This is a genomic window from Nocardia sp. NPDC005366 (assembly GCF_040606855.1).
Taxonomy (GTDB): Bacteria; Actinomycetota; Actinomycetes; order Mycobacteriales; family Mycobacteriaceae; genus Nocardia.
This window is the reverse complement of the sequence record NZ_JBEXFQ010000011.1, coordinates 1-57,249: the sequence shown is the minus strand read 5'-3', so window position 1 is coordinate 57,249 and position 57,249 is coordinate 1. Positions and strand designations below refer to the sequence as shown.

General features: G+C 64.8%; 54 protein-coding genes, 2 tRNA genes and 1 pseudogene (1 of these 57 only partly in view). 37 read left to right on the top strand and 20 right to left on the bottom strand.

The window, feature by feature from the left end; genetic code table 11:
• Positions 1-341, bottom strand: the beginning of a protein-coding gene (locus ABZS43_RS15140) for an NHL repeat-containing protein (RefSeq protein ID WP_355036473.1). 367 nt of this gene lie to the left of the window's left edge; 341 of the gene's 708 nt are visible here — the first part of the coding sequence; the start codon lies at positions 339-341; the stop codon falls past the left edge of the window.
• Entirely contained in the window at positions 295-1,443 is a 1,149-nt protein-coding gene (locus tag ABZS43_RS15135; protein WP_355036472.1) for a serine/threonine-protein kinase, read from the bottom strand. Before ABZS43_RS15135 ends, ABZS43_RS15140 begins: the two co-directional genes overlap by 47 nt.
• A gap of 1,238 nt (positions 1,444-2,681) precedes the next feature.
• Between ABZS43_RS15135 and ABZS43_RS15130 the strand changes: the two genes are divergently transcribed.
• From ABZS43_RS15130 to ABZS43_RS15100, 7 genes are all read left to right on the top strand, one after another.
• Positions 2,682-2,885 (top strand): zinc-ribbon domain-containing protein, encoded by a 204-nt coding sequence (locus ABZS43_RS15130; protein WP_355036471.1) that lies wholly within the window; start codon positions 2,682-2,684, stop codon positions 2,883-2,885.
• 466 nt (positions 2,886-3,351) lie between these two features.
• On the top strand, positions 3,352-3,906 hold the full coding sequence (locus tag ABZS43_RS15125) for a hypothetical protein (RefSeq protein WP_355036470.1): 555 nt from the start codon (positions 3,352-3,354) through the stop codon (positions 3,904-3,906).
• 662 nt (positions 3,907-4,568) lie between these two features.
• A complete protein-coding gene (locus tag ABZS43_RS15120) occupies positions 4,569-4,883 on the top strand; it encodes a WXG100 family type VII secretion target (protein ID WP_355036469.1) in 315 nt (104 codons plus the stop codon).
• Between the two features lie 22 nt (positions 4,884-4,905).
• Positions 4,906-5,214 (top strand): WXG100 family type VII secretion target, encoded by a 309-nt coding sequence (locus tag ABZS43_RS15115; protein ID WP_355036468.1) that lies wholly within the window; start codon positions 4,906-4,908, stop codon positions 5,212-5,214.
• Positions 5,211-6,548 carry a polymorphic toxin type 24 domain-containing protein gene (locus tag ABZS43_RS15110; RefSeq protein ID WP_355036467.1) on the top strand — a complete coding sequence of 446 codons (1,338 nt, stop codon included), beginning with the start codon at positions 5,211-5,213 and terminating at the stop codon, positions 6,546-6,548. The genes ABZS43_RS15115 and ABZS43_RS15110 overlap by 4 nt, the downstream gene beginning before the upstream one ends.
• Positions 6,548-6,961, top strand: a complete 414-nt coding sequence (locus ABZS43_RS15105) for a hypothetical protein (protein WP_355036466.1) — start codon at positions 6,548-6,550, stop codon at positions 6,959-6,961. Before ABZS43_RS15110 ends, ABZS43_RS15105 begins: the two co-directional genes overlap by 1 nt.
• A 785-nt stretch (positions 6,962-7,746) precedes the next feature.
• Positions 7,747-9,486: a recombinase family protein gene (locus tag ABZS43_RS15100; protein WP_355036465.1), complete on the top strand. Its 1,740-nt coding sequence runs from the start codon at positions 7,747-7,749 to the stop codon at positions 9,484-9,486.
• Here the strand turns inward: ABZS43_RS15100 and ABZS43_RS15095 are convergent.
• Both ABZS43_RS15095 and ABZS43_RS15090 read right to left on the bottom strand, forming a co-directional pair.
• Positions 9,465-9,552: transfer RNA gene (locus ABZS43_RS15095), tRNA-Leu, on the bottom strand. The genes ABZS43_RS15100 and ABZS43_RS15095 overlap by 22 nt on opposite strands.
• A 95-nt stretch (positions 9,553-9,647) precedes the next feature.
• Positions 9,648-10,004: a helix-turn-helix domain-containing protein gene (locus ABZS43_RS15090; RefSeq protein WP_355036464.1), complete on the bottom strand. Its 357-nt coding sequence runs from the start codon at positions 10,002-10,004 to the stop codon at positions 9,648-9,650.
• Positions 10,005-10,169: 165 nt separating this feature from the next.
• On the opposite strand from ABZS43_RS15090, the gene ABZS43_RS15085 reads away from it, so the two are divergent.
• From ABZS43_RS15085 to ABZS43_RS15070, 4 genes are all read left to right on the top strand, one after another.
• Positions 10,170-11,015: an NAD(P)-binding domain-containing protein gene (locus tag ABZS43_RS15085; RefSeq protein WP_355036463.1), complete on the top strand. Its 846-nt coding sequence runs from the start codon at positions 10,170-10,172 to the stop codon at positions 11,013-11,015.
• Between the two features lie 144 nt (positions 11,016-11,159).
• Positions 11,160-11,247 (top strand) — tRNA-Leu (locus tag ABZS43_RS15080).
• 91 nt (positions 11,248-11,338) lie between these two features.
• Positions 11,339-11,590 carry a hypothetical protein gene (locus tag ABZS43_RS15075; protein WP_355036462.1) on the top strand — a complete coding sequence of 84 codons (252 nt, stop codon included), beginning with the start codon at positions 11,339-11,341 and terminating at the stop codon, positions 11,588-11,590.
• Positions 11,587-11,940: a hypothetical protein gene (locus tag ABZS43_RS15070; protein WP_355036461.1), complete on the top strand. Its 354-nt coding sequence runs from the start codon at positions 11,587-11,589 to the stop codon at positions 11,938-11,940. Before ABZS43_RS15075 ends, ABZS43_RS15070 begins: the two co-directional genes overlap by 4 nt.
• A 312-nt stretch (positions 11,941-12,252) precedes the next feature.
• Here the strand turns inward: ABZS43_RS15070 and ABZS43_RS15065 are convergent, their stop codons facing one another.
• The 3 genes from ABZS43_RS15065 to ABZS43_RS15055 form a co-directional block, all read right to left on the bottom strand.
• Entirely contained in the window at positions 12,253-12,699 is a 447-nt protein-coding gene (locus ABZS43_RS15065) for a hypothetical protein (protein WP_355036460.1), read from the bottom strand.
• Positions 12,683-12,922, bottom strand: a complete 240-nt coding sequence (locus ABZS43_RS15060) for a hypothetical protein (RefSeq protein ID WP_355036459.1) — start codon at positions 12,920-12,922, stop codon at positions 12,683-12,685. The genes ABZS43_RS15065 and ABZS43_RS15060 overlap by 17 nt, the downstream gene beginning before the upstream one ends.
• Positions 12,923-13,306: 384 nt before the next feature.
• Positions 13,307-13,597 (bottom strand): hypothetical protein, encoded by a 291-nt coding sequence (locus ABZS43_RS15055; protein ID WP_355036458.1) that lies wholly within the window; start codon positions 13,595-13,597, stop codon positions 13,307-13,309.
• Positions 13,598-13,995: 398 nt separating this feature from the next.
• Here ABZS43_RS15055 and ABZS43_RS15050 point away from each other — a divergent pair, with 398 nt between their 5' ends.
• Entirely contained in the window at positions 13,996-14,460 is a 465-nt protein-coding gene (locus tag ABZS43_RS15050; RefSeq protein ID WP_355036457.1) for a hypothetical protein, read from the top strand.
• Between the two features lie 51 nt (positions 14,461-14,511).
• On the opposite strand, the gene ABZS43_RS15045 is transcribed toward ABZS43_RS15050, so the two are convergent.
• The gene (locus tag ABZS43_RS15045) at positions 14,512-15,255 is read right to left on the bottom strand and encodes a hypothetical protein (protein WP_355036456.1); all 744 of its coding nucleotides are present in this window, start codon (positions 15,253-15,255) and stop codon (positions 14,512-14,514) included.
• Positions 15,256-15,391: 136 nt separating this feature from the next.
• Here ABZS43_RS15045 and ABZS43_RS15040 point away from each other — a divergent pair, with 136 nt between their 5' ends.
• The 4 genes from ABZS43_RS15040 to mgtA all read left to right on the top strand — a co-directional run bounded on the left by ABZS43_RS15040 (position 15,392) and on the right by mgtA (position 21,632).
• Positions 15,392-16,360 carry a hypothetical protein gene (locus ABZS43_RS15040; protein WP_355036455.1) on the top strand — a complete coding sequence of 323 codons (969 nt, stop codon included), beginning with the start codon at positions 15,392-15,394 and terminating at the stop codon, positions 16,358-16,360.
• A 243-nt stretch (positions 16,361-16,603) separates the two neighbouring features.
• Positions 16,604-18,544 carry a KUP/HAK/KT family potassium transporter gene (locus ABZS43_RS15035; protein ID WP_355036454.1) on the top strand — a complete coding sequence of 647 codons (1,941 nt, stop codon included), beginning with the start codon at positions 16,604-16,606 and terminating at the stop codon, positions 18,542-18,544.
• A gap of 154 nt (positions 18,545-18,698) precedes the next feature.
• The gene (locus ABZS43_RS15030; RefSeq protein WP_355036453.1) at positions 18,699-18,788 is read left to right on the top strand and encodes an SHOCT domain-containing protein; all 90 of its coding nucleotides are present in this window, start codon (positions 18,699-18,701) and stop codon (positions 18,786-18,788) included.
• A 165-nt stretch (positions 18,789-18,953) separates the two neighbouring features.
• On the top strand, positions 18,954-21,632 hold the full coding sequence (mgtA, locus tag ABZS43_RS15025) for a magnesium-translocating P-type ATPase (protein ID WP_355036452.1): 2,679 nt from the start codon (positions 18,954-18,956) through the stop codon (positions 21,630-21,632).
• Positions 21,633-22,043: 411 nt separating this feature from the next.
• Here the strand turns inward: mgtA and ABZS43_RS15020 are convergent, their stop codons facing one another.
• A complete protein-coding gene (locus ABZS43_RS15020) occupies positions 22,044-22,184 on the bottom strand; it encodes a hypothetical protein (protein ID WP_355036451.1) in 141 nt (46 codons plus the stop codon).
• Between the two features lie 56 nt (positions 22,185-22,240).
• Between ABZS43_RS15020 and ABZS43_RS15015 the strand changes: the two are divergent.
• Both ABZS43_RS15015 and ABZS43_RS15010 read left to right on the top strand, forming a co-directional pair.
• Positions 22,241-22,558, top strand: a pseudogene (locus ABZS43_RS15015) (3-oxoadipyl-CoA thiolase); the annotation flags it as partial.
• Between the two features lie 149 nt (positions 22,559-22,707).
• The gene (locus ABZS43_RS15010) at positions 22,708-23,535 is read left to right on the top strand and encodes a thiolase family protein (RefSeq protein WP_355036450.1); all 828 of its coding nucleotides are present in this window, start codon (positions 22,708-22,710) and stop codon (positions 23,533-23,535) included.
• Between the two features lie 85 nt (positions 23,536-23,620).
• On the opposite strand, the gene ABZS43_RS15005 is transcribed toward ABZS43_RS15010, so the two are convergent.
• The 3 genes from ABZS43_RS15005 to ABZS43_RS14995 form a co-directional block, all read right to left on the bottom strand.
• Positions 23,621-25,096, bottom strand: a complete 1,476-nt coding sequence (locus ABZS43_RS15005) for an FAD-dependent oxidoreductase (protein ID WP_355036449.1) — start codon at positions 25,094-25,096, stop codon at positions 23,621-23,623.
• A gap of 96 nt (positions 25,097-25,192) precedes the next feature.
• Positions 25,193-25,984, bottom strand: a complete 792-nt coding sequence (locus tag ABZS43_RS15000; protein WP_355036448.1) for an SDR family NAD(P)-dependent oxidoreductase — start codon at positions 25,982-25,984, stop codon at positions 25,193-25,195.
• A gap of 560 nt (positions 25,985-26,544) precedes the next feature.
• Entirely contained in the window at positions 26,545-26,937 is a 393-nt protein-coding gene (locus tag ABZS43_RS14995; RefSeq protein WP_355036447.1) for a nuclear transport factor 2 family protein, read from the bottom strand.
• 363 nt (positions 26,938-27,300) lie between these two features.
• On the opposite strand from ABZS43_RS14995, the gene ABZS43_RS14990 reads away from it, so the two are divergent.
• Genes ABZS43_RS14990 through ABZS43_RS14970 form a run of 5 tightly spaced genes read left to right on the top strand, consistent with a single transcriptional unit; the run spans position 27,301 to position 32,051 of the window.
• Positions 27,301-28,248 (top strand): SMP-30/gluconolactonase/LRE family protein, encoded by a 948-nt coding sequence (locus tag ABZS43_RS14990; RefSeq protein ID WP_355036446.1) that lies wholly within the window; start codon positions 27,301-27,303, stop codon positions 28,246-28,248.
• Between the two features lie 34 nt (positions 28,249-28,282).
• Entirely contained in the window at positions 28,283-29,188 is a 906-nt protein-coding gene (locus ABZS43_RS14985; RefSeq protein ID WP_355036445.1) for an SDR family NAD(P)-dependent oxidoreductase, read from the top strand.
• A 33-nt stretch (positions 29,189-29,221) separates the two neighbouring features.
• Positions 29,222-30,442, top strand: coding sequence for a cytochrome P450 (locus ABZS43_RS14980; RefSeq protein WP_355036444.1), 1,221 nt, complete (start codon positions 29,222-29,224; stop codon positions 30,440-30,442).
• An 8-nt stretch (positions 30,443-30,450) separates the two neighbouring features.
• On the top strand, positions 30,451-30,771 hold the full coding sequence (locus ABZS43_RS14975; RefSeq protein WP_355036443.1) for a 2Fe-2S iron-sulfur cluster-binding protein: 321 nt from the start codon (positions 30,451-30,453) through the stop codon (positions 30,769-30,771).
• A 2-nt stretch (positions 30,772-30,773) separates the two neighbouring features.
• Positions 30,774-32,051, top strand: a complete 1,278-nt coding sequence (locus ABZS43_RS14970) for an FAD-dependent oxidoreductase (RefSeq protein ID WP_355036442.1) — start codon at positions 30,774-30,776, stop codon at positions 32,049-32,051.
• A 79-nt stretch (positions 32,052-32,130) separates the two neighbouring features.
• On the opposite strand, the gene ABZS43_RS14965 is transcribed toward ABZS43_RS14970, so the two are convergent.
• The 6 genes from ABZS43_RS14965 to ABZS43_RS14940 form a co-directional block, all read right to left on the bottom strand.
• Positions 32,131-33,006 carry an alpha/beta hydrolase gene (locus ABZS43_RS14965; protein WP_355036600.1) on the bottom strand — a complete coding sequence of 292 codons (876 nt, stop codon included), beginning with the start codon at positions 33,004-33,006 and terminating at the stop codon, positions 32,131-32,133.
• 125 nt (positions 33,007-33,131) lie between these two features.
• Positions 33,132-33,806 (bottom strand): GntR family transcriptional regulator, encoded by a 675-nt coding sequence (locus tag ABZS43_RS14960; protein WP_355036441.1) that lies wholly within the window; start codon positions 33,804-33,806, stop codon positions 33,132-33,134.
• 20 nt (positions 33,807-33,826) lie between these two features.
• The gene (locus tag ABZS43_RS14955; protein WP_355036440.1) at positions 33,827-35,110 is read right to left on the bottom strand and encodes a CaiB/BaiF CoA-transferase family protein; all 1,284 of its coding nucleotides are present in this window, start codon (positions 35,108-35,110) and stop codon (positions 33,827-33,829) included.
• Positions 35,110-36,195 (bottom strand): acyl-CoA dehydrogenase family protein, encoded by a 1,086-nt coding sequence (locus ABZS43_RS14950; protein ID WP_355036439.1) that lies wholly within the window; start codon positions 36,193-36,195, stop codon positions 35,110-35,112. Before ABZS43_RS14950 ends, ABZS43_RS14955 begins: the two co-directional genes overlap by 1 nt.
• Positions 36,192-37,367 carry an acyl-CoA dehydrogenase family protein gene (locus tag ABZS43_RS14945; RefSeq protein WP_355036438.1) on the bottom strand — a complete coding sequence of 392 codons (1,176 nt, stop codon included), beginning with the start codon at positions 37,365-37,367 and terminating at the stop codon, positions 36,192-36,194. The genes ABZS43_RS14950 and ABZS43_RS14945 overlap by 4 nt, the downstream gene beginning before the upstream one ends.
• A complete protein-coding gene (locus ABZS43_RS14940; protein WP_355036437.1) occupies positions 37,364-38,164 on the bottom strand; it encodes an enoyl-CoA hydratase-related protein in 801 nt (266 codons plus the stop codon). Before ABZS43_RS14940 ends, ABZS43_RS14945 begins: the two co-directional genes overlap by 4 nt.
• A gap of 130 nt (positions 38,165-38,294) precedes the next feature.
• On the opposite strand from ABZS43_RS14940, the gene ABZS43_RS14935 reads away from it, so the two are divergent.
• The 3 genes from ABZS43_RS14935 (at position 38,295) to ABZS43_RS14925 (ending at position 41,135) form a co-directional block, all read left to right on the top strand.
• Entirely contained in the window at positions 38,295-39,053 is a 759-nt protein-coding gene (locus ABZS43_RS14935; RefSeq protein ID WP_355036436.1) for an SDR family oxidoreductase, read from the top strand.
• A gap of 5 nt (positions 39,054-39,058) precedes the next feature.
• On the top strand, positions 39,059-39,484 hold the full coding sequence (locus ABZS43_RS14930; RefSeq protein ID WP_355036435.1) for a VOC family protein: 426 nt from the start codon (positions 39,059-39,061) through the stop codon (positions 39,482-39,484).
• An 82-nt stretch (positions 39,485-39,566) separates the two neighbouring features.
• Complete coding sequence (locus ABZS43_RS14925; RefSeq protein ID WP_355036434.1) at positions 39,567-41,135, top strand: FAD-dependent oxidoreductase; 1,569 nt, start codon at positions 39,567-39,569, stop codon at positions 41,133-41,135.
• Between the two features lie 76 nt (positions 41,136-41,211).
• On the opposite strand, the gene ABZS43_RS14920 is transcribed toward ABZS43_RS14925, so the two are convergent.
• Both ABZS43_RS14920 and ABZS43_RS14915 read right to left on the bottom strand, forming a co-directional pair.
• On the bottom strand, positions 41,212-42,009 hold the full coding sequence (locus tag ABZS43_RS14920) for an SDR family NAD(P)-dependent oxidoreductase (RefSeq protein ID WP_355036433.1): 798 nt from the start codon (positions 42,007-42,009) through the stop codon (positions 41,212-41,214).
• Between the two features lie 197 nt (positions 42,010-42,206).
• On the bottom strand, positions 42,207-43,001 hold the full coding sequence (locus tag ABZS43_RS14915; RefSeq protein ID WP_355036432.1) for an IclR family transcriptional regulator: 795 nt from the start codon (positions 42,999-43,001) through the stop codon (positions 42,207-42,209).
• A 235-nt stretch (positions 43,002-43,236) separates the two neighbouring features.
• Here ABZS43_RS14915 and ABZS43_RS14910 point away from each other — a divergent pair, with 235 nt between their 5' ends.
• The 11 genes from ABZS43_RS14910 (at position 43,237) to ABZS43_RS14860 (ending at position 57,084) form a co-directional block, all read left to right on the top strand.
• Positions 43,237-44,331 carry a ferredoxin--NADP reductase gene (locus ABZS43_RS14910; protein ID WP_355036431.1) on the top strand — a complete coding sequence of 365 codons (1,095 nt, stop codon included), beginning with the start codon at positions 43,237-43,239 and terminating at the stop codon, positions 44,329-44,331.
• Positions 44,332-44,519: 188 nt separating this feature from the next.
• Positions 44,520-45,716 carry a Rieske 2Fe-2S domain-containing protein gene (locus ABZS43_RS14905; RefSeq protein WP_355036430.1) on the top strand — a complete coding sequence of 399 codons (1,197 nt, stop codon included), beginning with the start codon at positions 44,520-44,522 and terminating at the stop codon, positions 45,714-45,716.
• Positions 45,717-45,760: 44 nt separating this feature from the next.
• Positions 45,761-46,945 carry an acyl-CoA dehydrogenase family protein gene (locus tag ABZS43_RS14900; RefSeq protein WP_355036429.1) on the top strand — a complete coding sequence of 395 codons (1,185 nt, stop codon included), beginning with the start codon at positions 45,761-45,763 and terminating at the stop codon, positions 46,943-46,945.
• A gap of 28 nt (positions 46,946-46,973) precedes the next feature.
• Positions 46,974-47,939 (top strand): VOC family protein, encoded by a 966-nt coding sequence (locus ABZS43_RS14895; RefSeq protein ID WP_355036428.1) that lies wholly within the window; start codon positions 46,974-46,976, stop codon positions 47,937-47,939.
• Positions 47,926-48,768 (top strand): MaoC/PaaZ C-terminal domain-containing protein, encoded by an 843-nt coding sequence (locus ABZS43_RS14890; RefSeq protein ID WP_355036427.1) that lies wholly within the window; start codon positions 47,926-47,928, stop codon positions 48,766-48,768. Before ABZS43_RS14895 ends, ABZS43_RS14890 begins: the two co-directional genes overlap by 14 nt.
• A 114-nt stretch (positions 48,769-48,882) precedes the next feature.
• Positions 48,883-50,484 (top strand): NAD(P)/FAD-dependent oxidoreductase, encoded by a 1,602-nt coding sequence (locus tag ABZS43_RS14885; RefSeq protein WP_355036426.1) that lies wholly within the window; start codon positions 48,883-48,885, stop codon positions 50,482-50,484.
• A 93-nt stretch (positions 50,485-50,577) separates the two neighbouring features.
• On the top strand, positions 50,578-51,546 hold the full coding sequence (locus ABZS43_RS14880) for an alpha/beta hydrolase (RefSeq protein WP_355036425.1): 969 nt from the start codon (positions 50,578-50,580) through the stop codon (positions 51,544-51,546).
• 87 nt (positions 51,547-51,633) lie between these two features.
• The gene (locus ABZS43_RS14875) at positions 51,634-52,521 is read left to right on the top strand and encodes an SDR family NAD(P)-dependent oxidoreductase (RefSeq protein WP_355036424.1); all 888 of its coding nucleotides are present in this window, start codon (positions 51,634-51,636) and stop codon (positions 52,519-52,521) included.
• Positions 52,521-53,405 (top strand): SDR family NAD(P)-dependent oxidoreductase, encoded by an 885-nt coding sequence (locus tag ABZS43_RS14870; protein ID WP_355036423.1) that lies wholly within the window; start codon positions 52,521-52,523, stop codon positions 53,403-53,405. Before ABZS43_RS14875 ends, ABZS43_RS14870 begins: the two co-directional genes overlap by 1 nt.
• Positions 53,402-55,396 (top strand): NAD(P)/FAD-dependent oxidoreductase, encoded by a 1,995-nt coding sequence (locus ABZS43_RS14865; RefSeq protein ID WP_355036422.1) that lies wholly within the window; start codon positions 53,402-53,404, stop codon positions 55,394-55,396. The genes ABZS43_RS14870 and ABZS43_RS14865 overlap by 4 nt, the downstream gene beginning before the upstream one ends.
• Positions 55,393-57,084, top strand: coding sequence for a 3-ketosteroid-delta-1-dehydrogenase (locus ABZS43_RS14860; RefSeq protein WP_355036421.1), 1,692 nt, complete (start codon positions 55,393-55,395; stop codon positions 57,082-57,084). The genes ABZS43_RS14865 and ABZS43_RS14860 overlap by 4 nt, the downstream gene beginning before the upstream one ends.
• Positions 57,085-57,249: the final 165 nt, after the last annotated feature.

The following is a 57,249-nucleotide window of genomic DNA, read 5'->3' as shown; positions in this document are numbered from 1 at the left end:
GTCGGCGCCTCCGCGCCCGCCGCCAACCTCACCACCCGATCATTACCCCGGTCGCCGACGTACACGTCTCCCGCCGTGTCGACCGCCACACCCTGGGGATCTTTGAGCCCGGTGAACGGCAGCGGGGTCGGCGTCGACGCGCCCGCCGCCAATTTCACCACCCGATCGTTACCCGTGTCGGTGACGTATACGTTGCCAGCCGTGTCGACCGCCACACCCTGGGGATTATTCAGGCCGGTGAACGGCAGCGTGGTCGGCGCCGACGCGCCTGCCGCCAATTTCACCACCCGATCGTTACCCATATCGGTGACGTATACGTTGCCCGCCGTGTCGACAGCCACATCGGTGGGCAGGCTGACGTCGGCGAACGGCAGCGGAGTCTGTGCGGAGTAGTCCGAGGAGATAGGTGTGGGCGAGTTGCCGTTGCCGCCTGATTCCCGTTGGGACACCGATGACGACAGCTACGGCGGCCACCACCGTAACCGCGACCGCGGCGGCGAGCAGCCCGGCGGTCTTGGGCGACAATCTGATTCGCCGCCCATGCCGCGCGGCCACGCCCCCCGTGGCGCTGACCGCGGAATCGCCCACCGCGGCGCAGGCCGCCGCGGCCAGCTCGCGCACGGTCTGGTAACGGTCGTCGGGGTCTTTGGCCATTCCCTTGGCGATGACCGCATCGAACGCGGTCGGTACATCGGGTGTAGTGATGCTGGGCCGCGGCGGCAGGGTGTGCAGGTGATGGGCGATCACACCCTGCATCCCCGCTGAGCTCGTAAACGGCGCCCTGCCGGTCAGGCACTCATACAGCACGCACGTCAACGCGTACACATCCACTCGGGCATCGGCCTTGACCTCCGAGCCGATCGCCTCCGGCGCCATGTAGGCGACGGTGCCGATGGTCTCGCCGATCGAGGTCAGCGTACGGTCGTCGGCGGCGTGGGCGATCCCGAAGTCGATCAGGGAGGCGAACTCATTGGCCCCCAGCAGGATGTTGGTGGGTTTGACATCGCGGTGAACCAGCCCTGTGTCGTGGGCCGCCTGCAACGCGCCGGCCACCTGCGCGATGATCGCCACTGCCCGCCGCGGCGACAAGGCCCCTTCTCGTGCGATCACCTTGCGCAGGTCGGTGCCCTCGATCAAGCGCATATTCAGATAGAGCCGACCGTCGATGTCGCCGAAGTCGTGGATGGGGATCACATGCGGCTCGGTCAACTGCGCCACCGCCAGGCACTCCCGGCGGAACCGCTCGCGCAACTGCTCGTCATCGGCGAAGCGCTCGGGCAGCAGCTTGAGCGCCACCACCCGGTTGGTCAGCGAATCATGCGCCCGCCACACCTGGCCCATGCCGCCCTGACCCAGCAGCGACAACAACCGATAGCGCCCGAACGTAACCGCTCGCTCCGAGGCCCAGGTGGCGTCCCCGCCACCGATTGGTATGTCATCCATGGTGCCGTCCCGTGACCACTTGTCTGGCTAACGGCCGTGCTCGCTTACATTCCAACCCGCGCCCGCGAGCAGATAGCCCCACACTAGTCGATTCGGGCAGGCCAGATGCTCAATAGCCGAACGTTATCGTCGGTGTACCCGAGGTTGCTCGGCGGCTGGCTTCTGCATAGATGCAGGTAGAAGGAGTCCCGCGATGTTCTGTGTCCGGAGGGGATACATCCGCTAACCACACGGATCGACCTGCGGAAATGACTGGCTCTGCGGGGGTGATGCTCGGGAGTGCGACTCGGTGGTCTGCTCGACTGGATCCACTTGTATGTCTGATCGGGTTGACGGTGTCATAGTTCGCCGAGGAAGTCGGCGCTGGCGCCACGCCCATCGATCCGGACCGGGTCGCCAGCGTCGCGTTGCTGAGCAATCCCGCCAAGAATCCCGGCAGTGACCCCCTTCCCGGCCGACCCGGCCAGCACACCCCCGACCCGGTGCCGGGGACCACCGGCGCCTCGACCTCCGCGGCGGAGCAAGCTCCCGTTCCCGCCAACGGCGGCATCGCAGGCTCGGAGGTCGAGGCGCCGCACTGTCGGGCAGGGTAGAGGAGTCGTGCGTGCCCGCCGACCTGGCGTGTGACGCACCCCCGCGAGCGGCTGCACTGCACACCGCTGCCGGGGTGCTCGCCCAGGCGGACCTTCGCGGCCCCTTTGACCACTGCCGCTTCCGTGGGTGCTGCGTGGTCGCAGACCGTGACCGAAGCCAGCGCTGCGGTCGTCCTCGACGATCTCTCGATCACCGACGGACGAGTCGACTACTCTCCCCAGCAGAGCATTTCGCAACGCCTCGCCGATGCAGCCCACCCCGACCTCGATTCGGCACCGGGAAAGTCAACAGGCCGTCGCGGACAAGACCGCGGCTCTCACCGCGGCCGCCATCGCGGATCCGATCGGGCAGATCCCTCGCCTGGTCGGCCAAGTCATCGCCGCCCTTCCACAGATCGCCGCGGACAACGCCGATCTGGTGTCCCCATGCAGGGTGATCTCAGACACCGCTCGGTGTCTGCGGCAACAACTTTCGAACATTCTGTCCGGGGCGGCCGCACCTGCTGCTGGCTCAGTATGATGCTTGAGCCAGGCCGTGGCCGGGCGTCCGCTCCGATACGAGCGGCACCACCTCTCGGTCCGGATTGAGCGCACAAACCCGCGGGCCGCGAGCGCTGCCCGCGCCCCCGGCTACGCTGAGGGGGGGTGTTCCTCCTCTTCGGATACGGCCGCAAGCAGAAGCCCCTCGGCCCGGGTGGGATCCGGACCTGCCCGCGCTGCCACAACACCACGCAGTGGACCCGGCTGCGCGAGTACACGCAGCTCACGATCTTTCTCATCCCGGTGCTGCGCTGGGGTCGCAAGCAGTTCGAGTCCTGCGGGATCTGTGGCGCCGCCATCGCCGTCTGAAGCGCCTGCATCGACGGCGGCACCGGCGGAAGGGCAGTTGAATTGGCGGGTGTCGCCACCTACGCTCCGGGGTTTCCTGGGATTTCATCCGAGAATCGATCGATGCCCTGGAAGCGCTGTTGCGTCGGGGGCTGGGCGGGTACTGGGACAACGGCGTAGACCACGAGTTTCTGGAGCAGGTCGGGCCCAAGCGCGGCAAGATCAACCCCTTCTCGACGTTCAAGCGCGCATACGATCACTGCGGCAGCGGTACGACCTCAACGTCGGTGAGTGGGACATCGTGCTGACTTCATGACTCGACCATGCCGCCGATCCGGAACCCCGTACCTTCTGGCTACACTCCTGCACTACGCCGACGACCGCTCGCGGTCCGACTCGATCCGCCTATCAGAGTTGCCTGAGTAGAGGGGTTCGAAGAATGAAGTTCGGAAAGACGACCGCTGCTGTTCTCGTGACAGCCTCGGCCATGGCCGTCGCGACGGCAACCGCCCACGCAGGACCTGCCGCGATGGCCGAAACAGGCTGGGAAGCAACGATTTCGGGCGTCGATAACGGGATCGGCTACCGGATCGCCGTTTCGCCGGTGGATGAGGTCGTCACCGCCACCGTAGAGAACGGCAGCTTCGCACTCGTGGGCAACGGCGCGGTGATGCTCGAGACGGGCGACGGAGCGGCGGTCCTGGAAGTGCCGCGGTCCTACGCCGTCGACGGCCGCTCGATCACCATGGCGCACCACATAGCCGCCGACGGCCGCACCCTGACGCTGACGCCACCCGCGGAAGGTGTTGCGCAAGCGAAGGACATCAGCTCCTACGACCGGCTCGTGGAGCAGATCAACAAGAACATGCCCGGCGTCGTCGGCGGCGCCATCGTGGGTGGCCTCCTCGGAGCATGCCTGTTCCTGATCTGGGGCGTCAGCATCCCCCTGGGTGTGCTGGTCGGCGGAACCGTCGGCGGTTCGATCATGGGCGGCCCGGAGTTCTTCAACGCTGTACAGGCGTTCGTCACCGGTCAGCCCTGATCAACCGTCTGCCGACGCCGTGTGAAGCAGTGCGGCCGCTTCCCTGCGACACCATGTCGCAGCAGTTACCTGCGAACTACATGGGCGGGCGAGTCGCCCGCCCGGATGTTCTCCAAGACGTGAAATTGCTCCCAGGCCGCGCGAATCCGCCGCCGGGTCGGCTCGTGAGCGCGCAAGTTGGGCACCCTCGCCCGTTTGCCCGGTGGTAGATCGATCGCTCTTGCACGGATCCAGGTCACAGATGACGGGCAATCAATGGATCCAGCAGGACTCTTATACGGGAAGCCCTTGCTCTTGCACGTATTCGCGTCACTCGGCTCCGAAATTGTGCGCGAGAGGAGACTCGATCGCGGAGCGGCAACAAGTGTGTACCAACGAGGTGCACGAGCGTCTTCAATCTAGATCGCCATCGGAATGCTGTCAAACTGACAGCGGTTGCCGATGTTGCCTAAATCTCTGTCTCCAATCATGTTTCGTAGACGATGAGGATGATTGCTACGGTTCCACTTAGCCGCCGCACCGCGAGGTGTCCGTGCGGCCGGGCTGGGTCTGGCCGAACGAGACGATCTCGGGTGGGGCACTCCGGGCGGGCCACCGACGTATCGGTGGTGCGTTGCGGGCATGGGATATATTTCTAGGATTCAGGGCTCGGAGGGGGACGTATGGCAGAAGGTGACGGGACTTTCGATGTCGTACCGTCCGAAGTGGCCGATGCGGGGCGTTATCTACAGCTGACCGCCCAGGAGTTGATCGATGGCGTTCGCACTCTGGACATCGAGATCGGGGCGCTGTTGGAGGGATGGACCGGTGTCTCGGCGACCGCGTATCGGGCGGGTTGGGAGGAGACACGTCAAGGCGCGCAGACTGTTCTGGACGCGCTCACGACCTTGGCCGAACTGATGGGGGTCACGGCGGACACGCACACCAGGCTCGACGCGGATCGTGCTGCCGGTACGAGTTCGCTCGATCTGCCGTAGAACACTCGAGGGGGAAGAACCTATGGCTGAACCGTTTCGGGTCGATCTGACCGAGCTCGACGACATCACCACTCGCGTCGCCGGATTCGTCGGTTTCCTCGAAGACAGTCTCGACGGCATCCAGCAACGGATCACCGCGGTGCAGGCGGGTTGGGGCGGTACCTCCGCTACCGCCGCGAACGATGCTTTCGCCCGGTGGCTTACCGGCGCACGGGATGTCGCCGAGGGGATTCACGCGATGCGTGCCGCATCCTCTGCGGCGCATGAGCGCTATACGGCCGCTGTGGCCACGAATCTCGAGATGCTCGGACGCGGCGGAACGTCGTCGTGACGGTGCTGGATGTCGCGCCGCAGGTCTACTACGACGCCGCTGTCGCGTGCAATTCGGCTGCCGCTGGTTTCATCGGCGCTTTTCAGTCCACTATGCGATCCCTCGATGAAACCCGTGGCATGGCGGGCACTGTCGGCGAGGGCAAGATCTGGGCCGAATCCTATGACCAGCAGGCCAATGATCTGTGGAAGATCTCGCTGGACCTGACGATGGCGCTCGACGGCTATGCCCAAGTGCTGAACCAGGCCGGCTACAATCACGCCCTCGCCGATTACGATGCCTCCAGCGGTCAGCCTGAACCGCAGATGCCGACATTGAAGGCGGCATTCGGCTACTCGCTTCTGGAGTTGATATCGACCCTCCCGACCTCCGCGGGCGGTGACGGGCGAGGTCTGGTCGATGACGGTCTCGATCTCGCCGCCAAGGTCGGTATCCCGATCCCCGACGGTGACACCGTCAAGATGTCGCGCGCCGCCGACGTCTGGCAGGCGCTGTCGACGCACGCTTCGGTGACAGCGGTCGCCACCGAACTCGAACGTGCCGCGGTGATGTTCGAACAGGTCACCTCGCCGGATGCCAACTTCATCGATGAAGACCTGCGCGAACTGAAAACCGTCGCCACCGACATGGCCGGTGCCTACGGCGAGATCGCGCAAGCTTGCCGCGAGCAGAAACAGGCCCACGACGCCCTGCGCGCCGAACTCGAGCGACTGCTCGGAGATCTCGCCAAGGAGATCGCCGTCGAAGTGGCCGTCAGTCTCGCGCTGTCGGTCCTCGCCTCCTGCGTGAGCTTCGGTGTCGGAGGCGCCGCTGTGGCCGCGAGAACAGCCGCGGCGGTCGCCCGAATCATCGACAAATTCGCCGACCTCATCAAGATCGCGGTCAGGGCGGCGAAACTCCGCACTGCGGTCGCGGTCGAACGGATCACCGTCAAATCCAAAGAAATCGTCGGGCGCATCAAAGATCTTGGCACGAAAATGCTCGAGAAACTGAGGGGTAGAGTTCCCGCGAAGTCTTTGAAGGATAAGCTGGCCAACGCCGAGACCTGGAAAGGTGGTAACCTTCCGACCTTGAACGGGCCGAAGAACGGCTATCTGGTCAAGAGAGATGCCGACGGAAACATAACCAACTACTCCTTTTACGATGCCGATGGAGTAGCGACCAAACGAGTCGATTTGACCGGCAAACCACACTTGGACAAGTCGACGGGTGAGTACGTTCCCACTCCGCACGTGGTAGAGGTGCAGAAGAACGTAAATCCGAAGACCGGCGAAATATTTGCCCGTACCAATAGCGACAGTGTGCGGCCTGCGACAGCGGAGGAGATTCCCTGATGAACCCACCATCGGAAAGAAGCCGACTGGAAGATATCCTGGTCCGCTCGCGAAGCAGCGATGGTCTGACACGTGTGAATGCGATCCCCGAGTTGGGTGATTTCATGCATGACGTCAAGGCGCGGGACAGGTTGACAGAACTGCTCGACGACGAAATCGTCACGATGGAAGTCGATGCGGCAGAGGTGCTGGCGAGGAAAGGCGGAGCGACCGGCATTCTCGCTGTCCTCGAAGTGCTGGGCCGTCGCCGCGATGATCCCGACGCCGACTACATGGCATACCGGCTGAACGAACTCGACGCAGGCGGTGAGGTGCCGGTCGTCGAGATCGTAGAGTCATCGGGGCGAGAGCTATCGGACAACGCCGCGGTGGCACTGCGAAATCTGAAAGCGCTGCGTCATTCCCCCCGGTAACAAGGGATATCCCGTAGGTGTGGGCCGATTGCTGCGGCTGTCCGCCGACTACGAGTCAGTACGCGTAGGCAGGGATGGCCGAACCTCCATATCCGAACGAGGCTGCCCACCCGAGCGAAAGGGGGCAACAGCCCCCAAGTCCTGGATCCTCACACTGACAAACGTCATCGATGAAGTCAGTGCCTGCTCCCGGATCAGCTGGGGCGCGGATGGGGGAGGCCCCGCCATGCAGGTGCCGGTTTAGATCGATATTCCAGATCGCTCAGATATTGATCCACCAGATACTGGCGATCGGGCGCTGGGAGAAGGGTTACGAAACACGCTTAGTCGCAATCCAATTTCGGATGACGGTCTCAAGGTTGGAGCGTAATCGCTCAGCGGCCGGCGAGATTGGAGTCACCTCATCAAAACATGTGCCGCGCTTACGCTTTGCGATCAGTTTCATGATATTGTCTTGCCCTTTGGCTGGGAACACCAGATTGCAGTTTGGCCCGGGCAACTCGGCACTCAACCCGAGAAACGCTCGTCCGACACTCAACCCCGGCGATGAACTGTAATTCTTCGCCTCGATTGCTGCGATCAGCTTGCTCTGTTTCGGATGCGCACCTGATCGCCGACTCTGGTCCGCCTCATTGCATTCGAGGATCGCGACATCACATTCATGTGCGACACCCGAACTGCCCGCAACCTCTACGTCAAGGTGTATTTCGATAGCATTCCGTACCTCCGGAAATGTTACCTGTTAATCGAGCATTCTCATAGGTGAAGTGGATAAGGAGAGGGTGATGGGCGTGGAGGTCGGCGAGTGGGACGTGCTCGACGAACTGCTGGGACTCGTCCCGGAGATGGTCGACCCGAGCGGTGATCGCCGGTTCGCGTTCTATGGGCGGTGTTCGACCGAGGACAACCAGGATCCGGAGACCTCGTTTCGGTGGCAGCGGGGTAACGCGGAGAAGTTCGTCGACGGTGCGGCGATCGTGGCCGACTATTTCGATATCGGTCAGTCCCGCTCGGTGCCGTGGCACCGCCGTGAAGAAGCGTCGCGGTTGCTGGCGGATCTGAAGAACCCTGGGCGGGGGTGGTCTGCGATCGTGGTGGGCGAGGGCACACGGTGTTGGTTCGGTAACCAGTTCAGCCTGGTCGCTCCGCGTATCGAGGCGCACGGGGTGGAGGTGTGGGTGCCGGAGCTGAACGGGCTGTTCGATGCCCGCAACGTCACGCATTCGATGATGATGTCGATGCTGGGCGGGCTCAGCGAGTCCGAACGCCAACACGTCCAGCAACGCACCCGCGCCAGCATGGACGCCCAGGTGTTGAACGAAGGCCGACACCAGGGTGGACGCCCGCCCTACGGGTACCTGGTGATCGACGGTCCACCGCATCCGAACCCGAACCGGGCCTCCGACGGACTCAAACTGCGGATCCTGTCCCTGGATGCTGCGGCCGCGCCGGTGGTGGCGCGGATCTTCCGTGACTATCTCGCAGGTCTGGGGGATAAGCCGATCGCGACCGCGTTGAATCGGGAAGGTGTCGCGTGCCCGTCGGCGCATCGCCCGGAGCAGAACCGGCATCGTTCCCAGGATGGTTGGCAAGCGAGCACGGTGACCGCGATCCTGACCAATCCGCGCTACACCGGGTACGCGGTGTTCGGTCGGTGGAGCAAGAAAGAGGAACTGCTCGATATCGACGACGTCGCCGCCGGACATGTGGTGCGGTTCCGTCGTTCACCGAACGACCGAATCGTGCGGTCGCGCAAGCCCGCTCATCCGGCGATCGTGTCGGTGGCCGACTTCACCGAAGCGCAGCTGCTGCGTCGCCGCCGCGCTGGGACGAGCAACCGTTCGCGGGCGAAGCTGGAACGCACACGTTCGGCACCGCATCTGTATCTGTTGGCCGGGCGGATCCGATGCGAGATCTGTGATCGGCGAATGCAGGGCGAGACCGTGCATCAACATCCCTACTATCGGTGCCGCGCGAAAACCATCGCCCCCGGCAGCCCTCTACTCGCCGAGCATCCCCGTACTGTGAACCTGCGTGAAGACCACTTGGTGGGCCCGGTCGATGGCTGGCTGTCGAGTTTGTTCGGCCGCGAACACCGGGACCACACCATAGCCGCCCTGCTCGCAGCCCAACCCAGCGAGGACACCGACACCCGGCGAGCGGGATTGCGACAACGCATCACCACCGCCGAGGGAAAACTCGCCAATCATCTGGCCGCGATAGAGGCGGGCGTCGAACCTGCAGCATTGGTCGCGGCGATGAACGCCGCCCAGGCCGAGAAGGCCGCCGCCGAGGTTGAACTCAAGGGCCTGCCCCAGGTCCGGACACTCACCGAGACCGAGATCCAGAAACTGGTCGAGTCCCTCGGCGACGTGAAGGCCGTCCTGACCGCAGCGAATCCCGCCGACAAGGCCCAGCTCTACCGGGCACTGGAACTGGAAGTGCGCTACCACCCCGACAAACACAGGGCGATCGTTGGCGTCACCCCTTGTGGGGTTAGCACTGGTGTCCGGAGGGGGACTTGAACCCCCACGCCCGATAAAGGGCACTAGCACCTCAAGCTAGCGCGTCTGCCATTCCGCCACCCGGACCGGTGGATGTGTTCTGTTGTCACGCAGGGGACTTCGTATCGTCTCCGGCGAAGTGAAATACTAGACATAGTCGCGCTCGGAACGCCAATCGCGGGTCACGAGGTGAGGTGGACGCGATTCGCGCCGATGCGGTCGATGCGGTCGCGTCCCCAGGCGCCGAGCGGGCGCAGCGCACGGTTGAGGCTCGAACCCAGCTCTGTCAGTTCGTATTCCACGCGAGGTGGAACCTCGGCGAAGATTTCGCGGGTGACGATGCCGTCCTCCTCGAGTTCGCGCAGTTGCTGGATGAGCATCTTCTCGGAGACGCCGGGTAGCCCGCGGCGGAGTTCACCGAAGCGGCGCACGCCGTTCTCCTCCAACTCCCAGAGGATGAGCGCCTTCCACTTGCCGCCGATCACGTCCATGGCGGCGTCGATACCGCAGAAATATGGTCCGGATCTCTTTCCACCCACCGCGCGACCTCGCTACCTGTTCACACACCCGTTGGTAAGTACCCGACCGAATAGTAGGTACTTGTCTGCTCAACGAACCGCGGGCAGTCTTTGTTTCAGCGCGCTGACCACTACGTTTCCTATTCGAGGAGTTGACCAGCAATGGCGGATACCCAGCACATTCGAGTGACAGTTCTCGGTCTCGGCGCGATGGGGCAGGCACTGGCGGCCGCGTTGGTCGAGGGAGGCCACCCGACCACCGTGTGGAACCGGACCCGCGGTCGCGACGCCGATCTGATCGCGGCGGGCGCCGTCGGTGCGGTGTCGGTCGCCGATGCCGTCCGGGCGAGCGATCTCATCATCGCGGTTCTGCTCGATTATGCGTCGGTGCGCGAAACCCTGGACCCGGTCGCCGATCAATTGGCCGGTCGTCACCTGGTCAACCTCACCAGCACCGCACCGGAACAGGCCCGTCAACTGGCAGCGTGGGCTGCGGCCAACGGCATCCGGTACGTGGACGGTGGGATCATGGCGGTGCCGTCGATGATCGGTCAACCGGGTGCATCGATCCTGTACAGCGGGGATCGCGCCGTTTTCGAAGCCAACCTTTCTCTGCTCGAATCGATCGCTGCCGCAGAGTATCTCGGTGACGATCCGGGGCTCGCTTCAACCTATGATTTCGCGCTGCTTTCCACGATGTACCTGATGTTCGCCGGTTACCTCCACGGCGCGGCGATGGTTCGTTCGGTGGGGGTGTCCGCGTCGGCGTTCGCGCAACGCGCGGTCGCATGGGTGACCGCGATGGCACAGAGCCTCCCGGACTACGGCCGAACAATCGATGCCGGCGACTACGCCACCGACGTCCAACACCTCGACTTTCAGAAGGCGGCGCTGGATGCCGTCGTCATGGCCAGCCAGGATGCCGGTGTCGCGCTCGACCTCATCGGACCGGTCAAGAATCTCATCGACCGTCAGGTCGCCGACGGACACGGCGCCATGGCATTCGCTCGAACGTTCGAAGAGCTGCGCTGATCCGCCCGGGTCCGGTGCGTTCGGTGTCGGCCGAGCGCACCGCCGCGCACCGGACCTACCAGGCAAAAAAACCGCTACATAGATCCGTTCGTACCGCGATTTGGTCCCAGCCGACGCATCCGATAACCTTGCGGAGCATCACCGGTCCGGGTGGCGGAATGGCAGACGCGCTAGCTTGAGGTGCTAGTGCCCTTTATCGGGCGTGGGGGTTCAAGTCCCCCTCCGGACACCAGTGCTAACCCCACAGGGGGTGGTGCCAACGATCGCGAGTCGACTGGCTCCGTCGGTGAGGCCCTTCCACGGACAAGGTGCTGAGCGGCGTGATGGCGGTCGACTCCGCCACCGCGAAACTCCCCGGGATCATGGTCCCGATCACCACCGACGACCTGGAGACTGTCAACGGTCTGTCGTGGGTTCTCGGCAAGGGCGTCATCAAGCCGGGTGCGACCGTGGGCGTGGTGGCCATGGAGGGCAGCGCGGGTGACAACACCGTCGTCGGCGCGAAGTTCGTGGCCAAGCGCCACAACCTGGAGCTGGTCCTCCAGCGGATCAACCCTCCACCGACACCGACATGACGGCCCAGGTGGTGGCCTTCGCCCAGAAGAGGGTGGACCTGATCGTCGAGACCGCCACCGTGGCGCAGACCGTCTGGCTGGCCAGTGTGCTCGAGAGCCGCGGTGACAGCACTCCGGTGATGGCTACCCACATCAGCTGGGACCAGTCCGCGGTCAAGGGTGACGCCATCAAGGCGTTGCTCGACCGGGTGTATGTGCCCACGCCGATGGCTGCCTTCGGCAGTGAGTTGGAGGCTGCCACGGCGCTGCGCGAGAAGGTCCGCAAGAGCGCGCCTGACGGTAAGTCGCCGGGCACGTCGATCTACATGAACCGACCCTCGTCGACATCGCGGGTGATCTGGTGCAGGTGACCGCCGAGCCGTTCACCACCGCAGACGCCAAGGCGTTCCTCGACCAGCAGTGACGACAGTGCGCGGGCCCCGCCCCTCCGATGAGGGGCGGGGCCCGCGCCGTTTCTTGTTCATGTGCAGGTGTTGCGCTGACGATTTTCGCCGGTAAGAAACGCCTGCAGGCAATGTTTTCAGTGCGATGTTGCCTGCGGTGATCCGCCGTTGTGCCGAGTAGAAGTGACCGATCCGGCTGCGCGTGTTATTGCTACGAATGACCACCGGTCGGGCACAGCTGGTTGATGTCTGCTCGTGCGGCGGCGTCCCACTCGGTGGTCAATCATGCTCCACTATTCGGCGTACTCGCTCCGTCGGTTTGACCTGTTGGGTGAGCACCTGGGGGCAGCGCCGACAGATCGCGGCGCCTTCTTGCCGAAACCATCGGCAGTGTTTACGAATCGAGCAGTGTGGAAGTTCCGATACCACCTCATCCAGTAATTGGACACTGCCCGTGGCGATCCGGCACTCGTCGTTCTGGAAGTGGATACAGGCATCCCGGCATTTGCCGGCGAACCGGAACAGTTGCGTGGGTTCCAGCGGCGCGGCCGCATCGAGAATGTCTTGGGTCACCGGTTCGGGTCGGGAAGTTGAAACGATACGAAGCGCGCCCGAGACGACCTCCGCCACCCCGATCAGAACGGACTCACCGGGATCGGCGGGCGCGCTCGGACACAGCAGTTCATCATCGCGCCGGGGGTCGCCTACCTTACTGTCCGACTTCATACGGCTCGACCTCGATGACCACGAATCGTCCTTGCTGGTTTTGTCCCAACTTGACTTTCTGTAGATCTGGCTTGTTGTTGATCCAACGACCCATGATCAAGGTGTCGAGGCCGGGGAAGTCGGGCCCCTGGTCTTTGAGCAATTCCTTGACCGCGGCGATGGCGTTCCCGCTGAGCCGCGCGATCGATTCTGAAGTGAGGGAGTCGCCTCGATCTGTATCCATGCCAAGCCCCTTTATTCTCGCTGACGAGTGGGTAAGCGCTCTGATCGTACAGTGGTTAGCCAGGAATAATAGCTTTCAGGCATTGAATTCGAGCGCTTCTTGGTTGGGCGATTTGTGCTCTGCTACTCCTGCGACCGAGTGGCCATTGGGTGGCTGGCGCGGTCAGCTTCGCGGGGCAGCAGGTGTATTCACCGCGCTGATTTCGCTCTCACCGTCCACGCCAGATTTTCAAGATCAAGTGAACCAAGATGATCTTCACACCGGAGGCTCGGCGCCATCGTGATCGATCAGTCAGCGGTCTCACCTGGCCGATGCCGATAACGTTGTCAACCTGTCCGGCCTGCGGTCTCCGTCGTGTCGCCGAAGCCGATAGCCCGCCGCTTCTTATTGGTAGGCGACGCAGGCTTGCTGGCCGAGGTCGCGTGCCTCGCGCAGCGGCCCGCTGGCCGTGGTTCGCGCGCATGCGGCCGTGAGGGCGCGGGAGGCGCGATCAGTTCCGGAACGCCAGGCGAATCGGCCGTAGGCGAGCAAGCGGACGTGCAGCGATCCGAATACGGCGGTGTCCGGGTGTCGGTCGGTGCGGTAGTCACAAGCCGCGTCCGGTCCCGAGGAGTAGTTGGCCTCGGGGACGGAAACCCCTGCGGGCACCCAGCGCTCGAACACCGCGACGGTCAAAGCTATCAGACGCCCGCGTGTTCGAAATCTCGACGGCGACAATTGTGTACTCCTCCGAACGTCCACGCGTTGTCGCCCGGCTTCGTACTCGATGATCGAGTGCTCGGCATTTCATGTCATCCTGCACCGCTGGGAAGCGTATTCACAAAGCGGACAGTGGCGGATCGGACCGTCGGCAACGAAACCGGGCGGACGAACATAGGTTCGGCACCTGTGCCTACACGGTGAATCCGTGGTTACCCATCCGACCACTATGGCCCGCGTCGCGCTGCTGTCGCGGCAGCGACGCGGCGCCATCCGTGCCGCAGGTCGAGGACGCGGGTGTCGATCGATGACCGGTCCCGCCGAACTGCCGGTTCACCGGACCGATCCTGCTATCGGACAGCAGAATTGGGTTCATGTCGTCAGGGATTGCGTCTACTGTTGTCGCGGGCTTGCTGCCCTTGTTGGGGGCCGGGTTCGGTGCGTCGGCGACGCTGATGGTGCAGCGAAGTTCGGCGCGTGCAGCCAGGCTCAAGTTCGCGGCGGAGAGCCGCCTCTCTCACCGGGAGGAACTGAAGTCGGCGATCATGGACTACTTCGAGGCAGCTCAGCAGGTGCAGGGCGAGTTGGATGTCCGCGAGCGGGGCGGCGCGCCCGCTGATCTGAAACGGCTCATCGAGAGCGTCTGGCTGGCGGAGAAGCGGGTGGAGATCATCTGCTCGGATACTCTGCGAGACAAGATGGTTGCTCATGCCAGGGGTCTTCACGACGCTGTGCGCGATGCCGCGACGTATCCGGACTGGTGGGCTCACTGCTCTGTACTCCAACGCGAACTTCTGGCACAGACGAAGGCAGACCTGGCGCCGCAACACGATTGGTGACGTTCCAGACGACGCGGAGATCGCCTGAACTTCGGACTCACCGGGCCCGGTTCAGTCTTGGCCGAGGTCGTCGGACAGATCGATGCGTTCGTCGAGTTCGATGTCCACATCGATGCGGCTCTCGGTCAGGGCTTGCTGGCCGGTGTTCACCTCGGAGGCGACTTTCTCGTCCACGGCGAGCCTGGCACTGATGATTCCGGCCAGTAGGGCTCGGCCTTGTTCGAGGCTGTCGATGTCGAGTGCGGTGTTCAGCGCGGTGGCGCCCTCGGAGGTGAGTTCGACTCGCTTGTCGTCGTCGAATCCGATGTCGACGTAGAGGTTTTTATCGCCGGGATTCTTGCGCAGGCGAAGGGTGCTGGTGTCCACGGTGCCCAACCTCAACGGGTGGCTGTCGAGTGTGGCATCCACGGTGCCGGTGCCGATATCGAGCGCCAGGTCGGTCAACCAGGCTGTCTTCGCACCGGACCGCACGGTGATCTCGCCACCGAAGCGGATCGTGCCCCCGCTGACGCGTTGGCCGAAGAAGACCATCCTGCCGCCGTCGGACCACAATGTGACGAGGCCGTCGAGGCCGCTGTCCGGATCTACCCTCAGAGTCTGCGCACCCACCACGAGGGGGACAATGGTGCCGCCAGGGGCGGCAGGCACTGCCGCGGCCGCCCCGGTGAGAGCGTGGACCAGACCAACTGAACCGATCGTGACCGCAGCAGCCAGCGCTGCGAACTTCCTCCTCGAACGCACAGGGAAAACCTCCTCGAAGACGGGAAAGATCATCGGTCCCTCGAGCTTCGTCACCGCTACCGTGTCCGGATGGCTGAATCCTTCACGACGCCATCGGTGACGAGCCCGTCACGAGCGGGCACAGTCGGGCGAGAGTGGGTCCGGCGCGCCTGCCGTGGATCGTCTCGCGCGGACCGCAGAATCGCTGCTCATGGCGATCACTGCGGGACGTAGATCCGCACTCACACTGCTGGCCGGGCTGCCGTTGCTGGCAGCGGGCACGGCACGAGCACAGTCGGCGATGCCGGGGGTCGGTGTCGATCCGCAGCGGGTGCCCTCGCGCTACACGATGACGGTGTTCCGTGCCGACAGTGACACCACTTTATCGGTGTACGAGTCGGTGGACGGGACGCTGTTCACGCCGGTGGCCGAGCACGCCTACACGCCGCCGACGGGGTTGGTCCGTGATCCCAGCGTGCTGTCGCACACCGACGGCTGGTACTACCTCACCTACACCATGGCGGGTGATGCGACCTCGATCGGTCTGGCACGCAGCCGGGATCGGATCAGCTGGACGGCGATGGCTCCGGTGCCGATGCTGGTGCTCGGCGGTCTGGAGGGAGCGTGGGCGCCTGCGTGGTATGTCGATGCGGCGGGGCGGGTCGGGATCGTCGTTTCGCTGACCTGGGGTCATGGCTTCACCCCGCATCTGCTGGTACCGCTCGGGGCGGGGCTTTCCGCGTGGACGCCGCCGATACCGCTACTCGGTTTGAGCCCAGGCGGTCCGGATTCTCTCGGCTATATCGATACGGAACTGGTGCGGCTGGGCGGGCGGGTGTACGCGTTCGTGAAGAACGAGGACACGAAGCTGGTCGAGTTGGCGGTGGCCGATAATCCGTTGGGCCCGTACAGCTTTGTGGCCAAGGGGGATTGGGCGGGCTGGGGCGGCCCGCGGGAGGGGCAGTCGGTGGTGACGCTGCCCGACGGCGGGCATCGTATCTATCTCGATGCCTACACCGAGGGCCGCTATCTCTACAGCGACAGCTACGACGGGTTCCGGACCTGGTCGGCGCCGACCGAACTTCCCGGACTTTCCGGCGTCGTCCGGCACGGCACGGTGCTCGCCGAATTCGGTTCGCCGAAACGTCTCGACGGTCGCAGTATCGACACACCTCATTAGGCGCGGCCGAACGCGGCATTCGTGATCCAGGGATACGCGGTCGGCCGCATCGTTCTCGCGCCGGAGAGCGCGGGCGCCAGGCGCGGACCGGATCGGCGTGCCGTTGACACCGGTGTCCGAGAAATCCGTTGTTGTCGGACGCGCGTGACTGTGTGAGGTGGGTCGGCCGGTCGTGTTGTCGCCGTGCCCCTATGGTTGACCACGGCACGATATGGTGCGGACCCTGCGGACGAGGAGAGCGCCATGGACACCGGTACAGAAGTAAGTCCGTCGATTCACGCGGCCGGTGCGGGCGGAACCGTTCGCGCCGCAGTCGTGGTCGGCGCATTGGGGGTGGTGTTCGGTGATATCGGAACCAGCCCGATCTACACCATTCAGACGGTGTTCAACCCGAACGATCCACACCCCGTGCCGATCAGCACGGACAATGTCTACGGCGTCGTGTCGCTGATCTTCTGGTCGGTGATGATCATCGTGACGCTGACATACATTTCGCTGGTGATGCGCGTCGACAACGACGGTGAGGGCGGGATCATGGCCCTGATCACGCTGTTGCGCCGCCTCGGCGGTACTCGAGGGCGACGTGCTGCCGCCGTGCTGGCCGGACTCGGAATCTTCGGTGCCGCACTCTTTTTCGGCGACAGCATGATCACTCCCGCGATCTCGGTGCTATCGGCGGTAGAAGGTTTGAAGATCGTGTCGACAGGATTCGAGGATCTGATCATCCCGATCACGGTGGTGATCATCATCGGATTGTTCTCGGTGCAGCGCCGCGGCACCGCGGCGGTCGGTCGACTATTCGGTCCGGTGATGATCGCCTGGTTCGTGGCGATCGGCGCCCTCGGCGTCTCCGGGATCGCACGGCATCCGGAGATTCTGAAGGCGTTGTCGCCGACCTACGCGCTGGGTTTCCTGTTCGGGCACTTCGAGATCGCGTTCTTCGCGTTGGCGGCGATAGTGCTCGCGGTCACCGGCGCCGAAGCCCTGTACGCCGATATGGGCCATTTCGGGCGCAAGGCGGTCACTCGTGGCTGGCTGGGGCTGGTACTGCCGGCGTGCGCGTTGAGTTACCTCGGCCAAGGTGCGTTGCTGCTGGGCGATCAGAGCGCGGTGAGCAGCCCGTTCTTCCTGCTCGCCCCCGGCTGGGCGCGATTACCGCTGGTGTTGCTGGCGACCGCGGCGACGGTGATCGCCTCCCAAGCGGTTATCACTGGCGCCTTCTCCGTGGCCTCGCAGGCAGCTCAACTCGGGTACCTACCGCGGCTGCGGATAGCGCACACCTCAGAATCCACGATCGGGCAGATATACGTTCCGTGGATCAACTGGGTACTCATGGTGTCGGTGCTCACGCTGGTGTTCGCGTTCAAGAGCTCGGCGGCGTTGGCGTACGCGTTCGGCATGGCGGTCACCGCGACGATCACCATCACGACGCTGCTGTATTTCTATGTCGCCCGGGTGAAGTGGGGGACGCCGCTGTGGCTGGTCGCACTCGGTGCCGCTGCGTTGTTGTCGGTCGACGCCTTGTTCCTGGCCGCGAACCTCACCAAGTTGGTGCACGGGGCGTGGCTGCCGTTGCTGATCGGGCTCACCGCGTTCACCGTCATGATCACCTGGGCCCGCGGACGCGTCATCGTCACCGCCGCGAGGGAACAGGTTGAGGGGCCGCTGCGTGCGTTCATCGACGAGTTGCAGGACCATCAGCCGCCGCTGGTCCGGATACCAGGTACCGCGGTATTCCTCAACCGCGGCAACGAGACCGCGCCTTTGGCTATGCGCGCCAATGTCGAGCACAATCGCGTACTGCACGAACACGTGGTGATCATGTCGCTCGACACCCTTCCGGTGCCCCGGGTTCCGGACGCGCAGCGCACCGAGATCGACGCGCTCGGCTACGGCGAAGACGGCATCATCCACGTCACCGCGCACTACGGCTATATGGAAACGCCGAACGTCCCGCACGCGCTTCGGCTGCTGGATCCCGCGAAAACCGAAGGCCCGATATCGGTCGATGACGCCTCATACTTCCTGTCGAAGATCGAGCTGAAGAAGGGGCCCGCACCCACGATGGCACAGTGGCGTAAGCATCTGTTCATCGCCACCTCCTACATCACCGCGGACGCCGCCGAATACTTCGGTCTGCCCGGCGATCGCACCGTGATCATGGGTTCACAAGTCGAAGTGTGAGGCGACCCCGGCGCCCTCGGGGCGGTCGCGAACTGTCCCGGACTTCGCCTGACCGGATGAGCGAGACCGGTGAATCTTCGGGCGAGACCACCCGCAAAGCAGCTTCCACGTCGTTCGCCGCTACCGGCATGTCTTCCGGATCAGTCCCCAGCAGGTGCTGGCCGACCGGTATGCGCACGGCGAGATCGATGACGAGGAGTACGCGCGGCGCCTGAAGGTCCTCGACTCGGGCAAGGCCACGTGAACAACGGCCGAGGCGGCGTCCCGTTTCCCGAACCGCGTCGAGCGAAATTGTGCGGAGTTCAGGCGGCATCGCTACGATCAGCGGCGGGATCCGCGGGATCGACCGTGGTGCGCGGCCTGCCGGATTGGATTGTCTTGTGATCGCAGCGTTGGAGCGAGGAATCGAATGACCAGCGCTCTGGTCGAGCACATCGCCGCAGGCGAGGCCGCGACCTGTGAAGTCGCCGATTTGTTGTCCCGTCTTCAGAGCACGCCGACAGGGCTGAGCAGCGTCGAAGCGGCTGCCCGGCTGGCGGTCGTCGGACCGAACGCGGTGCGTAGCAACCGCGTGAGCGCCTTGGCGGTGCTCGGTCGGCAACTGCGCAGCGCGTTGCTGCTGCTTCTCGCGTTGACCGCGGTCGCGTCGTTCGTTCTCGGTGACCACAACGACGCGGTCATCATCGGGGTGATCCTGCTGGCCAGTGTCGGATTGGGCTTCGTCAACGAATACCGCGCCCAACTCGCCAGCGCGGCTCTGCACTCGAGCCAGAGGCATACCGCGGTTGTTCTGCGCGATGACGCCGCCACGCAGATCGATGTCGCCGACCTGGTGCCCGGTGATGTGGTGCCCCTTGTCCTCGGCCAACTCGTGCCCGCCGATCTGCGCCTGCTGAGCGTGACCGGCCTCGAATGCGACGAGAGCGTTCTGACCGGCGAGTCCGAGCCTGCCCCGAAATCTGTGGGCCCGGTCGCCGCCGGGTCCGCCCTGGCTGACCAGGCCGGGTGCGCGTTCATGGGCACCGTCGTCCACGCGGGCGCTGGGACGGGTGTGGTCGTGGCCACCGGCGCGTACGCCGAGTTCGGGCGCATCGCGGTGGGGCTCGGTGAACGTGAACCCGAGACCGAATTCCAGATCGGGCTGCGCCGCTTCTCGGTGCTGCTGCTGCAGGTCGCCGTCGCACTGACCACGATGATCCTGGTCACCAATCTGGTGCTGCGCCGACCGCTGATCGAGTCGCTGCTGTTCGCCCTCGCCATCGCGGTTGGCATCACCCCGCAGCTGCTGCCCGCGGTGGTGAGCACTTCCCTCGCCGCCGGATCCCGGCGCCTGGCGCAACGTAAGGTCCTGGTCAAACGTCTGGTGTGCATCGAGGATCTCGGTGACATCGATGTTCTGCTGACCGACAAGACCGGCACCCTCACCGACGGACAGATCAGTTTCCACGAGGCGCTGACCGCCTCCGGCTCTCCAGGACCGGACACGTTGCTGCACGGCCTGCTCGCCACCGAAACGATCACCGACACCGCTGGCGGTAGCCACGTCGGCTCGAATGCGATGGACACCGCCCTGTGGGCGTCTGCCGGTCTCACCGCCCCGATCGCGGACAGCTATACCCGGCTGGCCACCCTCCCGTTCGACCACGAACGGCGCATGTCCTCGACGCTGGTGGCCGATCCCGACGGCGATCGAATTCTCGTGGTCAAGGGCGCACCCGAAACAGTGCTCGACCGCTGCACCGATATCCCCTCCCGCGCGCACACTGTGCTCGACGGTCTGTTCGCCCAAGGCAGTCGCGTCGTTGCCGTCGCCTCCAAACCCGCACCCGGACATGCCGATCGGCTCGGCCCCCAGGACGAATACGGCCTGAGCCTGAACGGGTTCCTCGTATTCCTCGACCGGCCGAAGACCTCCGCGGCGAAATCTCTGACCCGGCTTGCCGGGCTCGGCATCACCGTCAAAGTAGCGACAGGAGATAACCAGCAGGTCGCCGAGAAGGTCTGCGCGGATCTCGGACTGGTCTCCGGTGGCAGCGTCACCGGAACCGAACTAGAGGGTCTCGACGATGAGCAGTTCAGCGAGGCGGCAATCCGGGCAACCATCTTTTCCCGGGTTTCTCCAGAGCAGAAGGCCCGCTTGGTCAAGACGCTGCGCGCCCACAGTCGTTCGGTCGGATTTCTCGGCGACGGCGTCAACGACGCACTCGCCCTGCACACCGCCGACGTCGGGATCTCTGTCGATTCCGCCACCGATGTCGCCAAGGACGCGGCCGACGTGGTGCTACTCGAAAAGGATCTCGGCGTGCTCGCGGACGGTGTCACCGAGGGGCGGCGCACCTTCACGAACACCATCAAGTATGTGCTGATGAGCACGTCGAGTAATTTCGGCAATATGTTCAGCGCCGCCGCGGCCTCAGCGGTTTTGAACTTCCTTCCGATGCTGCCGAGCCAGATACTGCTCAACAACCTGCTCTATGACACCAGCCAGCTCGCTATCCCCGGCGACCGCGTCGACGAAGAGCAACTGCACGCACCCTCGCATTGGAATATCGGATTCATCCGCCGCTTCATGCTGTTCTTCGGCCCGATCAGCTCGCTGTTCGATTTCCTCACGTTCGGTCTGATGCTCGGGGTTTTCGCTGCCGGACCGGAACTGTTCCGCACCGGTTGGTTCATCGAATCCCTGGCTACCCAGACCCTTATCGTGTTCGCGATCCGCACTCGTCGCGTCCCATTTATGCGCAGCCGACCCAGCCGGGTACTGATGGTCACCGTCGCCGGGGTGCTCATCGTAGGCGTCGCGATTACCGTCTCCCCGTTCAGCGCGGACCTCGGGTTCACACCCCTGCCGATCGGGTTCTTCCTTACCCTCGTGGTGCTGGTATTGAGCTACCTGGTGTTGGTGGAAGGCGCCAAGCATGTGTTCTATTCCGAACCTATGCGTTATGGGCCGGTAGTGCGGTGGCGCGGCCACGAACACCGGATACACCGTCGGGCAGCACGATTCAGCACGCCCGGCGATCTTCGGGTGCCGACATCCCCCGCGCAAGGAGAGCCAGTGGGGGAACTCGGGCATGGGTCCGGCTGACCTTCGAATGCGGAACCAGTACGACTGGTTCTAGCTGAACCGGCAGCTCAAACAGAAGAAGGCGCCCGCGCAACGTGGATCACGGATCCGAGTTCAGCGCCGTCGAAGGCTGTTTACCGGGCCGCGATGCGAGTCAGGGCGGCTATGGGCGGACGGTCGGTTCGGTTCACCCGGGTCGGCGTGGCGGTGGAACGACGCGCCGACGATGTATCGTCGCGGGACCCTGACGAATTCGATGTCGCCGGATCCATGCTGAATCGACTCTGTGCGATGAAGTGCGCATGTTGCCGTCTGCCCGCAATGCCGGAAGCCGCCCGGGCCGTCTCACCAAAATCTCACACTTTCGGCGGGAATCGACCAGTTGCTTCAGGAAGGGTTGGTCAGTATGCCGAACGCGAAAGGGCTTCACTTTCAGTGGTTTTGGGCGCTATCGAGACCTGAGAGATCGATCGGTCGGTCGACTTCGGCGATCGGGACGGTGCCGCGGTAGGCGACGTAGGCGGAGGAGACCGGCTCGTCGTCGACGATGAGCGTGCGGGCGACGGAGTGCACCGGTCCCGGCTGGTGCTGCCGTTCACCACGCGCACCGCGGACTGAGGAGGACAGCCATGGCATTCGTCTATGCCGCCGCCCGGACGCCGTTCGGGCGCTTCGACGGCGCTCTGGCCGGGGTCCGTCCCGACGATCTCGCCGCGACGGCGATTCGGGGCGTACTGGGCAAGGCGCCCGCGCTGGATCCCGTCGCGATCAGTGAGGTGGTGTGGGGCAACGCCAACGGCGCGGGCGAGGACAATCGCAATGTCGGCCGGATGGCCGCGCTGCTGGCCGGGCTGCCGGTCTCGGTGCCCGCCACCACGGTCAACCGGCTCTGTGGCTCCTCGCTCGATGCGGCGATCATCGGCTCGCGCACGATCGACACCGGGGACGCGGACGTGGTCCTGGTCGGCGGCGTGGAGTCGATGACCCGCGCGCCGTGGGTGCTGCCGAAACCGGACCGCGCGTTCCCGGCGGGCCATGTCACCGCCGTGTCGACCACACTGGGCTGGCGGCTGGTGAATCCCAGGATGCCCGCGGAGTGGACGGTGCGGAGTGGACGGTGTCGCTGGGGGAGGGCAACGAGCAACTGCGCGAACGCTTCTCGATCTCACGCGCACGGCAGGACGAGTTCGCCGCCCGATCGCACCGGCTCGCGGCGGCAGCCTGGGACGACGGCTTCTACGACGACCTGGTGGTTCCCGTCGAGGGCGTCGACCTGCCCCGTGACGAGAGCATCCGCCACGACTCGACGGCGGAGAAGCTCGCCGCGTTGCAGCCCAGCTTCCGCCGCGACGGCTCGATCACCGCGAGCAATGCCTCACCGCTCAACGACGGCGCCACCGCCCTGCTGCTCGGCTCCGAGGCCGCCGCCGAACGCCTCGGCCTGGAACCGCTCGCGCGGATCGCCGGGCGCGGCGCGTTCGCGCTCGAGCCGCAGGCGTTCGGCTACGCCCCGGTCGAGGCCGCGAACATCGCCCTCGAGCGGGCTGGCATCGGCTGGGCGCAGGTCGACGCGGTCGAGCTCAACGAGGCCTTCGCGGTGCAGTCGCTGGCCTGCGTCGACGCATGGATGGTCGACCCGGAGATCGTGAACGTCAAGGGCGGCGCGATCGCCATCGGCCACCCGCTCGGCGCTTCCGGCGCCCGCATTCTCGGCACCCTGGCGAAGGTGCTGGCCGAGAAGGGTGTATGCGCCGCTCGGGTCGATCGGCCCGAGGGCCCTTCTTCTTGCCTGCCACGTCACCATCATCCTCGACGGCCAGGTCAGCGACACTCAACGTCACGCTCAGAACATCCGATCTCGCCCATATCTTCAGAGGACTACATGATCACCATGTCTCACATGAGTCTGGCAGATAGGGACTGACCCATTCACTGGGGCTCGGTGCGTAGTCGCCGGTCAATTTCATAGCACGCCTCCTCGGATGGGGGATGTTCTTGATCGGCGAGCATTACGCTTCCGCTGCTTTCGCTCCCGCGCGGCGCCCGAAAAAGCTGCCGTCACCGAGTGATGCGCCGGATGCGTAGCCGCCGGCGCAGATGCCCGATGTGCAGCGGCCCGCGGCGAAAAGTCCCGGGATCGGGTCACCGGAGACGTGCAGAACCTCGGAGTCGACGCTGGTGAGCAGCCCGCCGAGAGTGAATCCGCCGGTCCTGCCGCGCAGGTCGAAGGCGGCGATGGGGGAGCCGATCGGCTTGACCCATTCCGGCTTCTTCCCCAGCAGCGGATCCTCGCCGCGTTCGGCGTGGCGGTTGTACACCTCGACGGTCGACTGCAGTGCCCCCTCGGGCAGACCGATCTCGGCTTCGAGTTCCTCGACGGTCTCGCACACCCACGTGGGTTCGGCACGCATGAGCGCGCTCGACGACGGCCGCGACAGCCCTTCCTCGTAAGCGGTCTCGTCGATGATCAGGTACGCCTGGTTCTGATTTTCGATCAGTGTCGCCTGGCCTACTCGTCCCGGGTAGGTGTCCTCGTTGATGTAGCGCTGGCCGCGGCCGTTGACCAGGATTCCTCGGATGAACAGTTGCGGATCGCAGAAGAACGCGACCTCGGTGGCGTCCATGTGGGCGAGGTCTGCGCCGAGCGCTTGGGCCATTCGGATCGCGCGGCCGTCGTGCTCCTCGATCGAGGCGGCGGGGCGGCCGATGAGGCGTGGCGCGTATGCCTCGACCATGGCGTCGTTGTAGGCGAAGCTGCCGGTCGCGAGCACGACCCCCTTGCGGGCCCGAACGGCGATGTCCTTGCCGTACCGCCTGGCTTGCAGACCGACGACGCGCCCGTCGGCGTCGACGATGAGAGCTTGCACCCGCATGCCGTATTCCGCCCTGACACCCAGTTCGGCGGCCTTGTCGGTGAGGGGCTTCATGAGCATGTAGCCGCCACCCTTCTCGGAGCTGGCGTGCTTGTCCCGCATCTGCGGGAGGTGGCCACGGGGTGCGGGCGGAATGATCGCATGGAAGGGGGCGGAGTTCTCGCCACCGGAGTACATCAGGCCTTCGTCGCTCGGTGGTTCCCAGCCCGGCTCGCCCCAGAAGCTCTCTTTGAACGGGACGCCGCATTCGTCGACCAGCCAGTGGTAGTGGTCGACGCTGCCCTCGCAGTAGGCGTCGATCTTGGTGTCGTCGACGCCTGGGCCGAGTGCCGCTTTCATGAAGGCTTTCATGTTGTCGACGGTGTCCTCGAAGCCACACGCCTTCTGTAATGGTGTGCCGCCACCCATGTAGATGAAGCCGCCGGACATCGACGCGGCACCGCCCCATCCGCCGGTTCGTTCGAGGACGAGCACTTCGGCGCCCGCCTGCGCCGCACCGATCGCGGCGGCGGCACCCGCGACTCCGAACCCTGCGACGACCACGTCCGCCTCGTGAGCCCATTCGCTGACTCGATCTGCTGAAATGGGTCGGATCGATGCTGCCTCGGCCATCGGTCAGTCCTCTCGTGATGTTTCGAACGGTGGTGACAGGGTTCGTGATGCAGATCGATCACTGCGGGAAATGCCGAGCGACAGGCGATTTCACGACTACAGGACAGACTTCATCCGCTTGGCGACCAGGCGCGTTGCGCGTTTGGCGGACATTCTCGACAGACGGTCGAGCACTCGCGCGTCGCTACCGATGACAACCCGGAAGCTGCCCTTCTCGATACCTTCGACTATCTCGCTTCCCGCCCGCTCGGGGGTCGTGGATCGCACCTTCTGTCCGCCCGCGTCGATCATCGCCACGCCGGAATTGCCGGTGAGGTTCGTGCTGATGTTGCCGGGGAACACCGTGGTGACCGCGACATCGGTGTCAAGCAGTTCCGCGTAGAGCCCTTCGCTGAACTGCTTGACCGCCCCCTTACTGGCTCCGTAGAACGTCTGGCTGGCGAATGGGAGCAGCGCGGAGAGGCTCGACATATTCACCAGACACGCCGCGGGACGATCCAGGAGGACAGGAAGGAATGCCCTGCACACGTTGACGGTTCCCCAGAAGTTCACGTTCATGATCCGCTCGATCTCGTCGTCGGAAAGGTCGGTGAATTTCGTGAACCGGTGGATTATGCCTGCGATGTTGACGACGCCGTCGACCTGGCCATGGGCATCGTCGACCTGTCCGGGCAGTGCGGCGACCGCGGAGCGGTCGGTGACGTCGACCGCGTGCGGGGTAACCGACCCGGCGGCGTCACCTGCCGATCCGATCGTCTCGGCAAGGCTGTCTTCATTGACGTCAACGGCCGCGACACGCGCACCGCGTCGTGCGAGTTCGAGCACCACTTGGCGGCCCATTCCGTTGCCGCCTCCCGTCACGACGAAAACCTTGTCGGCGATCTGCATGGTGTGGCACTCCGGTTCTGTGGGTGGACAGCTGAGAACGTTTGCCGGCGGACGAGAGTGGGTTTTTCGGCCAGGTACCAACCGGATGGAAGATCCCGCTCGTGTTGATCGAGCCCCGAGTCGGACCCGATATCGAAAGTGGCCGAGTTGATCCGGTCGATGGCCCGTTCCGACTGCGCTCGATCGCTGCCCACGGCCCGCAGCGTTTCGAATCGATCACGCGGGAGCTCTCTTTCCGTGTCATGACCCGGGGACAAAGTGTGCACGGTCACAACTGAAGTCGGATGTCGACATCCCGCTCAATGGAACGGCTGTCGATCTCGTGCCGGTGCGTGCGAATTCAAGTGTGGTCGGGGTGCCCGTCCGGTGAGCTTCCATCGCACACGCGGCCCGTCCAGAACTCCGGTCACGCCAATCGGGATCGATGGGCGCGTATTCTCGGTTCGATCCAAAACCGCAGTTCGAGTATGTGTCACAGTGATGAAATGGGTTGCCGAACACAGTGCTTGCTTCCGATGTCGGCACGCTGCGGTTGTTCATCGCAGGGGTGATCGATCGGGTTAGTCGGCTGAATCCGACAGTTCACGCACGACGACATCGTTCGGACTCCAGAACGCGCGCATGTTCGTGATGAGCCCATCGGTATCGAAGGTCATCACGTCGATCGGATCGATGGTGATCACCCGGTCCGCCGTCGTGGTGGTAACGCGCATATGAAAGGCCGCGGCATTACCGGACACCCGCACTGTCAGCAACTCCGCGGTCGTGGTGGTGGCATCGAGTGCGCGGTAGAAGGCCGCGATGTTGTCGCGACCGGTGCGCACCTCGCCACCAGCGGGGTCCTCGAGGGTGCCGTCCTCGGCGTACAGTGCGGCCACGTCCGCCGCCGCGGCGGCTCCGATTCGGGAAACATACTCGGTAACCGCTGTGGTGATCTGCTCGACGGTGAGCATCAGGATTCCTCTCTCGAATGGCGCCATCTGCTGCCACGCTCGCGCTGCGAAGCCTCAATCACACCGAATAGCCAGGGTATTCAGCAGTAGGTGTCCCGCCAGACGGGAACAGACGTCGTGAGCCGGCTCCGAAACCGGGACTTACTGTCGGCGCCTTCGGTCCGGCTGCGCCCACTGAGTGGGAGGGTGCCGTTCAGCTCATGACGGAGCCCCTATTGTCCTCACGTAGCCGAGAGTGTGTGACCCAGTTCACGGATCGAATCCGCCGGTGAACCGCTCACACCACGGATAACGCAACACCCTCACCTGCTGGAACCGAGTTCCGTCGACCACCTGGTCACCGCTGCATGGAAGGCCCACATCATGACCAACCCCGTTGACACCGTCGCCGCTGTCGTCGCGGAGGCCGATGCCCCGACGTTCGAGGCCAGAAAGGTTTCGAGTGGGTACTCCTGGCCGGAATGCCCGCGATGGCATGACGGCGCATTCTGGTTCTCGGACATGTACACCGGAACCCTCAAAGTCCTCGATGACGACGGCAATGCCAGCGTGGTGATCGACGCGACGGGTCGTGCCGCCGACACCGACGTGCCGATCGTGCTTGGCGGATTCGGCTGGCTGCCGGACGGGCGACTCATCGTGGTGTCGATGCACGAGAAACTCGTCCTGGTTCACGACGGCACCGCACCCGACGCCCTCAGCGTCTATGCGGACATCTCCGAGTTCACCGTGGCCGCGGCCAATGACATGGTGGTCGACGCCGACGGCCGGGCTTACATCACTCAGCTCGGCTTCGACATTTTCAAGGGTGACGCGCCGGTGGCTTCGCCGCTCATCGTGGTGGATCCGGATGGCGCGGTATCGACCCCCGACGAGGTCGGTCCGCTGATGTGCGCCAACGGAATCACCATCAGCTCCGACGGCGCCAGGGTGTACACGGCGGAAGTGATGGCCTCCAAGATCACGGTGATCGATCGGGCCGCCGACGGCACACTGTCGAATCCTCGGGACTTCGCGGTCTGTCCCTTCATGCCCGATGGCATCGGACTCGACAAGGACGGCGGCGTGTGGGCCGCCATGCCCGGCGGCGGCTACGTCGCCCGGTTCACCGAAGACGGGCTCACCGACGCGATCCCGATGCCACTGGAGAACGGCATCGCTTCGGCATGCATGCTGGGCGGCCCCGGTCGGAGCACCCTCTACATGACGGTCGGTTTCGAGGTCTTCGACTTCGAGAAGTCGGCCCGCGAGGCGTTGGGCGGCATCTGGGTGGCCGAGGTGAAGAACCGCGGCGGCGACACTCGTCCCTGATCCGACCGAGACACTTCGAATTCGAGGAAAGACTATGGCAAACCTGGACTTCAGCGACCGCGTCGTGATCGTGACCGGCGCCGGCCGCGGAATCGGGCGGGCGCACGCCCTGCTCCTCGCCTCACGTGGCGCCTCCGTCGTCGTGGGCGACCTCGGTGCGCGCACCGATGGCTCCGGCGTGGACGGTGACGATCCCGCAGCGGATGTCGTCTCCGAGATCAACGCCGCCGGTGGCAAGGCCGTGGCCAGCACCGGTGACGTGTCCACCGACGAAGGCGCCGATGCCCTTGTCGATGCGGCTGTTTCGTCGTTCGGCAAGCTCGACGCCGTCATCAACAACGCCGGGATCGTCCGTACCGCGCCCTTCGACGAGGTGCCGTACGAGGAGTACCAGCGTCACCTCGACGTGCATTATTTCGGCACCCTCCGCGTCTGCCGTGCGGCCTGGCCGCACCTGCTCGAATCCGACGCGCCGCGCATCGTGAACACCATCTCGCAGGCGATGCTCGGCAACCCCGGTATGTCGCATTACGGAGGATCCAAGGGGGCGGTGTTCGGTCTGACGCGCAACCTCGCTCTCGCGGGGCTCGACAAGGGGATCAAGGTCAACGCGATCGCCCCCGGCGCCGGAACCCGGATGGCCGAGGCCGCCGCGGAGACCCTGTCGCCGGAAATCATGGAGTACATGCGCACGTCGCTGCTGCCGGAACATGTCGCCCCGGTGGCCGCCTACCTCGTTCATCCCTCCTGCGAGGTCACCGGCGAGGTGTTCAACGTGGCGGGTGGCATCGTGAACCGTCTGGCCCTCGTCAACACCGTCGGCATCCACGATCCGAGGCTTTCGATCGAGACAGTGGCCGAGCGGTTCGAGCAGATCATGGCGATCACGCCCGAGGCCGCCCCACAGGTCGTCGCTCCTGCGCACATGCCGGTCTCCTGACCCCACGAACACAGCTCTGACTGGAGTGATTACATGAGCACAACTACCAGCACGGAATACCCGTTCGGACCGGTGGCCCCTGGCGAGGCGGCCGAGCGCTACCGTGCGATTGCCGCCGACCGGCCGATGACCAAGATGACGATGCCGTTCGGCGGTGATGTCTGGGTCATCCACCGCAACGCGGCGGCACGAGAGATGCTGGGCGACAGGCGATTCGTTCGAGAGCCCTTCCGCACCGGCGAACGCGTGATTCCCTATTTCGTCGAGTTCCCCGACTTTCTGAAATCCACGCTGCAATTCGAGGATCCGCCGCATCACACCACATTGCGCAAACTCGTCCAGCGTTCGATCTCGCCCAAACGGGTGAAGGCGATGCGTGATTCGGCGGTGGAATTCGCGAATCATCTCATCGACGAGATGATCGCCAAGGGCGCTCCGACGAATCTGGTCCACGACTATGCGGTGGCGTTGCCGATCCAGATGCTGGCCAATCTGCTCGGTGTTCCGCCCGAGGATCGGGCCAAGTTCCAGAAGTGGAGCTCATCGACCCTCGCGGTGGCCAATATGCCGGAGGACGAGATCGTCGCGAACATGACCGAACTGGTCGTGTACATGGTGGCGCTGATCGAGGAGCGCAGGAAGAATCCGAAGGAGGATCTCCTGAGTGATCTGGCGAATGCCCGCGACAAGGACGACACCCTCACCGACGGTGAGATCCTGCCGATCGCTCTTGTGCTGATCATCGGCGGATTCGACAACACGGCCAATTTCATCTGCGCCGGTGTGCTGTCGCTGCTCCGCAACCCGGATCAGCTGGAACTGTTCCTGGAGGATCCGGACGCCGTGGCGACCACCGCGGTCGAGGAGATCCTGCGCCACGGACGAATGGCGTTGGGTAACAAGGTAACCGGTGGCGGCGGACTGGTTCCGTTCGTGGCAGCAGAGGATGTGGAACTCGACGGTCAGCTGATCGCCGCCGGTGAGGCTGTTCTCGTCGATCCCGCGGCCGTCAGCCACGACGGCATCGCCGTCGAACGCGGCGAGGTCTTCGATATCCGGCGTGAGAACAATCCGCATCTGACCCTGAGTTACGGGTTGCATCACTGTCTCGGCGCGCCTTTGGCCCGGATGGAAATGCAGGTCGGTCTCGCCGAGTTGTTCAAGCGCCTGCCCGGTCTGAAGCTGGAGGGTGACGCCGTCATCGACAACGACAACCTGACCCAGGCGATCGTCGATCTGCCGGTCGCCTGGTAGGAGCGACGATGCCGAAAGTGTTCTATACCCAGCCCGACGGCGTCGAGAAGGTGATCGACGGCGCCGTCGGCGATTCGGTCATGTCGACCGCAGTGAGAAATGGCGTGACCGGCATCGTCGGGCAATGCGGTGGCACACTCTCCTGCGCCACCTGCCACGTGTACCTCGCCCCTTCCGATATGACGCATTTTTCCGAACCCGGCGAGGACGAGGACGACATGCTGGAATGCACGGCATCCGATCGGGAGGACACCTCTCGGCTGTCGTGCCAGCTGACGCTGTCGGAGGGGATAGACCTGCACGTGACCATTCCCGCCGAACAGGTTTGATGATGTCGGTGTCGAAAGACGCGTCCGAAGCGCCGGTCCCTCGAAGTATCGTGGTGGTCGGCGCCTCGCATGCGGCTGTGCACCTCGCGGATCGCCTCCGATCCGAGGGGTATACCGGTGACGTCACGCTGATCTCCCACGAACAGCATCTGCCTTATCAGCGGCCGCCGTTGTCCAAGGCATGGCTCGAGGGGGAGGCGACCGATGAAACACTCCTGCTGCGTGATCGCACCTATTACGCGAACGAGCGGATCGAACTGATCACGGGCGCTCGGGTTCAGAAGGTCGAGCGTGAGTCCCGAGGCGTGCGCGTCGATTACGCGCGTCAAGGTTCATGTGTGTCACGCGAATTCGACCGTCTGGTTCTCGCCACCGGTGCGCGGGCACGCCGGTTGACACTGCCGGGATCCGATCATCGGGACGTGCTCGTCCTTCGTGACCTCGACCATGCGCGGCAACTCGCCGAACGCGTGCGGGCGGGGCCGATGGTGGTCATCGGCGGTGGCTTCGTCGGTCTCGAGGTTGCCGCGACGGCGCGTTCACTCGGTGCCGAGGTGACGGTGATCGAGGCTGGCACGCAGTTGCTCGGCCGTGCGGTGGGGGCATCGACAGCGGAGACCCTGCTCGCGGCTCACCGTGGGATGGGGACCGATGTCGTCTTGGGCGCGGTTCCGGCGGAGATCGTTCGAGACGACGACGGTATTCGAGGGGTTCGTCTCGATGATGGGCGAGAGATTCCGGCGGCGACCGTGCTGGTCGGCATCGGCGCCGAAGCGCGGACCGAATTGGCCGAGCAACTCGGAGTGGTTTGCGACGGTGGGGTTCTGGTCGATGGGCAGTGTCTCGCGTCCGATGGGTGGACCTTGGCTATCGGCGATTGCGCGACCCATGTGTCGCATACCGGTCGACGCTTCCGGCTCGAATCGGTGGACAACGCTACCGAGCAGGCGAACACGGCGGCCGCGGTCCTGTTGGGCAAGCCGTGTCCGCGACGGTCGGCGCCATGGTTCTGGTCGGATCAGGGCGATCAGAAGCTGCAGATCGTCGGATTGCTCGGAGGGCATACCTCGGTGCTGGTGCGCGTGGACCCGGAGAAACCGAGACGTAGGGTCGCGCTGTACTTCGCGGACAACGCGTTGATCGCGGCCGAATGTCTGAACTCCCCGGCGGACTTCGTCGCACTGCGGTCAGCGCTCGGCCGTGGCTATCGACCCAGCCCGGAGATGTTGTCCGACAACACGATCGGTCTCAAGAAACTGTTGATGCCGGTGCGTAGCTGACCCGAGCTCGAAGCGGGGACGCATCGGCGTTTCCGACCGATGCGAAGCACTGTCGGCCAGGCCGACAGTGCTTCGCCGTTCACTGTGGGTGCCGGAATCTCACCGCCACCAATGCGCCGACCTCGGCGATCGCCGCCCGTGCGCTCGCGACCGACGGTGCCTGCATCGCGAATCCGTGACCGAGACCGGGATAGCGCAGCTGCGCTGTGGCGACACCGGCTTCCCGAAGACGATCACCGTAGGCCTCCACACCGTCACGGGTGGGGTCGCCGTGGCCGATGGCGATGACGGCTCGAGGAAGGTCGGCAAGAGAGGTCGCCAGCGCGGGCACACCGTAGGCGTCATCGGCGGACGGGTCGTCGCCGAGATACATATTCTTCATCCAGTCGATGTCATCGGCCGTCAGGAAGGGGGAGTCACCGAACTCCCGCATAGACGGACGGTCGGTTCGACGTTCGATGCCGGGATAGAACAGGACCTGCTGGGTGATGTTCGGGCCGCCCTGATCCCGGCTACACAGTGCGGTGGCGGTGGCCAGGCTGCCTCCCGCGCTGTCGCCGCCGACTCCGATCCGACGTGCGTCGACTCCCCAGTCCGCGGCGGTTTCGTGTACCCAGCACAACGCCGCGTACGCCTCGTCGTTGGCGACCGGATACCGGAATTCGGGAGCGAGTCGGTAGTCGATGTTGAACAGGACCGCGCCGGTGGCTTCGGCCAAGTCACGTGCGAGCCGGTCGAACGAGTGCAGGGTGCCCATGATCATCCCGCCGCCGTGGAACCACACCAGGGCGGGCGAGGCGGTCTGCGGGGCTGACAACGGACGGTAGACGCGGACCGGAATCGTGCCGTGGGGGCCGTCGATCACGGCGTCGCGCACCGTGCGCATCTCGGGTCCGGGGGATCGGACGATCGACTCCAGCGCACGTCGCGCGCCGTCGACCCCGATCGTGTGCATCGGTTTCGCGCCGCTCTCGCGCCTTTTGGCGACAAGGACAGCGAGATCCGGATCCCAACGGTATCGAGTGGTTTCCGCGGGTGTGGTCACGAGTGTCTTCTCCTCGGGATAACCGGGGTGCGAGCTCAGTCCGCTGACGTACGCGTGGCTCGCAGCATGATCCCCGTACTGGTTTCTCCGCCGTGGCGGTGCAGGTTCATCAACTCGATGAGCCGGTCGTTGTCGTGCTCGGCGAGCGCTTCGAGCATGAGGTCGTGTTCGGCCACCACGCGTTGCCGCACGGTCGCGTCGTACAGATACGCGGCGTGATAGGGCATCGCCATCGTCCACAGCCGACGTAATTCGGCGACCACCAGGTTCAGTGGGGATTGTTCGAACATGGCGAAATGAAAGACTTGGTTCCGCATGCGCATCTCGAGGATGTCACCCCGCTCGGCGGCGGCGGTGACCGTGTCGCCGATTCGCCGAACCTCGGCCAGCACGTCGTCGGTGAACCTCGGCAAGGACGCGAGCACCTCCCGCTCGAGGGCGGCCCGCATCAGATAGATCTGGTCGAATTCCGACTGCTGCAGTCGGGCCACGGTGTATCCGACGTTGTGTTCATGCCGTACCAGCCCCTCCGCGGTGAGGTGGCGAAGGGCCTCCCTGATCGGAAGGCGGCTGACGCCGAAACGTTCGGCCATCAGTTCCTGGCGGATCGGTTGACCGGGCAGGAATTCACCGGTCACGATGAGCCGCTCGAGTTCCTCGATGACGCGTGCGGCGGTCCGTCCGACGTCGCGTCCTCGGTCCTCGGTCACCGCACCTCCGGCGTTTCTGCTCACGAGTCCCCGAAGATACCAGCAGCGCGGAGTCGAACGATGTGCTCGGCGCTGTAGCCCATCGCGGTGAGCACCTCGGTGGTGTCGGACCCGCGGGGGACCGCGGGCTGTGGGCGACGATGTGGTGATCTGCTGAGCGAGATCGGGACGCCGACGCCGCGGTAGTCGTCCTCGTCGATGAACAGGCCGCGATGGCGAACCTGTGCCGACCGCAGTGCCTCGTCGATCGTGTTGACCGGACTCGCCGGTACCCCGGCCTGCTCGAGTCGCAGAGCCAATTCCGCGCGCGGCCACGTCGCGATCCGCTCGCCGAGAATCGCGACGAGTTCCTCTCGATGGGCGTGGCGTTGGGCGTTGGACGAGAAGCGCGGGTCGTCGGCGAGCTCAGGAATGCCGAGTGTCTCTGTCAGAGAGCGAAATTGGCCGGAGTTGGCCGCGCTGACGAAGAAGTCGCCGTCGGCTGCTCGAAAGTTCTGATACGGCACCACCGTCGGATGGAAATCGCCGGTTCGTCGCGGAATGCGGTCACTGGCGATCCAATTGGCCGCGTGCGGATGGAGAATCGAGATGACCGAGTCGAGCAGTGTCATATCGACGAGCTGACCGAGGCCACTGCGATCTCGCTCGAGCATCGCCAGCAGGATCCCGGTCACCGCCATATTGGCGGCGACGATGTCGACTATCGGGACACCGACCCGCAGCGGGTTACCGTCCGGATAGCCATTGACACTCATCAATCCGCCGAAAGACTGCAACACCGCGTCGTAGCCGGGCAACCCACCCATCGGCCCGTCGACCCCGAAACCGGTGATGCGGCAATAGACCATGCGCGGATGCCGATCGGCGAGTACGGACTCGTAGTCGAATCCCCAGCGCGCCATCGTCCCCGCCTTGAAATTCTCGATGACGATATCGGCGCCCGCGAGGAGATGGCCGAGGATTTCGCGGCCATCGGCGGTACGCAGGTCGAGCCCGATGTTCTCCTTGCTGTGGTTGAGGCTGGCGTAATAGGCGCTGCTCGTACCCGATTCCAGAAATGGCGGCCCCCAGCCACGGGTCTCGTCACCGGCGGGCCCTTCGACCTTGATCACCTCGGCGCCGTGGTCGGCGAGGATCTGGGCGGTATACGGCCCGGCGAGCACCCTGCTCAGATCGAGGACGCGAAGTCCTGTCAGCACCCCGTTCCCGGTGGCGCTGTCAGCGGCACGCCACGCGGCACGGCCGTCGACCACTGAGTCCCGTGCATCGGAGACCTCCGGAGTCGGTGGTGTCGTGACGTCCATCAGTGATTCCCTTCCGCCTGCTCGCCGCCGACGACGAGATCCCACAGATCGGCGCCGCCCTCCAGGATCTGACCGGCCAGCACATCGGCCCAATACCGTTCGGAACCGTAGCGATCCCGCCAGGTCCACAGCGACGTGGTGAAACGACCGAGCCGGTGCTCGGAGGTGAAGCCGATCGCCCCGTGGATCTGGTGGCCGATAGCGGCGATCTCCCGCGCCGATGACGACGTCACCACCTTCGCCGCGGCGATCGCACGACGAGCGTTGTGCGGGTCGGTGGAGGCCGACGTCGCGGCTACCGCGGTGTCGGTGGCGCTCTCCATGAGCGCGGTCAGAGCGGCCATGCTCGCGAGTCGCTGTTGGATCGCCTGGAACTCGGTCAAGTGCCGCCCGAACTGGATGCGCTCACCCGCGTACCGCAACGTCTGATCCCGGACGGCTCGCGCGGCGGCGGTCAGCGCTACGGCGTAGGCGAGCGCGCCTCGCTGTCGGAGATCATCTGCGCCGATGGGGGATTCGGCATGGAACTCGATCGGTGTCGCGTCGAATTCGTAATCATCGATCGAGGCCCCGACGAGGTCGGTCCCTTCGTCCACGGTGATACCGGAGGCGGTCAGCGAGATGACGGCGATCGACGGGCGTTCGCTCGCGAGCGGGGAGTCGAACAGCACGACCAGCAGGTCGGCGTCGTGGCCGTGGGCGACTGCGTCGAGTCGACCGTCGAGTACGCGTCGATCGCCGATCGCGCGGACCGTGCATCGATGATCGGCGATCGCTACGGTCATCGTCCGCGTATCGAGCGACCACCCGCACCGTGCGGCCAGCCAGGCGGCGAGCGCCGTGTGCTCGATGAGCGCCGTGAGCGCGCCGGTCTCACTGGCGGCGGACACCACCGCGAGGGCATCGGCCAGCGTGCCGCCGCTGCCCCCGTTCGCTTCGGGGATCCCGATGGACTGGAAACCGGCTTCGGTCAGCGCTGTCCACACGGCGGCATCCGGTGAGGAGGCGGGGGTGCCGGTGTCGATGCCGACGCGCTGGATCATCGACGTGGTTGCCGAGATCAGCTCGGAATTCAGGGTTTTCATCGTAATCCCATTCCGCGAGCGACGATTCCGCGCAGGATCTCGTTCGTTCCGCCGCGTAGTGTGAACGCCGGGGTGTGCAGGATGCTGGTCGCCAGCAGGCGTGCGAAGGGGTCGCCCCCGCTGCGCCTGGGCTCGGTGTCACATGACGCCCGCACGGCCTCGACGAGATCGCCCTCGAAAGTCGAGCCGATATCCTTCACCATCGCCGCCAGGGTGTCGGGCTTGCGACCGGCGGCCAGTTCGGCCGCTACCGACAGCGACATCTGCCGCAGCGCCCAGGCGCGCGCGGTGAGCGTGCCGAGGGTGATTCGCTGTGAGGGCGTGGCTTCCGAGCGACGCAATTCGTCGGCCCAGGCGCGAAGTAGCGGCATCGTCGACAGATAGCGCTCGGGCCCCGAGCGTTCGAAGGCGAGTTCGCTCATCACCTGCGCCCAGCCCTTGCCACGCTGACCGAGCAGCGCCTCCGCGCCGACCCGCACGTCATGGAAGATCACTTCGTTGAAGTGGGCCGCGCCGTCGATACTTCGCAGGGGCCGCACCTCGATATCGGGGTGGGACAGGTCGACCACGAACTGGGACAGACCGGACTGTCGATCCGTGGGCTCACCGTCGGTGCGGGCGAGCAGCACCATCGCGTGAGCGGTATGCGCGCCGGTGGTCCACACCTTGGTGCCGCTGATGGTCCAGGAGCCGTCGGTGTCGGCGAGGGCTCTGGTGCGCACCGCGGCGAGGTCGGATCCGGCGTCGGGTTCGCTCATGCCGATCGCGAAGAACAATTCACCCGAGGCGATTCCGGGAATGTAGCGCTGCTTCTGTGCCTCGGTGCCGTGGGCAAGGATGCCCGGCGCCATCTGCCGATCGGCGATCCAGTGCGCGGCGACGGGAGCGCCGTGCGCGAGGAGTTCCTCGGTGACGACGAACCGTTCGATGGGCGTTCGTTCGTGTCCGCCGTAGCGTTTCGGCATCGTCATGCCGAGCCACCCGTGTTGTCCGAGTCGCGCGCTGAATCCGGGATCGAATCCGCTCATCCAGCTGTCGGAGGTCGGGACGAATGATCCGGCGCCGAGTTCGGCGCGCAGAAAGTCGCGCACCTGGTTCCTCAGGAGTGTCAGATCCGTGCTCTCGGATGTCGCGGACGGGTGGACGGCGGCGTCCGGTGCGGCGCTCGTCATCGTCCCGGTCCTCGAGATGACCACGCCGACTGGCCTTTTCGTGCCATCGACCACATCTGTACGCCACGCTCGATCTCCAGTGCGGAGGACCAGCTCACTGCGGGCGGACCGAGTTCGAGGCGTGCGCTGCGCATGATCCGCCGGGTGAGTTCGGGGTCGGCGGCTGCCGGTGTGGTCAGTCCGGAGATGACCGAGTCGAGTTCCGATTCGGGCACGGCGGTGTACGCGAGTCCGCGCGCGACGGCCTCGGTACCCGTCAGCGACTGGCCGCAGGCCGCGAGTGCGATGGTGCCGGACCATCCGATCGCGCGACCGAGCAAGGCGAGGTGGCCGCCGCCGGGGTGAATACTGCGGCCGAGGAATCCGCTGTCGAGCACGGCATCCGGCGTCACGACCATCAGGTCGGCGGCCAAGGCGAGGTTCAGTCCCGCGCCGACGGCGCCGCCGGCGACACGGGCGATGGTGGGTACGGGGAGAGTGCCCACACGTACGAAGGCCCCGTAGACCGCCGACGTGCGCGACACCGCCTCCGGGGAGGCGGGATCGGATGACGAATTCGCCAGATCGCGCGTGTCGGCGCCACTGCAGAAATATGATCCCGCTGCCCGCACCACGACGGCGCCGAGGGTGTCGTCGGCGTCCACGCGGTCGCAGAACTCGTTGATGAGCGCGGCCATCTCGAGACTGATCGCGTTCTTGCGCCGCGGATTGTTCAGTGTCAGCTGCGCGACCCCGTCCGTGAAATCGGTCAGGACCGGTGGATCGGCCGGTGTGCCGACGGGATTGTCAGGTGTCATGGATGCGACGGTAGCAGATTGGATCCAAAATAAGATCCAATAATGATTGACAATCCGCGCACCGTGCTTTGAAGTGGCACACAGTGCGAAAGTCGCCCGATCCGTGGGTGACGACGAGAAGGGAGAACTTGTGTTCGAGTTGAACGGCCGGATCGCCTTGGTGTCCGGCGCGGGGCAGAGCGTTGGTGAAGGAATCGCCAAAGTCCTCGCCAGACAAGGTGCGTCGGTGATCGTCAACGACTTGTTCGCCGACCGGGCGGACAAGGTGACTGCCGCGATCGTCGAAGAAGGCAACCGGGCTGTCGCGCGCGCGTTCGACGTCACCGATCTCGACGCGACGGTCGAATCCATCCGATCGGCAGAGGCCGAACTCGGCGGCCACGTCGACATCCTGGTGAACAACGCGGGGGTCGCGGAGGGCAGGGTCACCAAGCCGTTCCGCGAACTCACTCCCGATCAGTGGGCGCCCTCCATCGACCTCAACATCTACGGCGCGATGAATTGCATCAAAGCGGTCATCGACGGAATGTGTGACTCGGGCTGGGGTCGCATCGTGCAGATCTCGTCGGGGTCGGCCCGGACCGGCCAGAACATCAACGTCTCGATGTACGCGACCGGCAAGAGCGGCATCGAGGGTTTCATCCGCCATCTGGCCGCCGAAACCGGCCAGTACGGCGTCACCGCCAACATCGTGGCGCTGGGCCTGCAGGCAAACCTCGTCGACAAGATGCCGCCGGAGGTCATCGAGAAGCTGATCGCCTCGATTCCCATCGGGCGGCTCGGGGATCCGATCGAGATCGGCGCGTTCTGCGCCTACCTCGCCTCGAACGAGGCCGCGGGAATGACCGGGCAGACGTTGGACTTCAACGGCGGATCGCAGACAAGATGAACGCCGTGCGCGAAACGTCGTCGGCCGGAACCACGTTGTCGCTCACCGCGATCCGGGTCACGGATCTACGGAGATCGGCCGAGTTCTACACCACGGGCTGCGGATTCGACGCAGAGCGGGAATTCTCCACGAATACCTTCGACGCGGCGATCCTGCGCGCCGGAACGGCCGGAATCGAGCTTATCGTGCCTCGCGACCACGCGGCAGCGCCCGACCACGGCAACATGTTCGTCAAGTTGATCATCAACACCGACGACGTCGCCGGGCTCCTGTCCCGAGCGTGTGCGCACGGCGGCACCGTGGAGATGCCGGCCACCGCACTGGCAGAGTTCGGCGGGCGAATTCTCGGCAAGGTTCGCGACCCTGACGGCCACCTGATCGAAGTCGTCGGATTGCCGAGTCGACCTGAGCAGGCCGCACGCGACCACTGAGCGGGATGGACGAACTCGGCGGCGACGTGCGTCGATTAGCGTGGCGCCCACTTCAACCCAGAGTGATATGGAGTAGTCAACGATGACCTGGGGCAAGAACTACGACGTTGTGGTGGTGGGCTCGGGTGGCGCCGCCCTGGCGGGCGCTTTGGCGGCGACGGCGCGCGGCTTGTCGACCTGTGTGATCGAGAAGACCGAATGCTTCGGCGGCACGTCGGCGTACTCCGGTGGCAGTGTCTGGCTTCCGGGAAACCACGTGCTGGAACGAGATGGCGTCGACGACTCCGTCGAGAGGGGGCTGACCTACTTCGGCTCGCTCGTCGGCGAGACGACCCGGTCGGAGGTGCAGCGCGCCTATCTGGAGACCGGGCCCGTCGTCGCGGACTTCCTGGAGAACACGGTGGGGATTCCGCTCGAACACCGTCCATTCCCCGACTATTTCGACGCACCGGGACGAAGTGCCAACGGCCGCAGCATCTTCGCTCGATCGATCACCTCCGACGAGGTCGGTGATCGGTTGGCCGACGTACGGCCGATGGTGCCCGCCGACCAGTTCGGGGTGGAGATCGATCGTTCGGTGCTCGACGGCGGTCAGGCGTGGATCGCGCGGATGATCCTCGCGCTCGACGCGACGGGCCTCGCCGATCTGCGATTGTCGACCCGGGCACTGCGGTTCGTCCTGGACGCCACAGGCCGGGTGACCGGTGTGGTGGCGGCGTCGGACTCGGGGGAGGTGAGCATTCAGGCGCGTGCCGGTGTCCTCGTCGCGGCCGGTGGCTTCGAACGCTCGGCCGACATGCGCAAGCGATGGCAGGATATGCCGACCGCCGACTGGTCGTCGTCGCATCCCGATACCGGCTCCGGTGACGCGGTGACGATGCTGACGGAAGTGGGCGCCGCCCTCGACCTGATGGATCAATCTTGGTGGTGCCCGGCGACCCTGTTCCCCAACGGGCACGCCGCGTTCACCCTCGGCGTGCGATCCGGGATCATCGTCAACGGGATCGCGCGCAGGTTCGCCAACGAACTGCTGCCCTACGACCAGATGGGTCGCGCCATGCGAGCCCAGATGGAACTCGGCCGCGGCGATCAATTCTGGTTCGTTTTCGACAATCGCGTCGGCGACGATCTTCCGGCGATCTGCATGCCGAGTCCCGACCGGGAATCGCTGTCCCGATCCGGTTTGTGGCACACCGCCGACAACATCGCGGATCTTGCCCGGTCGATCGAGCTCGACCCAGAGGAGCTGGGGGCGACGGTCGCCCGGTTCAACGGATTCGCCGACAGCGGCCACGACGATGATTTCGGCCGAGGCGAGGACCCGTTCGGACGTTTCTTCCTCGGCGCGACATCGCCCGAACCATGCCTTCGCCCGCTCGACGGCACGCGTTTGCACGCGGTGCGTTTGGTCCTCGGTGACCTCGGCACCAAGGGCGGCGCGGTCATCAACCGGGACGGAGCGGTCGAGCGCGTCGACGGGACCGTGATCGCGGGCCTCTACGCGGCGGGTAACTCCTCGGCGTCGATCTCGGGTGCGGTCTATCCGGGCCCGGGTGTGCCACTCGGCTCCGGAATGGTCATGGCCTACCGCGCGGTGGCCGATATGGCCGCACATCTCAGCGCCGCGGATACGGTGCAAGCCCCCGCCTGAGCAAGGCTCCGGACCGCGGTGCCGCCGTGTGGCGCACCGCGGTTCGGTCATCGGTATCCGGTCCGATCGCGCGCGATCACATATGTGCTCCGCCATCGATACGGACCTCGGTTCCGGTGATGAACGCGCCGTCGTCGGACGCCAGCATCGCGACCACGCTCGCGACCTGCTCCGGTCCGGCCATACCGGGGATCTCGATCTCGGCCGTTCCCGTCGGTTCCGGGACAAGGGCAGGTCGCAGTTTGCCGAACAGCGTGAGATCGGAATCGGCGGGAAGACCCGGGGCGGCGGTCATGCCGGACGAAATACTGCCTGGCGCAACGGAAACCGCGCGAAGCCCGTACTTGGCGTACTCGAGCGCGATCGCGTGCGTGAATGACCAGATGCCGCCCTTGCTCGCGGCATAGGCGGCCATATACGGATGCGCGAATGTGGCCGATGTGGAACTGAAGTTCACGATCACACCGTGATCCGATTCGATCAACGCGGGCAGCGATTCGCGGACCATGAGGAAGGTACCCGTCAGGTTCACGCGGATGATCCGCTCCCATTCCTGCAGCGATGTCGACTCGGTATGACCGCTGCGAAGGATGCCTGCCGCGTTGACGAGGACATCGAGTCCGCCGAGGCGTTCGGTGGCCGCGGCCACCCCGCCGCTCACCGACTGCTCGTCACCGATATCGATCAACTGCGTCGTGAGGCGGTCACCACTGCCGTCCGCCGCCACCAGCTCGGCGGTCTTGTTCAACGAATCGGAGATCACATCGGCGGCGACCACCGATGCTCCCTCGGAGAGCAGTCGCCGCACGGTCGCTCTCCCGATTCCCGATCCCGCTCCGGTCACCAACGCACGTCGTCCGTCGAATCGATTCACGATCACTCCTCGCTCTGTCCGGCCGAGTCGGCCCCTCGCGGTAGACGGGCAGACTCCTCGGGCGAGGACGGCGTCGTCTCCGGCGCAATCATGGGGTGTGCCCGTGCCGGTGGTCGTGGGCGTTCCCACTCGATGGAAGGTGAGTTCGCGCGGAGATTCCTGCGTGTATGAAAGATGGGATCGGCCGGCAGGCTCGTCTAATGAGATGTGAGGTCGGTGGCCACGCATCGATCCCAGATCTCGCGCGCGGCCATCCGCACCGGGCCGACCAGTTTGCGATAGTCGAGCGAGGTGACAGGTGCGCACACCGAGATCCCCGCGAGGTTTCCGTAGATGTGATCGGGTGGACCGATCGAGACGCCGACGCAGCCGATGCCTGCGAATGCTTCGCCGCGATCGTAGGCGGCACCCCGGTCACGGACCGCGGTGAGTTCTTCTTCGAGTTGAGTGTGAGAGGTGATGCTGTTTGCGGTCTGGCGGACCAGCTCGCCCTCGGTGTCCAAGACTTTTCGGGGGGAGCGAACATCCGATCCCTTGGTGAATGCCATCAGCGCCTTGCCGACCGCGGTGAGATGGCCGGGCACGCGTTGACCGACCACGGTTGGTGTCGGGCCGGACGAACGGCCGTTGAACTTCGCGAGATAGACGGTGTCCCCGAGATCGAGGACGGCGAGTTGAATGGTGAGTCCCGTGCGCTGGGCGAACGTCTGCATCACCGGCCTGGCGCCCTGCAGCAGGCGATTCTGATTCAGCGCGGCTTGGCCCATTTCGTATGCCTTGACGCCGAGTTCGTAGGTCTGTTCCGGAGAGCGGGCGAGCCATCCCGCGGTGGCGAGTTGTTCCAGGAGCCGATGCACGGAGGACCGTGGAAGGCCGGTCCGGACGGTCACCTGGGCCAATGTCAACGGGCCCGCCCCGTTGAACGTCTCCAGCACGAGTGATACCCGCTCGACCACTGACACCGGCACCCCGTCGGGGCTTGACGTTCTCACTGGACCTCCTCGCTTCCGTCACATCATTGTGACATGGGTCACGGTACCTCCGGTTCGATGCTCGGATCGGACAGGGCCGTGACGACGACTGCGCACGAGGCTCGCATGCCATCCGAGCCACGGTCAGCCCCGCTTCCCGATGAGCGAGACATTCCGGTCTACCGGGTGTCTTCTTCTCCTACCCTTCCCGGTGCCCGACCCGAGTGCGGGCCGGGGAGATGACCAGGAGGGCTGGATGGCGACAGGTACCGATGCGGGCCATGATCTCCGCACAGGCCCCGGGGCGACTGCGAGCGGCTCTCGCGCCCGCCGCGTCCGTGTGGTCGAGGTGATCGACGAGACCGCCGACGCGCGCTCGTTCGTGGTGGCGCCCGACTCCGAACATTCGGCGTCCTTCGAATACAAGCCTGGCCAGTTCCTGACCATACGGGTACCTGACGTCGGAACCGGATCCGCCCGCTGCTACTCGTTGTCGAGTTCGCCGCACAGTGACGCGACCATGAAGATCACGGTCAAGCGGGTCGAGGGTGGCCACGGATCCAACTGGCTCTGCGATACGGTCTCTGCCGGAGATGAACTCGAGGTACTGCCGCCCGCGGGCACTTTCACGCCGCATTCGCTCGACGAGTCCGCGGTCCTGGTCGCAGGAGGCAGCGGCATCACCCCCGTTATCGCCATCGCGAAGTCGATACTGTGCGGTGGCGGCGGCGAGGTCGTCCTGATCTATGCGAATCGTGACCAGGGGGCGGTCATCTTCGCACAGGAACTACGCTCCCTCGAAGAGCGATTCGGGGACCGGTTCGCCGTCGTCCACATCCTCGAATCCATACAGGGCTATCCGACGCGGCGGACGCTGGCGATGCTGTTGCGCCCTCTCGCGGATCGGGCGGTCTACATCTGCGGTCCGGCGCCACTGATGGACCTGACTGTCGATGTCTGCGCGGAGGTGGGTTTCCCGGTATCGCAGGTTCATTCGGAGCGATTTCTATCCCTGCGGCGGGATCCGTTCGCGATCGAGTCTGCCCCGGTCGGTGACGATGCGAGCCCGCCGGGCGAGATCGTGTGTAATGTTCGGATTTCACTCGACGGGGCCGAATATCAGGTGCCCTGGGCGTCCGAACAGAAACTCCTCGACGCACTCCTCGCTGCCGGTGTCGATGCGCCCTACTCATGTCGAGAGGGCGCCTGCAGCGCCTGCGTGTGTTCGTTGAGATCAGGACAGGTTCGACTGGCGCGCAACGAGATCCTCTCCGAGGACGATCTCGCGGACGGATACATTCTGGCCTGCCAGGCGGAACCGGACAGCGCGGAGATCTCGATCGAATACTGAGCGGCACCTGCTTGCGGCAGCCGGGCAGCGTTGCGCCCGCTGGAGCTCGACGCCGCTATCTGTGGCAGAACCCGACGTGAAACCCGTCCCATTCAGCAGGAGAGCCACGTCACAGTGGGCCGCGGGATCGTCAAGCTGATGACCGTGCGACGAGATCTGCGGTCGCGACCATCTGACCAGGAGGTACCGTGAGTTCCACGACCGACACCGGCGACCAGGTCCGTGTCATCGACAGGGGTGTTCCGCCCGAGCGATTCGCCCGCGGCTGGCATTGCCTCGGACTCGTCCGAGAATTCGGCGACGGTCTGCCGCATCAGGTTTCGGCGTTCGGAACCGAGCTGGTCGTATTCGCCGATGACGAAGGAAAGCTCAACGTTCTCAACGCCTTCTGCCCGCATATGGGCGGCAATCTGGCCCATGGAACGGTGAAGGGGAATACGGTTGCCTGCCCCTTCCACGACTGGCGGTGGCGTGGAGACGGTAAATGCGTCGGGATCCCGTACGCCCGGCGAGTCCCCCCGCTCGCGCGGACCAAGTCGTGGCCGACGACGCAGATCAGCGGTCAGTTGTTCGTGTGGAACGACCCACAAGGGCGTAAGCCGTCGGACGAACTCGCCATTCCGGAGATCCCGACCTACGGTGATCCGGGATGGACGGATTGGGTGTGGAATTCGATCGTCGTCGAGAACTCGCACTGCCGCGAAATCGTCGACAACGTGGTCGATATGGCGCACTTCTTCTATGTCCACTACGGCATGCCGACCTACTTCCGCAATATCTTCGAAGGCCATACGGCCAACCAGCTCATGCGGTCGCGTCCACGCGCTGACGCGGTCGGAGTCAGTGTCAACACCAACTACAGCGTCGAAAACCAGTCGGACGCAACATATTACGGGCCGTCGTACATGGTGGACAAGCTGTGGAGCGCGGGCCGGTCGGCTGAAGGCGACCCGAACATCTATCTGATCAACTGCCACTATCCGATCACCTCGACATCGTTCCGCCTCCAGTACGGGGTGATGGTGCAGAAGCAGGCGGGCATGGACGACGACGCGGCGAACCAGATCGCCGCCGCTGTCGGCAAGGGCGTCGCGATCGGCTTCGAGCAGGATGTGGCGATCTGGAAGAACAAGTCGCGCATCGACAATCCGCTGCTGTCGGAGGAGGACGGGCCGGTCTACCAGCTTCGTCGCTGGTATGAACAGTTCTACGTCGACATCGAAGACGTCAAGCCCGAGATGGTCAATCGGTTCGAGTTCGAGATCGATACCGAGCGCGCCCTGCAGAACTGGCAGGCCGAGGTCGACGCGAACCTCGCCGCGGGGCGTAGCGCCATCGCACCGAACCTGTCGGTGAACCGCGAGACCGTCTCGACTCCGTCCTGACCATCACCCGACACCATATCCAGACCAACGGACCAGGAGTTCCGATGTCAAATACAGTGCTCGACAATATCGACGCCATCGCCGAGGAGATTCGTTCCGGCGCAGAGGAAGGCGAATCACTCGGCCGTCTGCCCGACGACATGGCCAAGCAGCTCAAGGACGCGGGAATAATCCGATTGCTGCAGCGCAAGAAGTACAACGGGTACGAGGCGCATCCGCGTGAATTCGCCGAGACCGTGATGAGGACCGCGAGCATCTACGGCTCGGCGGGTTGGGTCGGCGGCATCGTCGGCGTCCACCCGTGGCAGCTCGCCTACGCTGACCCGAAAGTCCAGGAAGAAGTCTTGGGCGCGGATTCCGATACCTGGCAGGCCTCGCCGTATATGCCCAGCGGAATCGCGGTTCCGACCGACGGCGGCTACGTGATGAGCGGCCGCTGGCAGTTCTCCTCCGGAACCGACCACTGCGACTGGATCTTCCTCGGCGCCATGGTGGGCGGTGCGGATGGCAAACCCCTCATGCCGCCGAAGGGCCTGCATGTGATCCTGCCGCGCGCGGATTACGAGATCGTGGCGGATTCCTGGGATGTCGTGGGGCTGCGCGGTACCGGCAGCAAGGACATCATCGTGAAGGACGCCTTCATCCCGAACTACCGAGTGATGGAGTCGGCGAAGGTCATCGACGGAACGGCGGCCAAGGAGTACGGGGCCACCGAGACGCTCTACAAGATGCCGTGGTCGACCATGTTCCCGCTCGGCATCACCTCGGCGACCATCGGGATCTGCGAGGGCGTCCTCGCCGCCGGCGTCGACTATCAGCGAAATCGTGTGGGCGCCAACGGCAATGTCATCAAGGACGATCCCTACGTCCTGCACGCACTCGGCGAGTCGGCGTCGGAGATCGATGCCGCCCGCCAGCAGTTGCTGGCCAATGTCGATCGAATCTGGGACATGGTCGACGCGGGTAAGGACATCGACTTCGAAACGCGTGCCCGAGTCCGTCGCGACCAGATCCGCTCGGCGTGGCGCGCGGTCCGCGCCGCCGACGACGTCTTCGATCGCGCCGGGGGGAACGCACTGCGTATGGACAATCCGCTGCAACGGTTCTGGCGTGACGCCCACGCGGGACTGCACCACGCGATCCACGTCACCAGCACCACCTATCACGCGTCGGCCATGGCCTCGTTGGGTGTGGAGGTCCCCCAGGGGCCCCTCCGCGTCATGATCTGACCGGCTTCGGAGAGGAACGCGCACGAATATGACCGAGATCAAAGCTCTTGGCTACGTACGAGTTCTCGCCACGGATATGGATCGCTGGCGCGAATTGGGATTCGATGTCCTTGGCTTCGCCCCGGGTTTCGGGGACGAAGAGGACGCCCTGCATTTCCGCATGGACGAGCGGCCGTCGCGGATCACCGTCGAGCACGGTGACGTCGATCGAGTCACCGCGGTCGGCTGGGAGGTTCGGGACGCACCGGCCCTACGTCGGCTCGCCGCGACACTGGATGCCGCCGGATTCGAGTACACCACTATGCCGAGGGAACTCGCCGAACGGCGCAAGGTCGAAGCGGGCATCTGCATGAAGGATCCCGGCGGCACACCACTGGAGTTCTTCTTCGGCCCTGTCCTGGAACACAGTCCGGTGGTGACCAAGTACGCGCAGCAGTTCGTTACCGGGGCACAGGGACTCGGACACGTGGTGATGCCGACGACCAACTTCGACGAATCGTTCACCTTCTATACCGAGACGCTGGGATTCCTCTCTCGTGGGGCCTTCCGCATGCCGTCGCCGCCGGACACCGGTCCGCTGCGTATCCGGTTCCTCGGGGTGAATCAGCGTCACCACAGTCTGGCGATCATGCCCAGCCTGGCCGGCCGCGATCCCGGACTGATCCACGTGATGGTCGAAGTGGATTCACTCGACGCGGTGGGGCGAGCCTTCGACCAGGTGATGGCCAGGGATTTCCCGGTGTCCTCGACACTCGGCCGCCACACGAACGACAAGATGGTCTCCTTCTACGTGCGCGTCCCCGGCGGATGGGATATCGAGTACGGGACCGGCGGCGAGTCGGTCGACGAGTCCTATTACACCGCCGAGGAGATCACCGCCGACAGCTACTGGGGCCACGAATGGTCGTGGGCCAGGGAGATGAAGGCCGCGCGGAAAGCCGCGGCGACCGAAGCCGAACTCGCCGACGCGGCGCAGGCTGATGCCCTCCGCTGAACCGTCGCATGGCACCGTCTCGTTTCCCGACCTGGTCGGTCTCGATCTCGGTACCAGGCAGGTCTCGTATACCGAGTCCGACGCGATTCTGTACGCGCTGGCGATCGGCGTGCCCGCCGACGATATTCCGTATGTCTACGAACGCGGTCTCCGCGTGATGCCGACATATGCTCTGCCACTGGGGTTGTGGACGGCGGACGCGGCGTCGGCAGCGGGTGCGTTCGTACCGGCCGAGGCACTGCACGGTGCGCAGTCACTGGTCGTGCACACCGATCTCCCGCCCTCCGGAACACTGGAGATCGCAGGCGCGGTGACCTCGGTATGGGACACCGGCAAATCGGCTCTGATCGACATCACCGCCGAATGTGCGCAGTTCACCGCCACCTACACGATCATCGTGCCCGGCAAGGGTGGCTTCGGCGGAAGTCGACCACCCCGGTCGCCGGAACCCGACGCGCAGGGGTCGGTCGAAGCGGACTCGGTGATCGCCACATCGCCCCAGCAGGCCGCCCTCTACCGCCTGACCGGTGATCGCCATGCGATCCACATCGACCCGATGGCCGCAGCCGCCGCGGGTTTCGAGGCGCCGATACTGCACGGACTGTGCACGCTCGGCATGGCCGTTCGTGAGGTGGGACGCGCAGTAGGCGTCGCGCCGCGTGCGCTTCGAGAACTGTCCGCACGGTTCGTCGCCCCGGTCGTTCCCGGCGACGACCTACGCACGACAACTCGATCGTGGACCGAGGGCGACCGCAGGCGGGTGGCCTTCACGACAGCCGTCGGTGCCACGCCGGTACTCGCGGACGGATCGGCATCTTTTCGGCTGTGAGCCGCGAGTCAAGCGGTCGCCGACCGCTGGATGGGAATGCGCGGTTCACCAGCGTCTTTCGGCACCTAGTTTGACTTCCGGACGGAAGTTCAGCTCAGCGAGGAAGTGAATGTTGTGACAACCCAGGACAGCGACTTCGACGCCGTCGTCGTCGGGGCGGGGATCTCCGGCCTGTACGCGGTGTACAAGTTGCGCGAGCGCGGTATGCGCGTACACGGCTTCGAATCCGCCGAAGGTGTGGGCGGCACCTGGTATCACAACCGATACCCCGGTGCCCGATGCGACGTCGAGAGTATCGACTACTCCTACTCCTTCGACGAGGAATTACAACAGGAATGGACGTGGTCCGAGCGATTCGCGTCGCAGGAGGAGATCCTGCGCTACCTCGACCACGTCGCCGATCGCCACGACCTGCGTTCCGCCTACGACTTCCTGACCCGGGTGAGCTCTGCGGTGTACGACGAGAACACCGCGCGGTGGACGATCGCCACCGATACCGGCCGGACAGTGCACGCCCGCTTCCTCATCCTGGCGACCGGAGTCCTGTCCGCGACGAACAAGCCCGACATTGCAGGGCGTGACACCTTCGCTGGCAAGACTTTTCACACCGGCGAGTGGCCGCACGAGCCCGTGGACTTCGCTGGTAAACGAGTCGGTGTCATCGGAACGGGATCATCCGGCATCCAATCGATCCCGGTGATCGCGGAACAAGCCCAGCAGGTATTCGTCTTCCAGCGCAGCCCGAACTACTCGATTCCCGCAGGCAACCGTCCATTGACCGACGAGTTGATCGCGCAGGTGAAAGCCAACTACGCCGAGCGTCGTCGGCTGTCGATGTCCAGTGGCGGCGGTACACCGAACAGTGCCTACCCCAAGGGGGCGCTCGAGGTCGACGCGGCCGAACGAACGCGTGTCTACGACGAGTGGTGGCAGCGTGGCGGATATCTGTTCGCCAAGGCGTTCCCGGATCAGACGGTCAGTCTCGCGGCCAACGACACGGCCCGGGAATATGTCGAGGCGAAGATCCGCGAAATGGTCGAGGATCCGGATGTCGCCGAACAGTTGATCCCTACCGATCATCCGATCGGCACGAAGCGGATCGTCACCGACAGCGGCTATTTCGAGAGTTTCAACCGCGATAACGTCACCCTGGTCAATCTGCGTCGTACTCCGATCTCCGAGATCACCGAAACAGGCGTGCGGACCGCCGATACGTCCTACGACCTCGATATCCTAGTTTTCGCAACAGGTTTCGACGCGATGACCGGTTCCCTCTCCCGGATCGATATCCGGGGACGCGGTGGGCGCGAACTCCGGGACGAGTGGGCCGCGGGACCTCGAACCTACCTCGGACTCGCCGTCGCGGGCTTCCCCAATATGTTCATCCTCGCCGGTGCGGGTAGTCCCAGTGTGCTCGCGAATATGGTGCTGATGGCAGAGCAGCACGTGGACTGGATCTCGAACTGCCTCGACTACCTCGACGAACACGATCTGGCGACGATCGAGGCGACCGAGCGATCCGTCGACGAATGGGTGGCCGAGTGCAACGAGAAGGCCGCCGCAACCCTCTTCCCGACCGCCGACTCCTGGTACATGGGCGCGAATATCCCGGGTAAGCCACGCGTCTTCATGCCCTACATCGGCGGATTCGGCAACTACAACAAGATCTGCGCCGAAATCGCCGATGTCGGCTACAAGGGCTTCGAACTCCGGTAGCGCAGGTCCCGGCCGTCGAGTCGTGGGGCATCGAATGAACCGCCGTGCGGGGATGTATTCCCCGCGCCGACAGGAGAAGAGGACGTGGTCGAGATGAGCGTTGAGCGCAGGCGTGACCTGCATCCGGACGTCGAAGCGATGCTCACGGCGCTGGAGTCGTTTCCGAATGTGACCCGACATGATCCGGCGCGGCTGCGCGACATCATCGTGTCACGACGTGCGCCGCTGACCCACGAGCCGGACATGCGTATCGCCGAGGATCTCGTGATCGACGGTCCCGGCGGGGATCTCGCACTGCGCGTGTACGCGCCCCACGGCAGTGAGGGATCCGTGCTGCCGGTAGTCGTCTTCGCGCACGGCGGCGGATTCGTCTTCTGCGACCTCGACAGTCACGACGAGTTCTGCCGATCGATCGCCGACTCGGTCGGAACCGTCGTCGTCGCGGTCGACTACCGGCTCGCACCCGAACACCCCGGTCCCGCGGCGATGGAAGATGTCTACGCTGTACTGAATTGGGCGGCCGAACATATCTCCGCATACGGCGGTGATCCGCACCGGATCGCGGTCGCCGGGGACAGTGCGGGCGGCAACTTGGCGGCGACAGTCTGTTTGGCCGCCCGCGACAGAAGCGGCCCACCCATCGTCGCTCAGATCCTGCTGTATCCGGTGATCGATGACGATTTCTCCACCGAGTCCTACCGGCTCTACGGGCAGGGGTATTACAACGACGCCGAGGCCATGCGCTGGTATTGGGCGCAGTACGCGCCGGACGGCACCGACAGTCCCTATCTCGTCCCGAGCAGAGCCGGATCGCTCGCCGGATTGCCTCCCGCGGTGGTCGCCACCGCCGAGCTGGATCCGCCCTGCTCGGGCGGCGAAGACTACGCCCGACGACTCGCCGAGGCGGGGGTGCCGGTGATCACGCACCGCTTCGACGGCCTCTTCCACGGCTTCCTGACTTTTCCGAAACTCTCGTTGACCGGGCCGGCCCGTCTGCGGGTCTGGCAGATGATGCGCGAGGTCTTGGCGCTGCCGGGGGCATCGAACTCCCTCTCCCACTGAGCGGACGGCTACCCCCCGTCGACTTTTTCGACGCCCGACTATGAGTCCGGGTGTGAACCCGAACACAGCGAGTGCGTAGAGGTGGTCATGACACAGCGATTGGCAGGCAGGACTGCTCTGGTGACGGGCAGTAGCCGCGGGATCGGACGGGCGATCGCGCGGCGCCTGGCGGCGGAAGGTGCGACGGTTGTCGTCACGGCCCGTTCCCGTTCTCCGATTCCCTCCGTCCGCGACGGCCGGACACATCTGCTGTCCGGCTCATTGGCCGAGACGGTGGCGGCCATCGAGGCCGACGGTGGCCGGGCGATCGCGCTCCCCGCCGATCTCGAGGACGAGCGCAAGCGGGCCGGTCTCGTCGATGAGGTCGTCGGGACTGTCGGCGGTATCGACATCTTGGTCAACAACGCGGGTTTCGCCGATTACAGCTCGATCGAGGCGATGAATACCGCGACGTTCGACCGCACCGTCGAGCACTACCTGAAGGTGCCCTTTCTGCTGTGCCAGGCCACGATTCCGCGTATGCGCAAACAGGGCCGCGGCTGGATAGTGAACATCGGATCATCGACCGGCCTCAGCCCGATCAGGCCGTTCCGGGAGTACAACAAGACCTCGGGAGATGTCATCTACGCGGCCGTCAAAGCCGCCCAGCACCGTTTCACGGAGGGATTGGCCGCAGAGCTGCTCGATGACAATATCGCTGTCAATTCCGTAGGACCCTCGACGGCGATCATGACCCCGGGCGCCGCGGCGCTGCTGCCGGAGGGCTACGAGACCGAACCGGTCGAGTATCTCGCGCAGACTGTGCTCGAGATGGCGACGGAGCCTGCTGCCGAGCGCACCGGACTCGTCGCGTTCAGTCTGCATTACCCGTATGCGACCGACACTCCCGTCATGTCGCTCGACGGACGGGACGAACTTCCCCGGCGTGAACCGCCCGCCTGGTCGAATCCCCATATCAAGCCGAAGGGCCTGTGATGTCGTCGATCGCCGAGCAGCGATTCTCGCACGGAACCGCGCTGGTCACCGGTGCCGCCGCAGGGATCGGCAACGGACTCGCGCGGCATCTGGCCGACCTCGGAATGTTCGTCGTTGTCGCCGATATCGACGGGAATCGCGCCGAGGGCGTCGCGGTAGAGATCGCCGAGCGCGGCGGGCGTGCCGAGGGGTATGGGGTCGACGTCAGCGACGCCGCCGCGGTCGAGACCATGGCCGCCGCGATCTTCGCCAGGCACGGCAGCGTCGAGTTGCTCATCAACAACGCGGGCGTCGAATCAGCGGGCCTGCTGTGGGAGGTCGACGGCGACCGGTGGCGACGGCTGATGCAGATCAACGTGGACGGTGTCTTCTACTGCCTGAAGTCGTTCGTGCCACGCATGATCGAGGTCGGCACGCCATCGTGCATAGCCAATCTGTCCTCGGTCGGCGGCCTGAACACCGTTGCCGTGCAATCGCCGTACATCGTCAGCAAGTTCGCGGTGCAGGCGATGACGGAATGCCTGCACCAGGATCTGTCCATCGTGAACGCCCCCATTCAGGTCAGTGTCGTTGTTCCCCATTCGATTCGGAGCGAGATCTTCCGGTCGGCACAGCGCGAGGCCCCCACCACCGACCCCACCGCTAACGCGGTATTCGCAGCGATGCAACGAGACAACCTCGAGAAGGGGCTCGATCCGCTGCAAGCCGCCGAACACATGGTGGAACAGATCGCGCGAGGCGATTTCTGGGTCTTCTCCGATGACGAGATGTGCTCGGCGTCGGCGACCCGTCGCGGAGAACAACTCCTCACCCTCAGCCCGCCATCGAACCCACGAGACATGCTCGTCCGGATGGGCGTGCCACTCCCGGAAGGTACTTCATGACCGACACCGTCGTCGCCGACATCGGCGCACTACCTGATCGAAAAGCGCAGCTGGACAACGCTATCGCGGTATGCGACCCTGCCGCGTTGCTTATGTCGATGGTGCATGTGACCGGTGACACCGCCCTGCTCGACGAGTTCGGTGCCCGACTGTCGATCGTTGAACCCGGGATCCACTACCGGACCGGAATCCGCCCGGTTACGCCGCCGGGGACCTACCCCGACGACGTGGCCGAGGACATCCGCGCCCGCGCCCGCCGGATCCTGACCCCCGATCCGGTCGCCGAACTGGGTGTGCCCGACGGCGAATTGTTCAACCGGATGGCCACGGTATGCACCAGCGAGTGGGTGGACGCGGAGTTCACTCCCATTCTGCTGGAGCAGTCCGGATTCACGAAGGATCGGCGCCATGTCCCGGTGACCGTCACGCCACCGGCGGATTTCGAAGTGATCGTGATCGGCGCGGGCATCGTGGGCGTCAACGCGGGAATCAAGCTCGGAGAGGCGGGATTCGGCTTCACCATCTTCGAAGAGCGCGACGATATCGGCGGAACTTGGTTTCGCAACACGTATCCGGGTGCGGCCGTGGACACCCCGAGCCACTACTACTCGTACTCCTTCGAGCTCAACCCGAACTGGACGAAGTACTACCCGACCGGACCCGAGTACCAGCGCTATCTGCTCGATGTGGTCGAGAAGTACCGACTGCGCGACCACATCCGATTCGGCACGCGCGTGCGATCGGCCACCTGGCTGGAGAGGGAGAACCGTTGGGAGGTGGTGACGGAGGATCGTGCGGGTACGGTCGTCCGGCATCGCGCTCGTGCGGTGGTCACCGCCCTGGGAATGCTCAATGCCGCCAATATCCCGGATGTGGAGGGTATGGACACCTTCGCCGGTTCCATTGTGCACACCGCCGAATGGGATGCCGATCTGGACCTGCGTGGCAAACGAGTCGTCGTGCTGGGAACCGGGTGCACGTCTGTCCAGGTCGTCGCGAGCATCGTCGACGAGGTGGATGCCCTCGATGTCGTCGTTCGCAGCCCGCATTGGCTGGTGCCGGAGAAGGCGGTCGGCGGTGACGTGACCGAGGGGGAGAAGTGGGCACTGACGCATCTTCCGTTCTACGACAGGTGGTTCCGACTTCGTGCGTACTGGTTCGCCTCGGACAACCTCTATCCCATGCCGCGCATCGACAAGGAGTGGGCGGCGACGCACCTGTCCGCGTCACCGGCCAACGACATGGCACTGCGCACCGCGCAGGAGTACCTTCTGGCGAGCTTCCCGGATCGTCCGGATCTGATCGAGAAGCTCACCCCGGACTTCCGTCCGTACGCCAAGCGGATCGTCAAGGATCCGGGCTTCTTCGCGGCACTCAACCGGGACCATGTGACCTTGCACCGCGCGTCGTTCGATCGAGTCACCCCGGAGGGCGTGGTCACGACCGAGGGAGCCTTCATCCCCGCAGATGTCATCATTCTCGCCACCGGATTCGAACTCCAGTTCACCACGGCGATAGATATCGCCGGGCGTGACGGACGCACACTGGCCCAGGTGTGGAAAGACGGCGATGATCCGCGTGCGTACCTGGGCGTACAAGTGGCCGGGTTCCCGAATCTCTTCATCACCGCGGGGCCGAACTCCGCGCCGAATCACGGCGCCGGACACAACATCCTCAGCGAAGAACATGTGCACTACGTCATGGAGTGCCTGCAATATCTGCTCGAGAACGACTATGCCGCGATGGACGTCAGACAGGACGTGCTCGATGAGTACAACCGCAAGGTCGACGAGGCACTCGACGACACCGTCTGGGTGCATCCCGGTGCCGAGATCAACGGCTACTACCGCAACAGCTCAGGGCGGGCGATCGTCCCGTGTCCGTGGCGGTTGGTCGACTACTGGACGATGCTGCGTGAGCCCGATCCCGAGGATCTGACGTTCATCGGTCACGCAGCGACAGGTAACGGCGGAGAGGCCGAAGAACAGTGAGCAGCAATGGAAGCGGCGCGGTGACCGTGCGGCACGAGGTCGATCTGCTCGTCGTCGGCTCCGGGACCGGACTCGCCGCCGCGTTGACCGCGGCAGAGGCCGGATTGTCGACGCTGGTGGTGGAGAAGTCGGCCTACGTGGGCGGTTCGACGGCGCGTTCGGGCGGGGCCTTCTGGGTTCCCGGCAATCCTGTGCTGACCGAGCAACAGCCCACGGACGACCGTGCCGCTGCCGCCGTATACGTGAAGGTGGTCGTGGGGGATTCGGCTCCGCGGGAGCGCGGCACGGCCTTCCTCGACAACGGCTCGGCCACCATCGAGATGCTCTCGCGGACCACACCGATGAAATTCATGTGGGCGCAGGGCTATTCCGACTACCACCCCGAAAAACCCGGTGGATCGGCGGCGGGGCGGACCTGCGAATGCAAGCCCTTCGACGCGTCCGTACTCGGTGCCGAACGCTCTCGTCTGCGGCCGGGATTGATGGAGGTCTCCGGCCTGCCGATGCCGGTGACCGGCGCTGATTACAAGTGGCTGAATCTGATAACCAGCGTTCCCCGTAAGGCGCTGTGGCGCGCGATGAAAGCCGTTGCCAAGGGGGTGGCCGGCCTTGCGCTGAGGCGCGAGTACATCGCAGGCGGACAAGCACTGGCGGCGGGCCTTTTCGCGGGCGCTATCCGGGCCGGGATTCCCATCTGGACCGATACCGGCCTGGTGAGTTTGACCGTGGAAGGCGGCAAGGTCACCGGAGCGGTCGTCGACCACGATGGAGTCCTGACCGAGGTGATCGCTCGGCGCGGAGTCGTGCTCGCCGCCGGAGGTTTCGAACACGACACCGAAATGCGACGAAAGTCGCAGTCGGAGAGACTGGTCGAGCACGCGAGTCTCGGTTGCGAGGCGAATACCGGCGATGCCATCAAGCTCGCGCAGGGCGTCGGAGCCGCGACAGGGCTGATGGATCAAGCATGGTGGTTCCCGGCCGTGGCCGCGCTGCCAGGCAAGCAGCCATCGGTGCTACTCGCTGAACGTTCGCTGCCCGGATCGTTCATCGTCGACCAGACCGGACGCCGATTCATCAACGAGGCCGTGGACTACATGTCGTTCGGACAGCGGGTGCTCGATCGCGAACGGGTCGGCGACGCCGTGGAGGAGATGTGGATCGTTTTCGATCAGCGCTATCGCAACAGTTACATCTTCGCTGCCGGAATCTTCCCGAGGCAGCCGCTGCCGCGTTCCTGGTATGACAACGGGATCGCCGTCACGGCCGACGATCCGGCCGGATTGGCACGGGCGATGGGCATTCCCGAGGACGCGTTCACCACCGCGTTCCGCACATTCAACGCCTCGGCCGAGATGGGCGTCGACCACCAGTTCTCCAGGGGAGCCAGCGCATACGACCGCTACTACGGCGATCCGACGATCGCCCCCAATCCGAACCTGCGTCCCCTGCGGAAGGGGCCGTTCTACGCGGTCAAGATGGTGCTGTCCGACCTGGGAACCTGCGGCGGTGTGCGTGCCGACGAACGCGCCCGGGTTCTACGGGAGGACGGCAGCGTCATCGACGGCCTGTACGCGATCGGGAATACCGCGGCCAATGCGTTCGGCAACACCTACCCGGGCGCCGGGGCGACGATCGGCCAGGGGCTGGTCTACGGCTACATCGCCGCGAAATCCGCCGCAGCGGGCTGACCTCGGCAACCAGTGGAGCCCGAGCGCCCGCTGAGTGGGACGAGCGATGGCGTCGTGACGGCTTCGTACCTAGCCTCGGTCAATCACGCCGGATGAGCTGATAGCGGCTTTGAAATGGCGAAAGGTGCTCTGAACTGCGATAATTCGGCTTGCTTAGGGACGAAT

Excerpts from the sequence above, each read along its gene's own strand:
- ABZS43_RS15000 (WP_355036448.1), bottom strand. The coding sequence starts at position 25,984 with ATGCAGATCGCCGACAAGGTTTTCGTCGTGACGGGAGGCGGCAACGGA.
- ABZS43_RS14965 (WP_355036600.1), bottom strand. The coding sequence starts at position 33,006 with ATGCACACGATCGGGGTCGACGGCGCGCGACGTGCGCTGGAGTCGATC.
- ABZS43_RS14955 (WP_355036440.1), bottom strand. The coding sequence starts at position 35,110 with ATGGACGTCACGACACCACCGACTCCGGAGGTCTCCGATGCACGGGAC.
- ABZS43_RS15005 (WP_355036449.1), bottom strand. The coding sequence starts at position 25,096 with ATGGCCGAGGCAGCATCGATCCGACCCATTTCAGCAGATCGAGTCAGC.
- ABZS43_RS14880 (WP_355036425.1), top strand. The coding sequence starts at position 50,578 with ATGAGCGTTGAGCGCAGGCGTGACCTGCATCCGGACGTCGAAGCGATG.
- ABZS43_RS14995 (WP_355036447.1), bottom strand. The coding sequence starts at position 26,937 with ATGCTCACCGTCGAGCAGATCACCACAGCGGTTACCGAGTATGTTTCC.
- ABZS43_RS14870 (WP_355036423.1), top strand. The coding sequence starts at position 52,521 with ATGTCGTCGATCGCCGAGCAGCGATTCTCGCACGGAACCGCGCTGGTC.
- ABZS43_RS14925 (WP_355036434.1), top strand. The coding sequence starts at position 39,567 with ATGACCTGGGGCAAGAACTACGACGTTGTGGTGGTGGGCTCGGGTGGC.
- ABZS43_RS14900 (WP_355036429.1), top strand. The coding sequence starts at position 45,761 with ATGTCAAATACAGTGCTCGACAATATCGACGCCATCGCCGAGGAGATT.
- ABZS43_RS14975 (WP_355036443.1), top strand. The coding sequence starts at position 30,451 with ATGCCGAAAGTGTTCTATACCCAGCCCGACGGCGTCGAGAAGGTGATC.
- mgtA (WP_355036452.1), top strand. The coding sequence starts at position 18,954 with ATGACCAGCGCTCTGGTCGAGCACATCGCCGCAGGCGAGGCCGCGACC.
- ABZS43_RS14985 (WP_355036445.1), top strand. The coding sequence starts at position 28,283 with ATGGCAAACCTGGACTTCAGCGACCGCGTCGTGATCGTGACCGGCGCC.
- ABZS43_RS15070 (WP_355036461.1), top strand. The coding sequence starts at position 11,587 with ATGACGGCCCAGGTGGTGGCCTTCGCCCAGAAGAGGGTGGACCTGATC.
- ABZS43_RS14910 (WP_355036431.1), top strand. The coding sequence starts at position 43,237 with ATGGCGACAGGTACCGATGCGGGCCATGATCTCCGCACAGGCCCCGGG.
- ABZS43_RS14950 (WP_355036439.1), bottom strand. The coding sequence starts at position 36,195 with ATGAAAACCCTGAATTCCGAGCTGATCTCGGCAACCACGTCGATGATC.
- ABZS43_RS15065 (WP_355036460.1), bottom strand. The coding sequence starts at position 12,699 with ATGAAGTCGGACAGTAAGGTAGGCGACCCCCGGCGCGATGATGAACTG.
- ABZS43_RS15135 (WP_355036472.1), bottom strand. The coding sequence starts at position 1,443 with ATGGATGACATACCAATCGGTGGCGGGGACGCCACCTGGGCCTCGGAG.
- ABZS43_RS14970 (WP_355036442.1), top strand. The coding sequence starts at position 30,774 with ATGTCGGTGTCGAAAGACGCGTCCGAAGCGCCGGTCCCTCGAAGTATC.
- ABZS43_RS15060 (WP_355036459.1), bottom strand. The coding sequence starts at position 12,922 with ATGGATACAGATCGAGGCGACTCCCTCACTTCAGAATCGATCGCGCGG.
- ABZS43_RS15050 (WP_355036457.1), top strand. The coding sequence starts at position 13,996 with ATGTCGTCAGGGATTGCGTCTACTGTTGTCGCGGGCTTGCTGCCCTTG.
- ABZS43_RS15120 (WP_355036469.1), top strand. The coding sequence starts at position 4,569 with ATGGCAGAAGGTGACGGGACTTTCGATGTCGTACCGTCCGAAGTGGCC.
- ABZS43_RS14865 (WP_355036422.1), top strand. The coding sequence starts at position 53,402 with ATGACCGACACCGTCGTCGCCGACATCGGCGCACTACCTGATCGAAAA.
- ABZS43_RS14945 (WP_355036438.1), bottom strand. The coding sequence starts at position 37,367 with ATGACGAGCGCCGCACCGGACGCCGCCGTCCACCCGTCCGCGACATCC.
- ABZS43_RS15100 (WP_355036465.1), top strand. The coding sequence starts at position 7,747 with ATGGGCGTGGAGGTCGGCGAGTGGGACGTGCTCGACGAACTGCTGGGA.
- ABZS43_RS15105 (WP_355036466.1), top strand. The coding sequence starts at position 6,548 with ATGAACCCACCATCGGAAAGAAGCCGACTGGAAGATATCCTGGTCCGC.
- ABZS43_RS14940 (WP_355036437.1), bottom strand. The coding sequence starts at position 38,164 with ATGACACCTGACAATCCCGTCGGCACACCGGCCGATCCACCGGTCCTG.
- ABZS43_RS15075 (WP_355036462.1), top strand. The coding sequence starts at position 11,339 with ATGGCGGTCGACTCCGCCACCGCGAAACTCCCCGGGATCATGGTCCCG.
- ABZS43_RS14990 (WP_355036446.1), top strand. The coding sequence starts at position 27,301 with ATGACCAACCCCGTTGACACCGTCGCCGCTGTCGTCGCGGAGGCCGAT.
- ABZS43_RS14980 (WP_355036444.1), top strand. The coding sequence starts at position 29,222 with ATGAGCACAACTACCAGCACGGAATACCCGTTCGGACCGGTGGCCCCT.
- ABZS43_RS15125 (WP_355036470.1), top strand. The coding sequence starts at position 3,352 with ATGGCCGTCGCGACGGCAACCGCCCACGCAGGACCTGCCGCGATGGCC.
- ABZS43_RS15115 (WP_355036468.1), top strand. The coding sequence starts at position 4,906 with ATGGCTGAACCGTTTCGGGTCGATCTGACCGAGCTCGACGACATCACC.
- ABZS43_RS14890 (WP_355036427.1), top strand. The coding sequence starts at position 47,926 with ATGCCCTCCGCTGAACCGTCGCATGGCACCGTCTCGTTTCCCGACCTG.
- ABZS43_RS14895 (WP_355036428.1), top strand. The coding sequence starts at position 46,974 with ATGACCGAGATCAAAGCTCTTGGCTACGTACGAGTTCTCGCCACGGAT.
- ABZS43_RS14875 (WP_355036424.1), top strand. The coding sequence starts at position 51,634 with ATGACACAGCGATTGGCAGGCAGGACTGCTCTGGTGACGGGCAGTAGC.
- ABZS43_RS15040 (WP_355036455.1), top strand. The coding sequence starts at position 15,392 with ATGGCGATCACTGCGGGACGTAGATCCGCACTCACACTGCTGGCCGGG.
- ABZS43_RS15035 (WP_355036454.1), top strand. The coding sequence starts at position 16,604 with ATGGACACCGGTACAGAAGTAAGTCCGTCGATTCACGCGGCCGGTGCG.